59 protein-coding genes and 1 tRNA gene are annotated in these 55199 nt (G+C 63.1%); 38 read left to right on the top strand and 22 right to left on the bottom strand.

Annotated elements, in window-relative coordinates; all coding sequences use genetic code 11:
• Positions 1-75, top strand: a tRNA-Val gene (locus tag OQF70_RS01995).
• 100 nt (positions 76-175) lie between these two features.
• Here the strand turns inward: OQF70_RS01995 and OQF70_RS01990 are convergent.
• Positions 176-1216 carry a DNA cytosine methyltransferase gene (locus OQF70_RS01990; RefSeq protein WP_280535554.1) on the bottom strand — a complete coding sequence of 347 codons (1041 nt, stop codon included), beginning with the start codon at positions 1214-1216 and terminating at the stop codon, positions 176-178.
• 873 nt (positions 1217-2089) lie between these two features.
• On the opposite strand from OQF70_RS01990, the gene OQF70_RS01985 reads away from it, so the two are divergent.
• The 4 genes from OQF70_RS01985 to OQF70_RS01970 all read left to right on the top strand — a co-directional run bounded on the left by OQF70_RS01985 (position 2090) and on the right by OQF70_RS01970 (position 6677).
• Entirely contained in the window at positions 2090-3286 is a 1197-nt protein-coding gene (locus OQF70_RS01985) for an orc1/cdc6 family replication initiation protein (RefSeq protein ID WP_280535553.1), read from the top strand.
• Positions 3287-3343: 57 nt separating this feature from the next.
• On the top strand, positions 3344-3769 hold the full coding sequence (locus tag OQF70_RS01980) for a DUF6884 domain-containing protein (RefSeq protein ID WP_343218142.1): 426 nt from the start codon (positions 3344-3346) through the stop codon (positions 3767-3769).
• Positions 3770-3893: 124 nt separating this feature from the next.
• A complete protein-coding gene (locus OQF70_RS01975) occupies positions 3894-4919 on the top strand; it encodes a restriction endonuclease (RefSeq protein ID WP_280535551.1) in 1026 nt (341 codons plus the stop codon).
• Between the two features lie 117 nt (positions 4920-5036).
• The gene (locus tag OQF70_RS01970; RefSeq protein WP_280535550.1) at positions 5037-6677 is read left to right on the top strand and encodes a hypothetical protein; all 1641 of its coding nucleotides are present in this window, start codon (positions 5037-5039) and stop codon (positions 6675-6677) included.
• An 82-nt stretch (positions 6678-6759) separates the two neighbouring features.
• Here OQF70_RS01970 and OQF70_RS01965 read toward each other — a convergent pair whose 3' ends face one another.
• Together OQF70_RS01965 and OQF70_RS01960 are read right to left on the bottom strand one after the other, a co-directional pair.
• Entirely contained in the window at positions 6760-7629 is an 870-nt protein-coding gene (locus OQF70_RS01965) for a Dam family site-specific DNA-(adenine-N6)-methyltransferase (protein WP_280535549.1), read from the bottom strand.
• Positions 7630-7805: 176 nt separating this feature from the next.
• Positions 7806-8771 carry an arsenic resistance protein gene (locus OQF70_RS01960; protein ID WP_280535548.1) on the bottom strand — a complete coding sequence of 322 codons (966 nt, stop codon included), beginning with the start codon at positions 8769-8771 and terminating at the stop codon, positions 7806-7808.
• A gap of 152 nt (positions 8772-8923) precedes the next feature.
• On the opposite strand from OQF70_RS01960, the gene OQF70_RS01955 reads away from it, so the two are divergent.
• The gene (locus OQF70_RS01955; RefSeq protein WP_280535547.1) at positions 8924-9151 is read left to right on the top strand and encodes a hypothetical protein; all 228 of its coding nucleotides are present in this window, start codon (positions 8924-8926) and stop codon (positions 9149-9151) included.
• Positions 9152-9302: 151 nt separating this feature from the next.
• On the top strand, positions 9303-9773 hold the full coding sequence (locus tag OQF70_RS01950) for a cupin domain-containing protein (protein ID WP_280535546.1): 471 nt from the start codon (positions 9303-9305) through the stop codon (positions 9771-9773).
• Between the two features lie 31 nt (positions 9774-9804).
• Here the strand turns inward: OQF70_RS01950 and OQF70_RS01945 are convergent, their stop codons facing one another.
• Complete coding sequence (locus tag OQF70_RS01945; RefSeq protein WP_280535545.1) at positions 9805-10239, bottom strand: dual specificity protein phosphatase; 435 nt, start codon at positions 10237-10239, stop codon at positions 9805-9807.
• A 168-nt stretch (positions 10240-10407) separates the two neighbouring features.
• Positions 10408-11574 (bottom strand): hypothetical protein, encoded by a 1167-nt coding sequence (locus OQF70_RS01940; protein ID WP_280535544.1) that lies wholly within the window; start codon positions 11572-11574, stop codon positions 10408-10410.
• A gap of 80 nt (positions 11575-11654) precedes the next feature.
• Here OQF70_RS01940 and OQF70_RS01935 point away from each other — a divergent pair, with 80 nt between their 5' ends.
• Positions 11655-12827: a type I restriction enzyme HsdR N-terminal domain-containing protein gene (locus OQF70_RS01935; RefSeq protein ID WP_280535543.1), complete on the top strand. Its 1173-nt coding sequence runs from the start codon at positions 11655-11657 to the stop codon at positions 12825-12827.
• A 222-nt stretch (positions 12828-13049) separates the two neighbouring features.
• Here the strand turns inward: OQF70_RS01935 and OQF70_RS01930 are convergent, their stop codons facing one another.
• Positions 13050-13583: a hypothetical protein gene (locus OQF70_RS01930; RefSeq protein WP_280535542.1), complete on the bottom strand. Its 534-nt coding sequence runs from the start codon at positions 13581-13583 to the stop codon at positions 13050-13052.
• Between the two features lie 335 nt (positions 13584-13918).
• Here OQF70_RS01930 and OQF70_RS01925 point away from each other — a divergent pair, with 335 nt between their 5' ends.
• From OQF70_RS01925 to queC, 3 genes are all read left to right on the top strand, one after another.
• Positions 13919-14386: a 6-pyruvoyl tetrahydropterin synthase family protein gene (locus tag OQF70_RS01925; protein ID WP_280535541.1), complete on the top strand. Its 468-nt coding sequence runs from the start codon at positions 13919-13921 to the stop codon at positions 14384-14386.
• A 4-nt stretch (positions 14387-14390) separates the two neighbouring features.
• Positions 14391-15242 (top strand): 7-carboxy-7-deazaguanine synthase QueE, encoded by an 852-nt coding sequence (locus tag OQF70_RS01920; RefSeq protein WP_280535540.1) that lies wholly within the window; start codon positions 14391-14393, stop codon positions 15240-15242.
• A gap of 70 nt (positions 15243-15312) precedes the next feature.
• Positions 15313-16026 (top strand): 7-cyano-7-deazaguanine synthase QueC, encoded by a 714-nt coding sequence (queC, locus tag OQF70_RS01915; protein ID WP_280535539.1) that lies wholly within the window; start codon positions 15313-15315, stop codon positions 16024-16026.
• Between the two features lie 217 nt (positions 16027-16243).
• Here the strand turns inward: queC and OQF70_RS01910 are convergent, their stop codons facing one another.
• Both OQF70_RS01910 and OQF70_RS01905 read right to left on the bottom strand, forming a co-directional pair.
• The gene (locus OQF70_RS01910; RefSeq protein WP_280535538.1) at positions 16244-16588 is read right to left on the bottom strand and encodes a type II toxin-antitoxin system PemK/MazF family toxin; all 345 of its coding nucleotides are present in this window, start codon (positions 16586-16588) and stop codon (positions 16244-16246) included.
• Entirely contained in the window at positions 16585-16944 is a 360-nt protein-coding gene (locus tag OQF70_RS01905; protein WP_280535537.1) for a helix-turn-helix domain-containing protein, read from the bottom strand. The genes OQF70_RS01910 and OQF70_RS01905 overlap by 4 nt, the downstream gene beginning before the upstream one ends.
• Positions 16945-17197: 253 nt before the next feature.
• On the opposite strand from OQF70_RS01905, the gene cyoE reads away from it, so the two are divergent.
• The 6 genes from cyoE (at position 17198) to OQF70_RS01875 (ending at position 22644) form a co-directional block, all read left to right on the top strand.
• On the top strand, positions 17198-18598 hold the full coding sequence (gene cyoE / locus OQF70_RS01900; RefSeq protein ID WP_280535536.1) for a heme o synthase: 1401 nt from the start codon (positions 17198-17200) through the stop codon (positions 18596-18598).
• A gap of 214 nt (positions 18599-18812) precedes the next feature.
• The gene (locus OQF70_RS01895; RefSeq protein WP_280535535.1) at positions 18813-18968 is read left to right on the top strand and encodes a hypothetical protein; all 156 of its coding nucleotides are present in this window, start codon (positions 18813-18815) and stop codon (positions 18966-18968) included.
• Between the two features lie 6 nt (positions 18969-18974).
• Positions 18975-19517: a hypothetical protein gene (locus tag OQF70_RS01890; RefSeq protein WP_280535534.1), complete on the top strand. Its 543-nt coding sequence runs from the start codon at positions 18975-18977 to the stop codon at positions 19515-19517.
• Between the two features lie 2 nt (positions 19518-19519).
• The gene (locus OQF70_RS01885) at positions 19520-21244 is read left to right on the top strand and encodes a cbb3-type cytochrome c oxidase subunit I (protein WP_280535533.1); all 1725 of its coding nucleotides are present in this window, start codon (positions 19520-19522) and stop codon (positions 21242-21244) included.
• Positions 21245-21398: 154 nt separating this feature from the next.
• Positions 21399-22088 carry a hypothetical protein gene (locus OQF70_RS01880; RefSeq protein ID WP_280535532.1) on the top strand — a complete coding sequence of 230 codons (690 nt, stop codon included), beginning with the start codon at positions 21399-21401 and terminating at the stop codon, positions 22086-22088.
• A 127-nt stretch (positions 22089-22215) separates the two neighbouring features.
• Positions 22216-22644 (top strand): universal stress protein, encoded by a 429-nt coding sequence (locus tag OQF70_RS01875; RefSeq protein ID WP_280535531.1) that lies wholly within the window; start codon positions 22216-22218, stop codon positions 22642-22644.
• 101 nt (positions 22645-22745) lie between these two features.
• On the opposite strand, the gene OQF70_RS01870 is transcribed toward OQF70_RS01875, so the two are convergent.
• Entirely contained in the window at positions 22746-25478 is a 2733-nt protein-coding gene (locus tag OQF70_RS01870) for a heavy metal translocating P-type ATPase (protein WP_280535530.1), read from the bottom strand.
• Positions 25479-25639: 161 nt separating this feature from the next.
• On the opposite strand from OQF70_RS01870, the gene OQF70_RS01865 reads away from it, so the two are divergent.
• Positions 25640-25945: a putative quinol monooxygenase gene (locus OQF70_RS01865; protein ID WP_280535529.1), complete on the top strand. Its 306-nt coding sequence runs from the start codon at positions 25640-25642 to the stop codon at positions 25943-25945.
• A gap of 122 nt (positions 25946-26067) precedes the next feature.
• On the opposite strand, the gene OQF70_RS01860 is transcribed toward OQF70_RS01865, so the two are convergent.
• Positions 26068-26202: a hypothetical protein gene (locus OQF70_RS01860; protein WP_280535528.1), complete on the bottom strand. Its 135-nt coding sequence runs from the start codon at positions 26200-26202 to the stop codon at positions 26068-26070.
• A gap of 18 nt (positions 26203-26220) precedes the next feature.
• On the opposite strand from OQF70_RS01860, the gene OQF70_RS01855 reads away from it, so the two are divergent.
• Together OQF70_RS01855 and OQF70_RS01850 are read left to right on the top strand one after the other, a co-directional pair.
• A complete protein-coding gene (locus tag OQF70_RS01855) occupies positions 26221-27618 on the top strand; it encodes a GAF domain-containing sensor histidine kinase (protein WP_280535527.1) in 1398 nt (465 codons plus the stop codon).
• A 69-nt stretch (positions 27619-27687) separates the two neighbouring features.
• Positions 27688-27939: a hypothetical protein gene (locus tag OQF70_RS01850; protein WP_280535526.1), complete on the top strand. Its 252-nt coding sequence runs from the start codon at positions 27688-27690 to the stop codon at positions 27937-27939.
• Positions 27940-27949: 10 nt separating this feature from the next.
• On the opposite strand, the gene OQF70_RS01845 is transcribed toward OQF70_RS01850, so the two are convergent.
• Complete coding sequence (locus OQF70_RS01845; protein ID WP_280535525.1) at positions 27950-28162, bottom strand: hypothetical protein; 213 nt, start codon at positions 28160-28162, stop codon at positions 27950-27952.
• Between the two features lie 140 nt (positions 28163-28302).
• Between OQF70_RS01845 and OQF70_RS01840 the strand changes: the two genes are divergently transcribed.
• Complete coding sequence (locus OQF70_RS01840; protein ID WP_280535524.1) at positions 28303-28581, top strand: hypothetical protein; 279 nt, start codon at positions 28303-28305, stop codon at positions 28579-28581.
• Between the two features lie 94 nt (positions 28582-28675).
• Here OQF70_RS01840 and fer read toward each other — a convergent pair whose 3' ends face one another.
• The 4 genes from fer to OQF70_RS01820 form a co-directional block, all read right to left on the bottom strand.
• Complete coding sequence (fer, locus tag OQF70_RS01835; protein ID WP_092817786.1) at positions 28676-29065, bottom strand: ferredoxin Fer; 390 nt, start codon at positions 29063-29065, stop codon at positions 28676-28678.
• 120 nt (positions 29066-29185) lie between these two features.
• Positions 29186-29851 (bottom strand): dolichyl-phosphate hexose transferase, encoded by a 666-nt coding sequence (locus OQF70_RS01830; RefSeq protein WP_280535682.1) that lies wholly within the window; start codon positions 29849-29851, stop codon positions 29186-29188.
• 283 nt (positions 29852-30134) lie between these two features.
• Positions 30135-31736, bottom strand: coding sequence for a GMC family oxidoreductase (locus tag OQF70_RS01825; RefSeq protein WP_280535523.1), 1602 nt, complete (start codon positions 31734-31736; stop codon positions 30135-30137).
• The gene (locus OQF70_RS01820; protein ID WP_280535522.1) at positions 31733-32335 is read right to left on the bottom strand and encodes a gluconate 2-dehydrogenase subunit 3 family protein; all 603 of its coding nucleotides are present in this window, start codon (positions 32333-32335) and stop codon (positions 31733-31735) included. Before OQF70_RS01820 ends, OQF70_RS01825 begins: the two co-directional genes overlap by 4 nt.
• A gap of 64 nt (positions 32336-32399) precedes the next feature.
• Here OQF70_RS01820 and OQF70_RS01815 point away from each other — a divergent pair, with 64 nt between their 5' ends.
• Positions 32400-34031: an iron ABC transporter permease gene (locus OQF70_RS01815; RefSeq protein WP_280535521.1), complete on the top strand. Its 1632-nt coding sequence runs from the start codon at positions 32400-32402 to the stop codon at positions 34029-34031.
• Between the two features lie 80 nt (positions 34032-34111).
• The gene (locus OQF70_RS01810) at positions 34112-35410 is read left to right on the top strand and encodes a CoA transferase (protein WP_280535520.1); all 1299 of its coding nucleotides are present in this window, start codon (positions 34112-34114) and stop codon (positions 35408-35410) included.
• A 90-nt stretch (positions 35411-35500) separates the two neighbouring features.
• Here OQF70_RS01810 and gcvH read toward each other — a convergent pair whose 3' ends face one another.
• Complete coding sequence (gcvH, locus tag OQF70_RS01805) at positions 35501-35881, bottom strand: glycine cleavage system protein GcvH (RefSeq protein ID WP_280535519.1); 381 nt, start codon at positions 35879-35881, stop codon at positions 35501-35503.
• Between the two features lie 161 nt (positions 35882-36042).
• Between gcvH and OQF70_RS01800 the strand changes: the two genes are divergently transcribed.
• The gene (locus OQF70_RS01800; RefSeq protein WP_280535518.1) at positions 36043-37743 is read left to right on the top strand and encodes a thiamine pyrophosphate-binding protein; all 1701 of its coding nucleotides are present in this window, start codon (positions 36043-36045) and stop codon (positions 37741-37743) included.
• 51 nt (positions 37744-37794) lie between these two features.
• Positions 37795-38289 (top strand): NYN domain-containing protein, encoded by a 495-nt coding sequence (locus tag OQF70_RS01795; RefSeq protein WP_245710191.1) that lies wholly within the window; start codon positions 37795-37797, stop codon positions 38287-38289.
• A gap of 573 nt (positions 38290-38862) precedes the next feature.
• On the opposite strand, the gene OQF70_RS01790 is transcribed toward OQF70_RS01795, so the two are convergent.
• Positions 38863-40572: an ATP-binding protein gene (locus tag OQF70_RS01790; protein ID WP_280535517.1), complete on the bottom strand. Its 1710-nt coding sequence runs from the start codon at positions 40570-40572 to the stop codon at positions 38863-38865.
• A gap of 285 nt (positions 40573-40857) precedes the next feature.
• Between OQF70_RS01790 and OQF70_RS01785 the strand changes: the two genes are divergently transcribed.
• The 4 genes from OQF70_RS01785 (at position 40858) to OQF70_RS01770 (ending at position 43610) form a co-directional block, all read left to right on the top strand.
• Positions 40858-41358, top strand: a complete 501-nt coding sequence (locus tag OQF70_RS01785; RefSeq protein ID WP_280535516.1) for a hypothetical protein — start codon at positions 40858-40860, stop codon at positions 41356-41358.
• Entirely contained in the window at positions 41359-42291 is a 933-nt protein-coding gene (locus OQF70_RS01780; protein WP_280535515.1) for a tyrosine-type recombinase/integrase, read from the top strand.
• Between the two features lie 245 nt (positions 42292-42536).
• Entirely contained in the window at positions 42537-42905 is a 369-nt protein-coding gene (locus tag OQF70_RS01775) for a hypothetical protein (protein WP_280535514.1), read from the top strand.
• Between the two features lie 12 nt (positions 42906-42917).
• Complete coding sequence (locus OQF70_RS01770) at positions 42918-43610, top strand: DUF6338 family protein (RefSeq protein WP_280535513.1); 693 nt, start codon at positions 42918-42920, stop codon at positions 43608-43610.
• A gap of 257 nt (positions 43611-43867) precedes the next feature.
• Here OQF70_RS01770 and OQF70_RS01765 read toward each other — a convergent pair whose 3' ends face one another.
• Positions 43868-45016 (bottom strand): hypothetical protein, encoded by a 1149-nt coding sequence (locus OQF70_RS01765; RefSeq protein WP_280535512.1) that lies wholly within the window; start codon positions 45014-45016, stop codon positions 43868-43870.
• A gap of 635 nt (positions 45017-45651) precedes the next feature.
• On the opposite strand from OQF70_RS01765, the gene OQF70_RS01760 reads away from it, so the two are divergent.
• From OQF70_RS01760 to OQF70_RS01745, 4 genes are read left to right on the top strand one after another with little or no spacing between them, the layout of a single operon-like run.
• Positions 45652-46053 carry a helix-turn-helix domain-containing protein gene (locus tag OQF70_RS01760; RefSeq protein ID WP_280535511.1) on the top strand — a complete coding sequence of 134 codons (402 nt, stop codon included), beginning with the start codon at positions 45652-45654 and terminating at the stop codon, positions 46051-46053.
• On the top strand, positions 46046-46447 hold the full coding sequence (locus OQF70_RS01755) for a hypothetical protein (RefSeq protein ID WP_280535510.1): 402 nt from the start codon (positions 46046-46048) through the stop codon (positions 46445-46447). Before OQF70_RS01760 ends, OQF70_RS01755 begins: the two co-directional genes overlap by 8 nt.
• On the top strand, positions 46437-46841 hold the full coding sequence (locus OQF70_RS01750) for a hypothetical protein (RefSeq protein WP_280535509.1): 405 nt from the start codon (positions 46437-46439) through the stop codon (positions 46839-46841). The genes OQF70_RS01755 and OQF70_RS01750 overlap by 11 nt, the downstream gene beginning before the upstream one ends.
• Positions 46838-47827: an AAA-associated domain-containing protein gene (locus tag OQF70_RS01745; RefSeq protein ID WP_280535508.1), complete on the top strand. Its 990-nt coding sequence runs from the start codon at positions 46838-46840 to the stop codon at positions 47825-47827. The genes OQF70_RS01750 and OQF70_RS01745 overlap by 4 nt, the downstream gene beginning before the upstream one ends.
• 2 nt (positions 47828-47829) lie before the next feature.
• On the opposite strand, the gene OQF70_RS01740 is transcribed toward OQF70_RS01745, so the two are convergent.
• From OQF70_RS01740 to OQF70_RS01730, 3 genes are all read right to left on the bottom strand, one after another.
• The gene (locus OQF70_RS01740) at positions 47830-49566 is read right to left on the bottom strand and encodes a DUF87 domain-containing protein (RefSeq protein ID WP_280535507.1); all 1737 of its coding nucleotides are present in this window, start codon (positions 49564-49566) and stop codon (positions 47830-47832) included.
• A gap of 98 nt (positions 49567-49664) precedes the next feature.
• A complete protein-coding gene (locus OQF70_RS01735; RefSeq protein WP_280535506.1) occupies positions 49665-50618 on the bottom strand; it encodes a hypothetical protein in 954 nt (317 codons plus the stop codon).
• A gap of 3 nt (positions 50619-50621) precedes the next feature.
• Entirely contained in the window at positions 50622-51041 is a 420-nt protein-coding gene (locus tag OQF70_RS01730; protein WP_280535505.1) for a hypothetical protein, read from the bottom strand.
• A gap of 694 nt (positions 51042-51735) precedes the next feature.
• Between OQF70_RS01730 and OQF70_RS01725 the strand changes: the two genes are divergently transcribed.
• The 5 genes from OQF70_RS01725 (at position 51736) to OQF70_RS01705 (ending at position 54491) form a co-directional block, all read left to right on the top strand.
• On the top strand, positions 51736-51897 hold the full coding sequence (locus OQF70_RS01725; protein WP_280535504.1) for a hypothetical protein: 162 nt from the start codon (positions 51736-51738) through the stop codon (positions 51895-51897).
• Positions 51898-52025: 128 nt separating this feature from the next.
• Entirely contained in the window at positions 52026-52370 is a 345-nt protein-coding gene (locus OQF70_RS01720) for a hypothetical protein (RefSeq protein WP_280535503.1), read from the top strand.
• Between the two features lie 115 nt (positions 52371-52485).
• Complete coding sequence (locus OQF70_RS01715; RefSeq protein ID WP_280535502.1) at positions 52486-52800, top strand: hypothetical protein; 315 nt, start codon at positions 52486-52488, stop codon at positions 52798-52800.
• 78 nt (positions 52801-52878) lie between these two features.
• Positions 52879-54234 carry a PQQ-binding-like beta-propeller repeat protein gene (locus OQF70_RS01710; RefSeq protein ID WP_280535501.1) on the top strand — a complete coding sequence of 452 codons (1356 nt, stop codon included), beginning with the start codon at positions 52879-52881 and terminating at the stop codon, positions 54232-54234.
• Between the two features lie 128 nt (positions 54235-54362).
• Positions 54363-54491: a hypothetical protein gene (locus OQF70_RS01705; RefSeq protein ID WP_280535500.1), complete on the top strand. Its 129-nt coding sequence runs from the start codon at positions 54363-54365 to the stop codon at positions 54489-54491.
• A 76-nt stretch (positions 54492-54567) separates the two neighbouring features.
• Here OQF70_RS01705 and OQF70_RS01700 read toward each other — a convergent pair whose 3' ends face one another.
• Positions 54568-55071 (bottom strand): HPP family protein, encoded by a 504-nt coding sequence (locus OQF70_RS01700; RefSeq protein ID WP_280535499.1) that lies wholly within the window; start codon positions 55069-55071, stop codon positions 54568-54570.
• Positions 55072-55199 lie beyond the last annotated feature (128 nt).

Here is a 55199-nt window from a genome sequence, read left to right as displayed (position 1 = left end):
GGGCTGGTGGTCTAGTCCGGTTATGACGGCTCCTTCACACGGAGCAGGCCCCAAGTTCAAATCTTGGCCAGCCCATTTCCCTTCGTCCCCGGATCACGAGACGACGAGCAGCCGCGTTGGTTGCCCGGCGGCGCAGTCGTGAGGTCGGTTCCGGTGTGTCGATCGGGCTGGTTCCTCACCCGTCCGCAACGGGCTGGCCCCGCCGGACTGCGGCGACGTCGGCGGCGATCGCTTCGGCGATGGCGTTCGAGAGCCCGGGGGGAACGGCGTTGCCAACGACCTTCAACTGCGTGCTCTTTGCGCCCTGGAAGACGTAGTCGTCGGGGAACGACTGGAGGACGGCGCACTCGCGGACGGTGCCGACGCGGTCCTCCTCGGGGTGGATGAACGGCGCGTTGTGGTTCTCCTTGATGGTGAACGCGGGCTCGTCCGGTTCGAGCCGGCGCCAGCTGTCGCCGTAGCTCTCATAGAGGCTCTCGCCGGGCTCGACGTCGGCGATCCGGTCGACCATGTCCGCGGAGTGGTCCGTGGTCTCGGTGTTCGCGAGGTCCTCGAGATCCCGGTCGAGGATGGCGTCGGCGACGGTCACGTAGGGCGGGCGCCGGTCGCCGGTCAGCGTGGCCTGTTCGGCGGGGCCGTGGGTGCGGTCGGGGAAGGTGGGGCGCTCGCCGTCGCGGCGGCCGACGAAGATCACCCGGCGACGCGTCTGGGGGACGCCGTAGTCCGCGGCGTTCAGGGTCTCGTAGCGCGTCGTGTCGTAGCCGGCGTCGGCAAAGCCCGCCAGGATGGACCGCAGGGTGTCGCCGTCCTCCATCGAGGTGATCCCGGGGACGTTCTCCATCACGAAGACGGCCGGCTGGACGTACTCGACGTAGTCGATGAAGCTGCCGACGAGGGAGTTGCGCTCGTCGTCGGGATCGCGGTGGCCCGCGATGCTGAACCCCTTACACGGCGGGCCGCCGATGACGACGTCGATCGTCTCGGGGTCGATCGGGTGCGCCTCGAAGAAGTCGGCGGGCTCGACCGACGCGAGGTCCGCCCGGATCGCGAGGGCGTCCTCGTGGTTGTGCTCGTAGGTCGCCAGGAAGTCCTCGCTGACGTCGACGCCGGCGACGACGTCGTAGCCGGCCTGGAGGAACCCCTCCGAGAGGCCGCCGCCGCCACAGAAGAGATCGAGCACGCGGACGGTACCGAGATCGAGGTCGGACGTGGGCATACGGGATCCACTCGTGAGGTCGGGTTACCTCTACCGGTTCGGTATGGCGATAGTTAAGCGATCGTGTGGTTGAGGTGCGCGATCGCGTCGTGGGTCGACGGCGACCGCGTGATCGAGACCGCTCGCAGCACGGCTACCCGTCGAGGTCGATCGTCGTTCCACGGTCGCCGATCGCCGGGGCCCACGAGTACACTCCCGGCGAGGACGATGATCCGGAGTGTGGGACGGTCACGGTGCTGTGGGGTGTGGGTTACCCCACGTTGCCGCTGTAAGCGAGTGTCTGAGTGGAGGGGTTTGTCGCCAGCGTGGCGTCTCGATCGGACATCGATCACGCTCGATCGACGTGTACTCGACCGACGTGTACTCGACCGACGTGTACTCGACCGACGCATACTCGATCGACGTGTACTGTTCATCCACCAAACCCAGTATTCAACGAACGCATCGTTCACCAATCCATACTGATCAGAACCGTTATTACTGTGTCTGGTGTATGTTACCGTAGTACAATTTCGGCGTATTGAGACGCCGGTTCGTTTCGGCGTCGAACACACGAACTCGTGGTTCAGTTTCGTCGAGTATTCGGTTCGTTCACCTCGAATGACCGTCTCTACGTCCCGTTTTGCCGACGACACGACCGCTTCTCGTGGAGTAGACCCTACCCACGGCATACAGCGGCAATCCGGGGTGTGTGAGAGCCCAGTATATACTATACAGCGGCAATCCGGGGTTTGAATCAGATATATTCTTCTCGACATCTGGCTAAATCGGGTTACTATAGCGGCACAAATTTCTGCAGTACCATAGCGGACTTTGTTTACAGCGGCAACCCGGTTGGGAAGGTTAATATGGAGTGGGCGAGTGTCGCTTCGTATGGGTACTACGGAGTCATTCTTTGGGGAGCCGGATCCCATTTTCGCCGATAAGGAGCTTCTTCGTGTCAGTCACCTCCCGGAGGGTGATCGTATCATCGGTCGCGAAGAGGAACTCACCAACCTCGCAAACGCGATCAAGGACGCACAACGAGGCGGGACGCCGAACAACGTGTTGATATACGGGAAAACGGGGACGGGCAAAAGTCTCTGTTCGAAATATATCACACAGGATCTGACCGAGGCTGCCGCTGCAAACGACGTTCACGTTGAGGTCGCGTATATCGACTGCCTGCAGGATTCGACCGAGACGCAGGCGGTTCGAACGATCGCCGACTCGTTCAACGATCGCGAGGAGACCGGAGTAACGGTCCCCACGTCGGGCGTCTCGACGTCGGACTACTACCGTCGTCTCTGGGAGATACTCGATGCCCGTCTCGATGTCGGCATCGTCATTTTGGACGAGATCGACAAGCTCGAAGACGATAACATCCTGATGCAACTGTCGCGAGCGGCGGAAGCTGGCAAGGTTAGTGATAGCACGCTCGGGATCATCGGGGTGAGCAACAAGATCCGATATAAAGAGTCGCTCAACGAACGCGTCAAATCCAGCCTGTCGGAACGTGACTTCGTGTTCCCGCCGTATGATGCGAACCAGCTTCGTGCGATCCTCGATTCACGGGCGGATGCGTTCCGGGACGGAGTCCTTGCTGACGACGTGATCCCGAAGGTCGCAGCGCTTGCAGCGAAAGAACACGGGGACGCCCGGAAAGCGATCGATATCCTGCGATACACCGGGGAAATCGCCGATGAACACGACGATGACCGGGTCGGAGTCACGTACGTCGACGAAGCACACGAGCGTGAGGAAGAGGCCCGCTTGGCCGAACTCATCGGGAAACAACCGGAGCACTCGAAATATCTCCTCCAAGGGCTCGCACTGCAAACCCAACAGTCGGCCGACCCCGATGCGATGATCCCCTCGAAGCAGGTGTACTCGGCCTATGAAGTCGTCTGCGAACGCGAGGGAACTGATCCACTCAAGATCCGTCGGGTCCGCGATCTGCTCTCGGAACTCGCGTTTCTGTCCCTGATCGAACAGGATCGAAAAGGACGTGGCAAGGGTAAGGGCGCCCACACCGTCAATCAACTCGTCGACGCACCGGAACTCGTCATCGAGGCGTGCAAATCGGCCTGACGATCGTTGAAGCTGGGCGAAGCGTGGCTCTAGTAGACGAATGTTCGAATTAGGTCTATGGAAGTCGGACTCATCAGCTGTACAAAGCGCAAACGCGAACGAGATGCACAACCTGCTGAGTTATATATGGAATCGACGTTCTTCCGCAAGGCACGCGAGTACGCCGAGTCGACCCACGATCGCTGGTACGTACTCTCCGCGAAACATCATCTCCTCGAACCACGGGGGCAGTCCATTGAGCCGTATGACGAAACGCTCTCCGGCGCACGGATCACCCGAAAACGTGACTGGGCGGAAACGGTTCTCATCCAGCTTTATAAAGAGGACCTCATTGATGACGACGTTCGTCTCGTGTTTCACGCGGGGCGAGACTACTACGACGAACTCCTGCCACTGCTGGCGGACACGCCGGTTGACGTCGAGACACCTACCGACGGTTTGCGGTTCGGCGAGACGCTCGCGTGGTACGACGAGCACGGGTGAACGTGTGATCCCGCCTTAGTAATCGGATTTCGAACGATACGGTGATCGCCGTCTCATAATCGGATATCGATATCTCTGTCACGGAGGTGCCTTTTTTTACTCCACACGAGAACGTCGATCGCGAATGAAGCGGTCGACGGCGAAAGCCGAACTGCTCGATCAGGGACTGACGATCGATCACGAGCAGTTCGAACAGCTCTGCAAGATGGTGATCGAACGGTCCGAACGGACTCGAGACCTTGAACTTACGCCGTTTCGCGGTGACGGCGGGATCGACGTTCACGCCGTCATCGACCGCGACCTGTTTCACGCCCGACTTGGCGTGCAGGCCAAACAGTACGCACCGGGCAACACCGTCGGCGCACGGACGATTCGGGGTTTTAAAGGTGCACTTTCCGACCAGAATTACCATATCGGGACCGTCATCACCACTTCGTCGTTCACGTCCGGCGCCGTCGACAGCGCCGAACGCGACTATATCCGGCTCATCGATGGCGACCATCTCGCTGGCATTATGGTCAGCAGCGAGATCGGCGTCGTCGAGGACGAGGGCTCGTACGATCTCGATCCGGGTTTCTGGAAGGCGTTCGAGAAGCCGGAGCGCGACGACGTCATTCCCTCCCTGGAAGTCCCGCAGGCGGACAACTTCGACATCGTTCGTACCGTCCTCAGGGCCGTCGATGCCGGCGCCGACGTCAAGCCGGCGATCACGGAGTACGTCCGGACCAATGAGGCGGACACGTTTGACCCTCGACAGTCCGATTATTACGCGATCGCCGCGTGGCTCCTCGGGTTCCTTCATAAGGACGAGCAGGTGACGATCGACGACCACGACCTTCGTCGCTGGGGACTCACGCGAACCGGGGAGGAATATCTCGCCTATCTCGATCGCGGGGATCAGGACGCCGCTGACGACCTTTTATATCGACAACTTCGCGACGTGGAGATAATCTCGCGTGTGTACAACGAGTTGGAGGCTGATGGAACGATTTTGCGGAGTGATATTGCTGACGTCATCGCTGCTGAAACCGAGCTCTCCGCGTCGACCACCGATCGCCGAGCACGCACCGTTGGCGAATGGCTCAGTCTGCTCCCGGAGATACGGACGTCAGGGCGGGGTCCGGATCAGGAGTACGTGTTAGTGGAGTAGTTGGTCAGGGAGTGTTCGCCGTCTCTTCTAAGCACTATCACCGTAATTGACGGCGTTTTCCGGAGTAAGAGTCCTCGACGCGTAATTTATTGTGTAATGATACCAATCAAACTGGATATGCATCTCAGCGATCTCATCGATGTGGACTGGAACAGCTACGAACGGAAACGGTTCATCAAGGGCGACACGAAGGCCAAGACGGATGCATTCGACCCGGAGGAGTTCAAGCACGACGGATTTGACGATCGAGAGGCGTATCTCGAGACGTACGCCCCCGCACTTGCGGAGCCTGAGCGTCTCAGAACGGAACTGAACGATTTCACGCCACCACGTCTCACCTCGATCAACGACTCTCCGTATCAGGCACTCGTCATTCGGTACGGCATTCTCCGGCAGCTCATCCAGCAACCAGGGTACAGTATGACAAAGGAAAACCTGCTGGAGGCGGTTCAGGACTGGCAACACTCGTTCATCGAACAATATGACGAGGATTCCTTCGCCGAGACCGACGATCTTCGTCATCTAGCGGAGGCTGCGGTGGACTATCAGAACCAGATCGACGACTCCGAGTTACATATGGTGTACAGCTACTTCGAGCTGCACAACCGGGCACAGGAGAGCAAGCACGAATACTACACCTGGCTTGACTTTTTCAAACGCCTCGCCGCCATTGGACGGTTTCCGAAGGTCTCCCGCTCGGATAGCCCGGAGCACGCACTCGACACGATCGAAAAAGGACTCTGGTCGCTGCAAGAACAGGCACTCGTCTATGAAGTGAACGAGGAGGACGTCAACGAACTGGTGGGCATTCCGGAGGACTACATCGACGTCGTTCGCGGCTGGCTGTACTACGAAATGTCCGAGGAGAACCTGCTGGCAATGCTCGAGACCCTCGACGTGTTCGATCGACAGTCGGTGTTGATCGACGCCCGCGAGCAGTTCGGTGTCGAGGGCAAGAACTACGGTCGAAACGAGAACCGACGTGAGAACATCGCCGAGGCTGGCATTTATCCCAGCGAACTCCTCAAGGAGGTCGTCGAAAAGGAGGAACTCAAGAATATCGTCGATCGATACGGCCTCGATGCACACAAGCGAAGGACGGAGGAGATGGTCTCGGCGATCATCGAATACTTCGAACAGTCCCAGAAGTCCGTCGAACAGGGCGAACCTGCGGTCGATCTGTACATCGACGCCTACGAGGAGATCGCTGATGGGGCCGTCAATCAGGTTCCACCACAGCTACAGGACCTCGTTGATGCCGACAACGCCGAGGAGAAGCTCGACATTCTGTTCGAGGAGGCGACTGGCGAGATCTTCCGTGAGGCATTCGATCTCGAGGGCGTGAATCAACTGGGACAGAAGGCAACCGGAATGGTCGCTGACGGCGAGATCGAGCAGGACGGGCGGTGGCTGTTGTGGGATAATAAACGGCGACGGGAGCAGTTCAAACTCGGGAGCGACGCACGAAGCAAGATCAAGAGCTACATCGACACCAAATCCAAACAGCACGACGTCGAGTGGTTCCTGATCATTGCGCCGGACTTCACCGATCGGGCAGCGACGAATGCGGAACAGCTGGAGATGCAGATCGGCAAGGACATCCGCCTGGTCCGTGCGGCCGATCTCAAAGGGCTTGCAGAACTGTGGCAAGACGAGTATGCGAGTGACGATCGCGAACTCCCGTTGTCGGTGTTCTATGGTTCGGAGTTCTTCGACGTCGATGCAGCTGCCGACTTACTCGAGATGGAGTTCTCCTAGCTTGACCGTTTATTAGGAACACTTTCGCGTCATTCACCATACTGGAGCTTTAAAAGAGACGCCGTTCCAGGAAGCCGTACTCTCACGCCCCGAAGTCCGAAAGCGTTCGTCGACGTCGCTCGTTCGATGGAACGCTCGTGATGAGAACCTCCGCGACCTCGCCGCGATTGGTCGCATCGCTGTTTATCGCTCGCGTCGCCTCGACGTACGTGACGTCGAACGCATCGTGGTCCTCGTACAGCTCGGTGACCGGCGGCGAGTTCGAAACGATCACGGCGACGTCCTGCTCGGCCAGCTCAACCGCGACGTCACGCAGTCGACGTTGGTCGTCGCGATCGAATCCATCGGCGTGGTATGAATTGAAGTCGGCCGTCTTCGACACGGGTTCGTAGGGCGGATCGAAATACACCAGATCTCCGGCGGTCGCTTCCTCGCGGACGTAGCCGAAGTCGGTATTATAAATCGTGGCGTCCTGAAGCACGCGTGATACCGCCCTGATTTCCCGTCCACGAACCCAGTCCGGATCGGTGTATCTCCCGAAGGAGACGTTGAATTCCCCGTCGCTGTTCTCCCGATAGAGCCCGTTGAAACACGTTCGGTTTAAATATAACAGGAGGCTCGCCTCGCGAATCCGATCCGTGGGCGTCAGATCCTCTCCTGACCGAATCCCGTTGAATTCCGAGCGTGCGTCGTAGTAGTACGTCTCGGCGTGTTCGTGCGTCTGGTTTTCGTCGATCAACTCCTCCGGGTGGTCTCGAACGACCTCATAAAAGGTCGTCAGTCGCGTGTTGAGATCGTTTATCGTCGCCGCGTCGGGCTCGAGATGGAAGAACACCGCGCCACCACCCACGAACGGTTCGTGATACGTCTCGTAGGTCCGCGGAAAGAGTCCGGTGATGTCCGCGAGAAGTTGGCGTTTCCCGCCCGCCCACTTCAGGATCGGCTCGGCCATTCGGATCGAGGTTCCTCGGTCTGCGACAAAAACCTACTCCGTCGCTCATCGAGCGAGCGGATCATGTTGCTGACCTCCTCGACATATCCCGGACACAACTCCTCATCGATGCACTGCGGGACGAGATTGCGAAGCTTATGCGCTCCGTCGGAACTATCTCTCCGAATGAGAGGGGACTATACCGGCCCCGGAACGAGCCACGCCGGGACGACCCGCGTGAGAACGACCATCCCACACAGTTCGACGAGCGTCTGCGTGACGACGACCGCCGGGGCGAGCTCGTAGCCCGCCGGGAGCGCCAGCGCCAGCGGAAGCACGACCAGCGAGTTTCGCGTGACGGATGTGAACACGAGTGCGCGGCCCTCGCCGACGTCCAGCCCGACCAGCCCGGCGGCCACCCGCCCGAGCACCGGCATCACGACGAGGAACGCGACGTACACCGGCACGACGGCGGCGATCCGCCCGATCGAGTCGGCCACCCGCGGGAGCTGCGAGGCGATGACGACGAACAGCGTGGCGCCCAGCATCGGCACGGGCAGCCAGCCCATCGTCCGCTGCCACGATCGGCCCCGCGGGGACCGCGCCGCCCAGGCCTCGGTTCCCCACGCGAGCAGCAGCGGGATGGCGATGAGGTGGAGGAACGCCTCGATGAACGGGCGGGCGTCGATGGCCGCCGCGACGTCGGCACCCAGAAACAGCCAGAGGTACGCCGGCAGCAGCAGGAGCTGGAGCAACAGCAACGCCGGCGTCGTCGCGGTGATCTGCTCGGCGTCGCCGCCCGCCAGGTCGGTGAAGGTGATGACGTAATCGACACACGGCGTCAACAGCACCAGACACACGCCGACGAGGACGACCGGCTCGGGCGGGAGCACCCGAATGAACGCCCACACGACCACGGGAACGACGAGGAAGTTCATCCCGAGCGCGGCCGCGATGAACCGCCCGTTCGTGACCGCCCGCCGCAGCCGCACGAACGGGATCTCGAGAAACGTCACGTACAGCAACACCGCCAACACGGGATCGATCAGCCGTTCGACGACGACGGCCGTTCCGGGGCGACCGCTTCCCACGCCGACGGCCAGCGCGACCGCCACCGCGTAGACGGCGACCTGGTGCCGCTGGAGCCACGGGTTCGCGTCCATTCACCTCCCTCTTCGTACCCGCGGGGAAACCGCCGTCGCTCCGTCGTCGTTCCGTCGTCGTCCCGTCGCCGTCTGCACGCGTCCTTGAGTCGGTTCGCTGCCGACCCACACGCCCGAGAACCGTTTTCCGTGACGGCCGCCTATCACGGGGTATGTCGACGACCGTCACGACGCCCGACGCGGACGAACCGTGTGCCTACTGCGGGTCGCGCATCTTCGACCACGACCCGATCTGCGTCCGCGACTGCGAGGACGACTGCGGGTCGCCGACGTACTTCTGCAACCACGCCTGCCTCGCCGCGTTCATCGACGCGAACGACCTCACGACGGACGACGCGTGTGCGTGGACGCCCGACGACGCCGCCGACGGCTGTTGCTAGCCGGGGCGAGGCGGGAGCGCGTTGTGACCGCGTCCGTCGTGTCGAGCGTCTTTCGTGTGGCGCCTCTTTCGCGTCGCGTGTCCAGCACCGACACGCCACCCCGCCATCGTGCAGTACCTTATTCACGCACCCGACCCAATCCGGAGCCGCAATGGACACGATCGACGTCGACGACCTCGGTGCCGAGGACAGCCCGCAGAATCGCGCCAGCGTCGCGGACGCCCTCAGGGCGGACGACTTCGCGATGAACTACTACGCTCTCGACCCCGGCGAGGCGTTCACCGCCGGGCTCCACACGCACCTCGACCAGGAGGAGACGTTCCTCGTGCTCGAGGGCGAGGCCACCTTCGAGACGGCGCCGGGCCCGACCGCCGAGACCGAGACGGTCACCGTGGGCGAGGGGCAGCTCGTCCGGTTCGATCCCGGCGAGTACCAGCAGGGTCGCAACGACTCCGACGCCCCCCTCCGCGCGCTCGCGATGGGTACGCCCCAGGAGTCGACGGACGTCCGGATCGCCGGCCCCTGTGAGACCTGTGGCGACAGCGACTACCTCGCGTTCGCGATGATCGACGGCCAGCCGGGCGTCGAGTGTCCCGAGTGCGGGACGCAGTCGGCGCTCTGAGCGCCGGTCGCGTCCCGGTCACTGACTGCGGTCACTGACTGCGGTCCTGCCCCTGATCGCGGACCGCGACGGCCCGACGGACCAGCGCGGGATGCGGATCGATCGCGGGGCGAGCCTCGGCGATCCGCTCGAAGGCGGTCTCGAGGGGAATCCCGTCCCGGATCGCCATCACCGTGGCGACGACCGCCGGGCTTCGCGAGGCGCCGGCCGAACAGTGCACGAGCACGCGCTCGGCCGCGTCGCGCCCCGTGATGACCGCGCGGACCGCCTCGCGGAACGCCTCGGGATCGTGTCGCGGCCCGTCCCGCAGTGGAACGTCGACGACGGCGATCCCCTCCGGGATGGGGCCGTCCGGGGCCGCATGCGTGAGCGAGACGATCCGGTCGATGCCGCGGTCCCGGAGCGCATCCGGATCGCCCGCGTCCTCGATCGGGCCGACGAACAGATCGGTGGCCACTCGGTCCATCGTTCGTCACCGGATTCGGCCGACCGCCTCATAAGGGTCCTGTGTGTATCGGCCCCGACGGTCCACCGTCTGCCTCCGGCCCTGCCGGTCCCGTCCCGTCCCGTCCCGTCGACGCCCGGGATCCGGACTGGACCCGGCCGGTTGCCAGCTATGGGCGCACCGGCCGCTTCACCAGGCGTTCGTCGCGACGATCCACGGCTTCTCGTCGGGGTCGTACTCGTCGATCGCGCCGCTGTGGCTCCGCGTCTCCGGCGCCAGGATCCCGACGTGTTTGAGCTGCTGGACGAAGTTGAACAGGACGTTGTTCCGGACGACGTCGCGCCAGACGTCCGGATCCGCGTAGATCCGCTCGGTCTCGCCGCGCTCGATCAGCTTGCGGGCGCGCTCGGCGCCGTGGGTGGTGCAGATCGCGCTCAGGAAGACGTTCGGGTACTCGTGCACGAGGCGTTCGAGGAGGTCGAGAAAGTGGGCCTCCGGCCCCTCCGCGCGCAGGGCGTCGAGGAGGAGCCCGAACTCCGGATGCCGCGCGAAGGCGTTCCGCAGGAGGATCGCCAGCGGCGGGTGGGACTCGGAGACGGTGCTGCCCCGCGTTTCCCGTTTCACCGCGTCCAGGTCCGCCAGGTCCAGCACGCCGTAGCCCCGAAGGACCGTCGCCGACAGCTCCCCCTGGTCGGTCAATCGGCAGGGGGAGCCGGCCGCGAGGAGCCCCAACGTCTGCGCGCTCGTGATGGCGCTCTCGCCCGCGCCGAAGCCGTACTCCGCGGCGATCAGGTCGTCGAGTTCATCGCGTGCCAGCGGGCCCGCGCCGTCGATCCCGATCACCGGCGCGAGGTAGTTGAGCGGCTGGGCGAGGCTCAGCGTGGTGACGTCGCCGCCGAACTCGCCCCCGCGCAGCCGCACCGAGAGCTGCCCCTCGATGTCGGCCACCTCGGTGCTCGACTCCGCCCGCGGCGGCGGCCGCCAGGCGCTCACGCCCGCCTCGTCGACGCCGATCACGCCGACGCCCTTCGACCGCAGCAGGGACGTATGCGAATCGACGGCGGTCGCGTCCCCCGCGAGGTAGGAGACGTGGGCGCCCTCCTGGTAGGTGAGCGCCTGGCCGATGCCACGCAGGAGCCCCGCGGAGCCCTTCACCTCGATCGCGAACACCCGGTTCCGGTTCGTGAACCCGAGAACGTCCGGATACCGCCCGCGGATGGTGATCGAGTGTCGTCGACATCGATCCAGCACGTCGGCGTACGTCTCGCTGTGTGCCTCGGGAACGTGGATCAGTGGATCGTAGTCCCGGTCCTCGAGCGCCGTGATGACGTGGTCGAACACCGCCGCCTCGTCCATACGCGAGTCTCGATCGCCGTCACCAAGAAGCTACGGTCGTGCGGACAAACGCTTAACAGGGAACCACGATACGATCGCGTATGCCCGACGACGCGGCCATCACCTCCTCGCAGCTCTCCGAATTCGTCTCGCGGACGCGTGAGGTCACCGAACGCTATCCCCAGATGAACGAGGACAACACCAAGTCGAAGCTTCTTCGGGAGTTCCTCGAGCTGCTCGGGTGGGACATCGCCTTCGACGCCGAGCTGGAGTATCCGGTGACGATCGGCACCACACGCAACTACGTCGATTACGCGCTCTCGGCTGACGGGTCCGCGCCGGTCCTGTTCGTCGAGGCGAAGGGGTACGACACGACCATCACCGACTCCCATCGCGAGCAGCTCCACTCGTATCTGCGACAGACCGACGTCGACTGGGGCCTCCTCGCGAACGGCGATCGGTACGAGATCTACCGCCGCGAGAACGTCGACGACGGCGTGACCATCCGGGCAGTCGCACAGCTGTCGGTCGAGGAACTCCCCACGTACGTGGAGTACGTCCGATTGCTCACGAAGGACGCGCTGACGTCGGGCCACGCCGGCGAGCTCGCCGAACGGATCTTCGAGATCCGGCGGGCCCGGGAGACGCTCGAACGTCGCAAGGACGAGATCGCCGATCGCCTTGCGGGCGCCGTCACAGATGAAGTCGGCGACGTCGTCTCACAGGAGGCGACCACCGAGTCCAAGGAACTCATCGATCGGCTGATCGCCGACCTCGAAGCACGGACCGAACACACCGGATCGACTGCCGATCCCGACACCACGACCGATTCCGACACGGCGTCCGGTTCACGCACCACCGATCGCTCCGAGCGGTCCGGCGATGCGCCCGAAATCACCGACGACGCTCCCGCTACTGACGACGCTCCTCCCACCGACGCGGCATCGTTCTGGGACGCCATCGAGGATGCAACCGGGATCCGACGCACCGAGGACGACGTGGAGCTGCGCGAGGACACGACCGCCGTCGACGACTTCATCGCCTTCATCCGACATCTGTTTGCGGAGGGCTATCTCACCCGTGCGGATCTGCCGATCGCGTCCGGCAACGTTCGATACCTGCTCAACACCGAAAACGCTCACAAGAACGGCGACGAGATGTATATGCCGAAGGAGATCTTTGACGGCGTCTTTCTGGAAACCCACCAGAGTACTGCCGACAAAAAACGGAAGATCGTTCAGATGGCGGAGCAGGTCGGCGTCGACGGCGAATGAAGAAGCAGGTCGAGGGCCCGTGATCGTGTCGGTGAGTGGCCGATCTCTGGTTTGAATCGGCTCGGGTCACGATCGCCGGATGCAGATGAATAACATCGCGTGGGAGACCGCGACTTATCCAGAATCTATCAAGTTCTTCGTGCAAGATATAGACCAACGAGACAATGTGGACAATCACGAACCATCTGACAACTGTCAAGACATATGTATAAGATAGAAAGTCTATTGCTCAAGATCGAATGCGCCGTCACATACCTGAATCTTAGCATATCCATAGGTGTCTTGTTCATCGTTGTGCGGTTCGTAACGCGCGACCCACGTTCCGGTTAATTCTTCGATTACCCCATACTCGTGACCGGGGTCGTGAACGCGGAATAGTTGTTCCTCTTCAGATTCTACCGATTCACCGAATATAAGCCCCTCATCCTCGTGAGTGAGCGTCACGCGAGTCCGAAAGCCAGATTTGTTACTGATAGTCACACGAATGTACTGATTAAAATCAACTTCAAAAGTCAGTGACTGACGTTCATAATTGCTGGTTTCCATCACAGTTTCACATATTGGCTCAGGCGTCTCTACTCTGTCCTCAGTTGCAGCACCCGAGTCCCCTTGTTCACCTTCAGTTTCATTACCTGAATCGGTTTCCTCTGAACTCTCTTCAGTGTCTCCACTACTGGTATCAGTTCCTTCAGTACACCCGGATACTGCCAATGTTGCCGTGCCAATAGTGGTAGTAAGTAGCTCTCGTCTGTTCATATACCAGTGCTGCGCTCCGAGAATGAAAAATCTGCTGACATTTAATCGAATGTGAATAATCCACTGTGTGAGATAAGTATCTCATAACGTACACTCCAGCAAAAGATTATCACTAATTGGTAGCTGAAGTAGTGTTCACGACGCAGGTTCGTTCCGTTAGGTGATTCGACTAGATAAGGGTGAAAACAATATCTTGTGCCTTGTTCTCTTATATATGGGAAGAATCACTTCAAAGACTGCATTCTCTGATTTCCTGACCGCCACTCCCCTCACCGAACACTGTCCATCAATCCCGATGTACTTGCATTTATATATTCTCTAGATAATCCTCGAGTATGACTCACCGAACCCTGTCCGAACACGATCGTCGGGAGACGACCGACGACGACGCCGTGCGGACGCTGCGGATCGGCGGCGATCGACCCATCCGGATCAGCGCGGGCCATCGCCTCCAGCACCACGACGGGAAGTGCAGCCGACCACACGGCCACAACTACGCCGTCAGCGTCACCGTGACGGGCGCGCTGACCGAGGCGGGCTGGGTCGTCGACAAGGGCGCCGTCACCGCGGTGATCGACGAGTGGGACCACCGGTTCCTGCTGGAGGCGGGCGACCCGCTGATCGCGGCGTTCGCCGACAGCGGCGACGAGGACGCGGTCGTCGTCCTGGAGCGCCCGCCCACGGCCGAGGTGATGAGCCACGTGCTCGAGCGCCGGCTGCTGGCGGCGCTGCCCGAGACCGTCCACGAGGTGACGGTCACGGTTCGGGAGACGAGCGAACTCGCCGCCGGGGGACGGCCCTAGGCCGATGCCGGTTTCACACTCCGTGGACGGGCTTTCGGCGGGTGGCGATGGCGACGACGCCGACGCCAACGCCGATCGCAGCGACGACCGCGACGCCAACGCCGCCGCCGCCGATCGTGGCGACGCCGAGGGAGAGGGGCTGCCGATCAACGAGTTGTTCTACTCGGTCCAGGGCGAGGGGACGCTCGCCGGCACCCCGAGCGTGTTCGTGCGCACGAGCGGCTGCAACCTGCGGTGTTGGTTCTGTGACTCTGCGCACACGAGCTGGGAGCCGACCCACGCCTGGCTCGACGTGGACACGATCGTCGACCGCGTGACCGACCACGACGCGGCCGACCACGTCGTCGTCACCGGGGGCGAGCCCCTGATCCACGACCCCGTCGTCCGCCTGCTCGATCGCCTTCGGGCGGCCGGCTACCACACCACCGTCGAGACCAACGGGACCGTCTATCGGGACGCCGCGATCGACCTCGCGAGCGTCAGCCCCAAGCTGGCCAGCAGCACGCCGACCGCCGACCGCTCCCCGACCGGGGACGACGACTGGGCGGCCCGCCACGAGGATCGCCGGCTGGACGTCGACGCCCTCGCACAGCTGGTCGAAACCTACCCGACCCAGCTGAAGTTCGTCGTGACGGGTCGCGACGACCTCCCGGAGATCACCCGGCTCGTGGACCGCCTGCGCGAGGCCGCCGACGCGACGATCGACGACGCCGACGTCCTGTTGATGCCCGAGGGCGCCACCCGGGAGCGGCTGGCCGAGACCCGCGAGGTGACCGCGGAGCTGGCGATGGAACACGGGTTCCGGTACACGCCGCGGCTCCACGTCGACCTCTGGAACGACGCCCCCGAGACGTGACCGATCGCCGGGAGTCCCACCACCGGACGCACCGACCACGACCACACCGATCACGAACGTTGACACCACCATGACACGATCACACGACGACACGACGGGCGACGCGGTCGTCCTCGTCTCCGGCGGAATGGACAGCGCGACGACGGCCTTCGAGGCACGCGACCGCGGCTACGACCTCCGGCTTCTCCACACGACCTACGGCCAGGAGACGGCCGACGTGGAGTCGGAGTGCGCCCGCGCCCTCGCCGACCGGTTGGACGTCACCGACTTCCTCCACATCGAGACCGACCACCTCGCCCGGATCGGCGCCTCGAGCCTGACCGACGAGGAGCTGGACGTCGCGGACGCGGACCTCGACGGCGACGACATCCCCTCCAGCTACGTCCCCTTCCGGAACGCCAACCTGCTGGCGATGGCGACCGCCTACGCCGAGGCGACCGACGCCGAGGCCGTCTTCATCGGCGCCCACAGCGAGGACTATTCCGGTTATCCCGACTGCCGGCCCGCGTTCTTTGAGACGTTCCAGCAGGTCATCGAGACCGGAACGAAACCCGACACGTCGATCGACCTCGTCGCGCCGTTCGTCGACGCCTCGAAGACCGAGATCGCCGACCGCGGCCACGAGCTGGGCGTCCCCTTCGAGATCACCTGGAGCTGCTACCGCGAGTCACAGCCGGCCTGCGGGACCTGCGACGCCTGCGCCTACCGGCTCAAGGCCTTCCAGGAGGCCGGCCTGACGGACCCGATCGACTACGCGACCCGCCCCGAGTACGCCGATCGATAGTCGATCACGGGCCGGACGCGTCGTCGGTGCCCTCGACGATGTCGGCGGCGCGATTTGGGGTGCGTGACATCGGTCGTTCCTGAGTGCGTTTTTCAGCGACACGGTAACGGGTGTTTGGGTCACCCCAGCGGCCTCTGCCGACGAGACGTCCAAGAAGCGGGTCGCTCATCGGGAAACGGCGGCCTTGAGAGAGCCACGATTCGCTACCTCGGTGTCGCTATGGGGAGGAAACGTAGTCGACCACTTGGCTTGCCACATCCTCGGTTCGTTCGTCGACGAGAGCAGTCAGATGGTGGTCGACGTCTGCGGCGCTGTTGAGGGTCGCAAGCGACCATGGGAGGACGTGACTTCGTTCCCCGAGTGGATCGCCCTGGTAGTCATCATCTCGAAGCGTGAGTGAGTCTTCGTGATAGGTCCTCGTGGATATCAGGACAGTGATGAGTTGTACCCCGTGGTTCGGGAACCGTGGGATTCCCAGAACGAGCATCGGGCGGCCTTTCTCCGAGAGTGGATCGCTCGCCCAGACGACGTCACCGCGCTTCAATTCCTCGAACGCAGTCACTGTACCTGTTCCATCTCGTCGGTCCGGAGCTCCTCGAGACGCTCCTCTCCATACTGTTCGTCCGCAGTTTTATGGCGTCGGTGGAGTCGGTAGGCGGTGCGGAGCCGTTCCTCGTCGTCCGTGATCGCCCAGTACGGGCGTTTGTGTCGCACGAGACCGCGTTCCTTCAATCGCGAGAGGATCGCACTGACGGCATCCGTATCCAACTCGAGGCGATCGGCGATCGTTGCCGCCTTCCACGCACGGTTGTCGTGTTCGTCGAGGAACAGCACGATCCGTTCGGTGTCATTCCGCTCCGCGAATTCGTCAGTATTGGCGTTCTCGAATTCGTCGATATCGATGGTGCCGCTCGACATAGACGAGTGTTTGAACTGTTGGGACATAGCTGTTTGGAACGTTTGTTATTGGGAACGTTTGGTAGTGGGAACGTTTGGACAGTTGTTCTGTGAGAGTGGAGGCTGAAATTGGTGTGTCCAGCAGCGAGTCCAATCTCCAGAGTGACGTACAACGGTCCCGGTTCGCCGACGACCTCCCACTCCCCGTTCCGATCGCCCACACACGAACACGTTCGGCGGAAGCCCCGAAGGGGACGGGTGGAAACGGGTCGGTATGGATCGACCACGGCTCACGACGCTGCTCGTTCGGTCGGTCGTGGGGACCTACCTGCTCGTCGCGCTCGGGGCGACCGCCGCCGCCGACGCGGGCCCGATCGTGACGGCGGGCCACCACCTCGCGGCCGTTCTCGTCGGCCTCCTGCTGGTGGTCACCGCCGTCGTCGCTCGGCGCTCCGGGGCCTCGCCGTGGGTCGCCCGCGGCACGCTCGCCGTCCTGCTCGTCTATCCCCTCCAGGCGGGGCTCGGGCTGGCGGGTGCCTCCGGGTTCGCGCCCCTCGACGGCCGCCTCCACCTGCTCGGCGGCGTCGCGGTCTTCGGGACTCTCCTCGCCACCCTCCTCGTCCAGGTGGAGGCGACGACGCCCGCGGGGATCGACGCCGGGTCGTCTTCCCCCGTCGCTGACCCGTCCCCCTCCGACGTCGCCCCGCCGTCGGCCGACGCCGACCCATCTTCCGCCGACGCCGACCCATCCCTCTCCGACACCGACTCGACCGCCGATGCGCTCGGGGATCGCCTGCGGGCCTACCTCGAGTTGACCAAGCCGCGGCTGATGTGGCTGCTGTGTCTGCTCGCGCTGGCGGGGATGGGGCTGGCGACCGCGACCGGCGCCGCGCTCGACGGCGTGACGGTCGTCGCGACCCTCGGCGGGGGCGTCCTCGCGATCGGGGCCGCGGGCACGTTCAACCACGTCTATGAGCGCGACCGGGATCGCAAGATGCGCCGGACCGCGGACCGCCCGGTCGCGACCGACCGGGTCGGCGTCCGGCGAGCGATCGCGTTCGGGATCGGGCTCGTGACCGTCGCGATGGCGGTCTTGGTCGCGTTTGTCAACGTCCTCGCGGCAGTGCTGACCGCGGCGGCGGTCGTCTACTACGCCTACGTCTACACGGTCCTGTTGAAGCCCACCACGCGCTGGAACACCGTGATCGGCGGCGGCTCGGGTGCCCTCCCGGCGCTCATCGGCTATGCCGCGGTGACGGGCACCGTCGAGCTCCCGGCGATCCTGCTCGCGGTCGTCGTGTTCTGCTGGACACCGGCGCACTTCTACAACCTCGCCATCGCCCACCGCGACGACTACGCCCGCGCGGACTACCCGATGATGCCGGTGCTCGAGGGCGTCACCGCGACGCGGCGCCGGATCGTCGGCTGGCTCGGCGTCACCCTGCTTGCGGCCGTCCTCCTCGGCGGCGTCACCGACCTCGGCGTCCCCTACGCGCTCGCGACCACCGTCCTCGGCGGCGTCTTCGTGCGCAGCGTCGTCCGCCAGTACGCGACTGCAGGGGCCCGCGACGACGCCGAGGCGGTCCAGCAGGCGGCCTACCGGAGCTTCCACGCCTCCAACGCCTACCTCGGCGGCGTCCTCGCCGTCATCCTCCTCGAGACGCTCGTGCTGTGAGGGCGATCGTCGGCTCGGGATCGACGTCGAACCGCATTCGCTGATCACCCGTTCTCCGGATCTCTTCCCACCCCCATCTCGGCTCCCGACCGACCACCCGTTCTCGTCCACGAATACGTTCGCCCGGCATCCTGCGTTCCGAAAGCGCCCGTCGAACATGTACGCGACAACCCCCACGGGGGGACTGTCCGTATCCTCGGGACGTGAGTCAACTATGAGTCAGGATCGGACCCGCGACGCCGCCGACGTGCCGGCGATGCAGCGCATATACGACCGCATCTGGTTGCTCGCCCTGGCCGCGTTCGTCTTCTTCCTCGTGGCCTACGTGGGGTGGGGACTGCTCGACCTCACGTCGCTGCCCGCGAGGTGATCCCCGATGAGTGATCCACTCAAGGACCCCGACGACGACTGGTGGGAGTCCCCGGTCAACCGCCGCGAGACCATCTGGCTCGGGCTTGCCGGCGCGTGGTCGGTCGGCATCTTCGCCTGGATGGCCGGGTTCACCCAGTTCGGCGACCAGAACCCGATCGGGACGACCTACGACGTCGATCCCGACCAGTACCAGGAGCGCGTGGCCGAGTACACGGAGGCCGCCGAGGAGGTCGACGACGGCCTGGTCCCGCCGGGCGACGACGTCTACATCGGCGCGATGCGGTTCAACTGGGACGGCCTTCCGGTCGTCCTCGAGGCCGGCCACGAGTACGACATCCACCTCGGCGCCTACGACGTGCAACACGGCTTCTCGGTGCGGCCCGAGGAGAACCTGAACAAGCAGATCAACCTGCAGGTGTTCCCCGGATCGGAGTGGGTCATCCCGATGACCTTCGACGAGCCCGGCACCTACCACGTCGTCTGTAACGAGTTCTGCGGACAGGGCCACAGAACGATGCACGGTCGCTTCACGGTGGTGGAGGGGTAACGATGTCGGCGATCGCCTCCCTCTTCGGCAACGACTACGATGCGGACGGCTTCCGGACCTGTTCGGTGACCGGCCTCGACGTCCATCGGTCGGTCGAGAATCACGTCAAACTGTACGGGCTGACCGCGGTGATCGCGTTGGCCTTCGGCGGGATCTTCGCCTTCACCGTCGCGATGACGCGCTGGGAGTTCATCGGCCTCCTCGACCCGAGCCAGTTCTACACGCACCTGAGCGCCCACGCGTGGAACCTGCTCATCTTCTGGATGGTCTTCATGGAGATCGCCATCCTCTACGTGGGCGGGCCGATGGTGCTCGGCAAGCGGCTCCCGATCCGGCGGGTCGCCACCGCCGGCTGGGTGGTGATGGCGCTCGGCGCGATCGGGGTGAACGCCGCGATCTGGCTGACCGAGACGCCCAACGAGGCGCCGCTTTTGACAGCCTACGTCCCGCTGCCGGTCTCGCCGTGGTTCTACGGCGCCGCGATCGTCTTCCTGCTCGGGGCGACGATCGCCGCGTTGCCGTTCTTCGTGACCATCTGGAACGCGACCCGCGGCAAACGCCGGACGCTCCCGCTGGTCGCCTTCGGGGCGTTCATCACGAGCATCATCGCGGTCGAGGCGATCCTCGGCGGGATCGCCGCGTTCGCGTACGCCTTCGCCTGGCGGGTCGACCTGATCGCGTCCGTCGACCCGGGCATCTACCGGCAGCTCTACTGGATCGTCGGCCACGGAACCCAACAGATCAACCTGCTGGCGATGATCACCGTCTGGTACTTCCTGACCCACGTCGTCGGCGGCGCGGTCGTCGTCTCCGAGAAGGTCTCGCGAACGGCGTTCGTGATGTACCTGTTCTTCATCAACCTCGGCGCGGCCCACCACCTGCTCGTCGACCCCGGCGTCTCCGCCGGCTGGCGGATCTGGAACACCTCCTATGCGTTCTACGGCGCGGCCTTCGCGAGCATGATCCACGCGTTCGCGATCCCGGCCGGGATCGAGGCCGGGCGTCGACGTCGCGGACAGGGCAGCGGGCTCTTCGGGTGGCTCACCTCCGCGCCCTGGAAGAACCCCGTGTTCGCCTCGACGGTCTTCAGCATCATCCTCTTCGGCTTCCTCGGCGGGATCACGGGCGTCGTGATGGGCCAGATCCAGGTGAACATGACCTGGCACAACACCTTCGCGGCGGTCGGGCACTTCCACGCCACGGTCGTGCTCGGGACCACGCTCGCGTTCATGGGGCTCGTCTTCTTCGTCATCCAGACGATGTTCAGACGGGACCTCATCTCGAACACCCTGGCGCTTCTCGTCCCGTACGGCTACGCCGGCGCGATGAGCATCGTGACGCTGATGATGATGTACGCCGGGATCCTCTACGGCGTCCCCCGGCGGACCGCGGAGGTCGTTCGCAACATCCCCGGCTCCGAGTTCAGCTTCTCGGCCGCGATCCCGATATTCATGGTGTTCGGCGTCTTCGCGCTGCTCGCGATCCTGGGCGGCGCGCTCTTCATCGTCGTCTCCGTGGCCTCGTTGCTGTTCGGCGACCGGATCGAGGACGGCGACGACGCCGGGCTGCTGCCGGAGGGTGGTCTCCACGCCGACGGCGGGGAGTCGATCCACGCGATCGAACTCCGGGGCACCTTCACGCTCTGTCTCGTGTTCCTCGCCACCTTCGTCGCGATCTACGTGTTGAACTGGTACCTGGTGACCCAGCTGTGGGGGATCGGCGCGTGAGTTGACGCGTCGATCGCCCGCCTGCCGTGTTGCATCGACCTGATCATCCCTGAACCGACGGGCGATCGAACCGACCACACTCGACCCACCGGACGACCGAACTGACACACTCGACCCACCGGACCAAACCACGCCCGAACGACCAACACGACGAATGACCGACACCTCACGGATCTCCCTCCCGATACGACTCGACAGCATCGTTCGCCAGGGCTGGCGAACCCTCCTGAGCGTCTACTGCTCGAACACCCCGATCTGGCGGTGGTTGAAGAGCGGGGCGCTCGTCTTCCTCGGGTTCTTCCTGTGGATGGGAGGAAACGTCCTGCACGCCTACTGGCCGGACGTCGCGATCCTGCGGTACGTCCTCGCGTACGGCTTCGTCGTGATCGCGTGGGGACCGTTCACCCACCTGGTCGTCGTTCCGAGCATCATCCGACTCCGGCGGACCGCCAGCCAGCCGCTCGTCAGGCGGGTCGTCAAACACGGCTCGAAGATCAACTTCGGGACGTTCCTGCTCGTCGTCGTGATCCTCGGCACGCTGTTGCCCGGCGTGATGGTGCTCGATTTCACCACCGGACTCGGCACCGACGGCGGCGACGTGACCGCGGATCTCGTCTGTGACACCGGCAGCGAGACCGTCAGCTGTGAGCTCGAGAACGCCGAGGGCGTCGATCACGTCGTGATCATCTCCGGCGGGGAGGTGCTCGACCGGAGCGACGAGCCGCCATATGCGGTCTCCGCCTCCCGCGAATCGCTCTCGGAGGGACCCTCGGGACTGCAGTTCGAGATCGAACTCCGCGACGAGAACGGCGAGACCCTCCGCCGGTTCATCCGGACCGTCTGAGTCGCCGGCGGTCGGCGCATCGGGATCCACCACCGGGCCTCGGTCGTTCCACATCCGTCCCCACGCCGGGCACGCCGAGCGAGTTACGGCAAGCTTACCTTTCCGACCGGCGTCGATTCCCCTGTTGATGTTCGACCACATCCTGTTCCCCACCGACGGCACCGAGCAGGCGGACGCGGTGCTCGAGTACGCCCTCGATATGGCCGAAACCCGGGACGCGACGCTGCACGTACTGTCCGTCGTCGACGACCGGTCCTTCCTGACCCTCGACGACGACCGCGTCGACGAGGTCCGCGACGAACTCGAGGCGCAGGCACGCGCCGCGGTCGACGCCGCCGTCGACGCGGCGGCCGATCGAGGGATCGCGACGACCTCCGCGGTCGACGTCGGCGACCCCTCGCCCGCGATCATCGAGTACGTCGAGGACGCCGGGATCGACCTCGTGGTAATGGGGACGAGCGGCGACAACTACGAGCGGAACATCGTCGGGAGCGTCTCCCAGCGCGTCGTCAAGCAATCCCCGGTGCCGGTGTTGACCGTCCGGATCGAGGAGTGACGGTCGGCGACCGCTTCGGTCGCTTCGGCGTTCAGTGCGCCTTCCGCTGACGCTCAGTCCACCTTACGCTCAGTCCACCTTACGCTCAGTCCACCTTACGCTCAGTCGGCCTCGACCGGTTCGGTCTTCTCGACCGTCGAGTCCTCCGCGATCACCGACCGCGTCGAGTTCGTCACCACGATCGCGCTGCTGGCCGCCATCGCTAAGGCGGCAAAGAGTGGATTGAGCGCCCCGGCGACCGCAAGCGGGATGGCCACCGCGTTGTACCCGAGCGCCCAGGCGACGTTCTCGCGAACCCGCCGTCGGGTCCCGGCCGCGAGGTCGAAGACCGTTTCCACCACGCGCAGGTCTTCCGCCGTGACGATCACGTCCGCGGCCTCGAGCGCCCGCGCCGTGCCGTCGCCCATCGCGATGCCGAGGTCCGCGGCCGCGAGCGCCGGCGCGTCGTTGGTCCCGTCGCCGACCATCGCCGTCGTCCCCTGCGCGGACAGCCGGCGGATCGTTTCGAGCTTGCCGTCCGGCGGGACGCCGGCGAAGACGTCGTCGACGGCGGGATGGTCGCGGAACCGGTCGGCGCGCGGGCCCGCATCGCCCGTCAGGACGACCACCTCCCGGTCGGCGAACGCCTCGAGCGTCTCGGTCCACCCCGCCCGTTCGCGGTCGCCGACCACGATCACCCCGCGTGCGGCCCCGTCCCACCCGACCGCGACCGGTCGGGCGCCGGCGTCCTCGGCCGCCGCGACGTGCTCCGTCAGGGTCGCCGGAAGGGCCCCGCACTCGCGCTCGACGAGCGACGGCGTTCCGACGACCACCCGATCGCCGTCGGATCCCTCGATCCGGCCCGAGACGCCGGCGCCGGGATGCGTGTGAAACGCCGCGACGGACCGGTCGACGGCGCGTTTCTCGACCGATCGACCGACTGCGCGTCCGCCATCCGTGGCGTGTGGTGCCGTCCCAGTTGACTCCGACGTCTCGGTCGCCTCGAGTATCGCCTCCGCGACGGGATGATCGGCGCGTCGTTCGATCGCCGCGGCACGCTCGAGGGTTGCGGGGTCGCCGTGGACGTCCCGGACCCGCATCGATCCGGCGGTGAGCGTCCCGGTCTTGTCGAAGACGATCGTCTCGGCGTCCCGTGCGGTCTCGAGGACCGATCCGTCGGTGACGATCACGCCGCGCTCGAGGGCGTCCCGGAGCCCGCCCGCGATCGCAAGCGGCGTCGCAAGCCCCATCGCGCACGGGCAGGAGACGACGAGGACGGTCAACCCCGCAAGCAGCGCGGCCTCGACCGGGGCCCCCGCCAGCAGGCGCCATCCGGTCACCAGAACCCCGAGGGTCACGACGACCGGGACGAAGACGGTGGCCAGCGCGTTCGCGAACTGCTGGACGCCCGGCGTCGTCGTCTGCACTTCCCAGAGTGCGGCCGCCAGTCGGTCGGCCGTGCTCCGTGCCTCCGGCCCGACCGTCACGACGATCGACTCGGCGGTGGCTCCGTCACCGGTCGTCACCGCTTCGGACGTCACCGAGGACGTCGTCTCGTCAGCCGTCTCGCCCACCATCGAGGACGCTGCCGTCGAGGACGCTTCCGCCTCGACGCCGCCGAGGACGGTCGCTCCGCCGACGACCTCGTCGCCGGGTTCCACGCGGACCGGCAGGGACTCGCCGGTGATCACTGACTCGTCGACCTCGGCGATCCCCTCGGCGACGGTGCCGTCAACCGGGACGCGGTCGCCGGCGTGCACCACCACCCGATCGCCGGGTTCGAGCGCGTCGACCGGGACCGACTCCCGGCCCGTGTCGGTGAGTCGTTCGGCTTCGACCACGCGGTCGGCGGTGGCCCGCTCGAGCAGGCCGGTCGCCCGGGATCGGACCCGGTCCTCGTAGTAGCGCCCGATCGTGACGACGAGGACGATCGCGACGCTCACGTCGTAATAGAGGTGCGTGCTCCCACCCACGAGCGCGAGGGTGCTGTAGGCGAACGCCGCAAGCGCCGCGATCGAGACGAGGAGGTCCATATTGGGCTGCCGCGTGCGGAGGCTGACGTACGCCCCCCGGAGGATCGGGGCGCCGGTCGTCGCGAGCAGGGCGGCCGTCGCGACGGCGATGAACGCCGCCGGCACGTAGTACCCCGCCGGCGTCGTGGTGTCGACGGCGAGTGCGGTCGTCTCGACCCCGAGGTAGCTGGGGTACAACGCGAGGACGTACCAGGGCATCACGAGCATCGCGAGGAAGACCCCGATGGCGATCCGCTCCGGGGCCCGGTCGCCACGCGCGCGGTGGTCGTGGCCGGGTGATCCCGCGACCCCGGGTGATCCCGCGACCGACTCCGCCGGTTCCCGGTCGTGTGCCTCCGCCGCCTCCGTCGTCTCCGCCGGGTCGCCTGCGTCCGCCACCCGGTCCTCGCGCGGGCGAAGCACGTATCCGTATCCCGAAAGCGCCGCCGGCAGATCCCGCTCCCCGATCGTGTCAGGGTCGTAGACTACCCGGGCGGTTCCGGTGGCATAGTTGGCACGGACCTTGTGGACGCCGTCCGGGTCATCCCCGCGCAACGCGAGGAACGACTCGCAGGTCGCACAGTGCATCCCGTCGACCGACAGGTAGGTCACGGCGGCCCCGTCCGGAACGCCCTCGGTGGCCCCGTCCGCGCCCCGGCCGTCGACCGCGTCCGCGACCGCTTCCCGACCGGTCGGGACGTCCTCGGAGTCCTCGATGTCCGCGAGATCGTCGAGCCGGGTGGCGACCTCGAGACAGCCCCGACAGCAGAACTCGCCGTCGACCTCGGCGGTCGAAAGCGGCGGGTCCGGCGTCTCGAGCCCACAGAGTCGGCAGTCGCTCATCGTCGATCGGTTATCCCCCTGCCCGGGAGTCGCTGTTCGCGAACGTGTTCGGGACCGATCCCGGGCCGGCCCCGACCCACCTCGGACCGGTCGATGCGACCGGTTCGATCGTCCGGACCGCCGGATATATCTCGTCGCCGCCGGAACCCGCGTCCGCATCGATGATCGTCATCCACGCGACCTTCCCGATCGACCCCGCCGAGCGCGAGCAAGCGCTCGAATTGGCCGCCGACCTCGTCGCGGAGACGACCGACGAGCCCGGCGCGATCGATTATCACGCCGCGACCGACATCGAGGACGAGACGGTGCTCCGGTTCATGGAGCGGTACGAGGACGCCGAGGCCTTCGAGGCGCACGCCGAGTCGGCGCACTTCCAGACGTTCGCCGAGCAGCTGCCCGAACTGCTCGCGGGCGAGCCCGAGGTGCTGCGCTTCGAGGTCTCCGACGCCACCGAACTCGAACTATAGCCGAGGAAATCACCCCAACGTACCCGATTTCGGTTTCGTGTGGGCGATCGACGTCGATATGGCCGCTAGAACTATGTCGGCTTCGAGACATACACGATCGGATCGGCATGATTTCCCCGTGGTCACTCCTCGACGGTCCCGTCGGTCGCCTCGATCGCGTTCGGGCCCTCCAGCCGGGTGACCGCCTCGCCATCCCGTTGCTCGTTCTGCTCGGCCTGATCCTGTCCGTCGTCCACCTGCAACACGTCCGCAGCCACGAGGTGATCACCCCGATCGTGTTCGTCGGGGGTGTCGTCCCGCTCGTGATCTCCCTCGCCGTCGTCGTCGTCGCGGTGGGTCTACGGACGTCGGCTCCACGGATTCCGCCGCGTCGCGTCTGGTGGTGGGCCTACGGCGGCGCGGCGACGATGGGCGCGGTCGCCAGCCTCGTCGTGTTCGACCAGGGCGTCGTCACCGGCTCAGTCCGGGAGACCCAGTACGTGGTTGCCACCGTCGCCGCCGGCGGCGCGCTCGGCGGGACCCTCGTGGGGATCTACGACGCCCAGCGCGTCCGCCGGCTGCGCCGGATCGAGACGATCCATCGTGTGACCGAGGAGTTGCTCACCGTCCACACGCGTGAGGACGTCTGTGACCGGGTCGTTGAGACCGTCGCCGAGGAGTTCGATATGCCCCACGACGGGATCTGGCTCCACGACGCGGACCGCGACGCCCTCGTTCCGGCCTCGCTCACCGAGGCGTCACTGGACCTGTTCGGCGAGGACACCGTCTACTCCGCGGCCCCGGATCCGAGCATCTCCTGGGAGGTCTTCGAGAGCGGAACGCCACGTGTGGTCGACGACGTCGACGAGTATCCGCGGATCTACGACCCGGCGGAGACGCCGGTCCGCAGCGAGATCCTCCTCCCGCTGGGTGACCACGGGGTCTTCAGCGTCGCGGCGAGGCGGCGCCGCGCCTTCGACGACGTCGACGTCACGATCGCCCGCATCCTGGCGTCGACCACGGCCGCCGCCCTCGACCGGGCGGCCCGTGAGGAGACGATCCAGCGCCACCGCAAGGAGCTCGAACGCCGGAGCGCACAGCTCGAGGAGTTCGCCGGGACCGTCTCCCACGACCTCCGAAACCCGCTGAACGTCGCCACGGGGTACCTGGAGCTCGCCCGAGAAACGGGTGATGACGAATATTTCGACCGGATCGAGGACGCGCTCTCGCGAATGGACCGACTGATCGGAGACGTCCTCACGCTCGCGCGGGAGGGCGAGGGGATCGACGAGACGGAGCCGGTGGATCTCGGCGCCGTCGCCCGTGATGCGTGGGGGTTCGTCGAGACCCCCGACGCGGAGCTGGTCGTCGAGGCCGACCGGACGGTCGAGGCCGACCCGAACCGCCTCCAGCAGGCGCTCGAGAACCTCTACCACAACGCGGTCGAACACGCGGCCCCGGACGTGACCGTCCGCGTCGAGGCGATCGCGGACGGGTTCGCGGTCGCGGACGACGGTCCCGGGATCCCCGCGGACGAGCGGGAGGCGGTCTTCGAAGCCGGCCACTCGAACGACCCCGACGGGACCGGCTACGGGCTCGCGATCGTCGAGACGATCGCCGAGGCCCACGGCTGGGACGTTCGCTGTGGTGGGGGCGTCGACGGCGGCGCCCGATTCGAGTTCCATACCGAATGATCGCTTCCAAACCTGTCCGCTGGAACACACGTCCGAACCGTTAAGACCGATCTCCGGGATCCGTCGGGTATGCCCGCGAAAACCGGTGGATCACACGCCGTCTCCGCGTTCGTCACCCTCATCGTCGGCACGATGTTCTCGAAGTACCTCTGGAGCGTCGCGCCGCCGCTCGGCGAGGCCGGCGTCCTCGCGATGGCGGCGATCCGATCGACGACGGGGATCGCCGTGCCCGCGACCGACCAGTTCGCGGGAGCGGTCGTGATCATGCTCGGGCTCTCGTTCGTCTGGGGGATCGTGTATCACGTCTCCCGGCACGGGTGAGCCGATCGCGTCACTCCAGGTAGCCCAACTCCCGGAGCTGCTCTCGGGTTTCGGGGTCGATATCGGCGTGTTCGAGCGCCTCCTGGCCGACCGTCTCCCGCTCGCGGAGCACCAGCAGGAGCTGTCTGGCCGTCCGGAGCTTGAACCCGAGGGCTTCGTCGTCGACGTCCGCCTCGACGCTCTCGAGGAGCGTATCGATCGTCTCGATCGGTGTGTCCGACATCACTCGACCGTTCGATTATTATGTTTTATATATTATGTGTATTCCCGCCGAGGCGGAGCGGTCGTGGGGTATATATGCGTCGTGCGCGACGGCCACCACACGTTCGTATACTCAAATACGACCGCCCCCAATAACGTAGTTTGAACTACGATAGTTTGAACTACGCCCCGACGAACGGTGAGACGCTGGTGGTCGGGGAAGCCAAATTCCAGCAGCAACCGATGGGGTATGAGGTTTTCGCACAGCTCCAACGGGAAGCACCGGAAGTGGACTGGTCGCCGACCGATGGTGACGTGAACTACGAATACGCCCTGTTCAGCCGAAGCGGGTTCGCGTCCTCACTCGTCGCCGCAGCCGAGGAGCGGGACGATCTCCGTCTATTCACCGTCACTGATGTCGTTGAGACACTATCCAGATAGACGTTCCTGATGGTGAACGACCGAAGACGCACTTCGTTCGAACCCACCACCGCCCTCGAAAGAGTCGCGTCCGTGTACGGATCGGGACGCCGATTTAAATGACGCGGTTCTGCAGGTAGTCGAGGTGTTTCGCGTTGTAGACGATCTTGACCTCGTCGGCGGCCGGGCTGCCGATGCAGGTCAGGCGGACGTCCTTCTCCTCGACTTCCTCGTCCGAGAGGATCTGCTGCATGTCCATGTCGATCTCGCCCTGCTTGACGATGGACGCGCAGTTCGCACACGCGCCGGCGCGGCAGGAGAACGGCCAGTCGTACCCCTGCGCCTCGGCGGCTTCGAGGATGTATTCGCCCTGGTTGACGTCGAGCGTACCGTAGTCCTCGTCGTCGAGGCCGGCGTCGGCGGCCTTCTCGAAGAGGTCGTCGTCGTCCATCGACCAGTCGTGGTCGTCGAGCACTTCGTAGTTAAGGTATTCTACTGTGGGCATCACCTCTCGGTTTGGCACCCACCTCATTAGGCTTTGCTGTTCGAACGGACCGATCGCCGGTGGCGCGGCTGGTCGATCCTCGACGGCGTGAACGTGTTCGGGAAGCGATCGCGCGGCCCGCTAGAGCTGCCGGAGGCGTTCCTCCAGACAGACCGTCACGATCGACTTCGCGATCGCCGCGCCGCCCTCGATCGGGTCGAGTTTCGTCTCGCCCGCGCGCTCGCCGTACGGGATCGGGACCTCCTGCACGTCGTACCCGCGCACGAGCGGTCGGATCAACAGCTCGGCCGAGAGGCCGGTGTTTTCGGTCCACTCGATCGACTCGATCACCTCGCGGCGGTAGGCCCGCATCCCGGTCGTGGTGTCGTGGACGCGCGTTCCCATAAGGAGGCTCGCGATCCCGGCGAAGGCGTGGTTGCCGAACCGGTTGAACGCCGGCATCGTCTCGGCGCCGTGATACAGGCGGTCGCCGCTGACCACGTCGGCGCCGTCGTTGATCGCCTCGAGGAACGCGGGCAGCCGCTCCATCGGGTAGGTGTCGTCACAGTCGGTGGTGACGACGACCGGCCGGTCCGGCGCCCGGATCGCCGCCTCGACGGCGACGCCGTAGCCCTGGGGCTCCTGTTCGATCACGGTCGCCCCGTGTTCGCGAGCGATCTCGGGCGTTCGGTCCGAGGAGCCGTCGACGCAGACGACCTCCGCGCGCCCGTTCGTGACGCGCTCGATGTCCTCGATCACCGTCGCGATGGCCGCCTCCTCGTTGTAGGTTCCCATCACCACGCTCAGGTCGTCGAACGTGAAGTGACCGGCGTCCGTCCCGCTAGCGTCCCTGGCGTTCGATCGTGTCTCGGCGGTATCGCCTGATGTCTCGGGATCCACCGTGGACGCGTCGACTCGTTCCGTCGTCGCGGTCGGATCGTCCCGATCGGCCGGTTCCTCGTCTCCGTCGATGTCGGCCGTCTCGGCCCCGGTTCGGGGCTCGATTGACTGACTCATTACCTCCCCATCGGAACCGGGGGGATTTAATCTTTTAGGTTCGCCTAAAACAGATACGACGACCGGTGGGTTCTCACGGTCCGCCGAGTGCCGAGTCGATGTTCTCGGCCGCTCGAAGCGCGAGCGCGGCGATCGTCAGCGTCGGATTCATCGCGCCGCCGGTCGGGAAGACGCTGCTGCCCACGATCCAGCAGTTCCGGAGGTCGTGGGTCCGCAGGTCGGGATCGACGACGCTCTCGGTCGGATCCTCGCCCATCCGGGTCGTCCCCATGTGGTGATAGGCCGGACCGGTGCTTTCGGCGTCGGCCTGCCAGGTGATCTCCGCGCCCAGCTCTTCGAGGATCGACTCCTGGATCGCGTTCACGCGGTCGATCGTCTCGAGTGCGCGGTCGTCGACGGACCAGTGGATCTCTGGGACGGGGTTCCCGTGGGCGTCGGTGCGGTCGCGATCGAGGCCGACGTAGCTCCCCTCGTCGGGAAGCTGTCCGACGAGTGCCCCCATCGCGATGTTGTTGCCGTAGGCGTCACGCAGGTCCCCGAGGAGATCGTCGCCCCACGACTCCCCGGAGAGCGCCATCTCGACCGGCGACGGCCCCGCGTAGTTGAAGAACTCGAGTTTGAACGGCGCGGTCTCGGCGTCGGCCTCGTCGTAGAACCCGTGACACTCGCTCGTCAGAAAGCCCACGTGGTTCTGGCGGGTCGGCTCGTCGAGGACGCCGCCGGTGCCGGCGAACAGGTGGTCCATGAAGAACCGCCCGACCGCCCCACTTGTGTTCGCCAACCCGTCGGGATACTGATCCGATTCCGACAGGAGCAGCAGCCGGGGCGTCTCGACGCCGCCGCCGGCGACGACGAAGGCGTCCGCCTCCTGTCGATGGGTCTCGCCATCGGGAGTGACGTACTCGGCCGATCGAACTCGCTCGCCGTCCGGGCCGTGATCGAGCTGCTGCACTGCCGCCCGGTCGATGATGGTCGCACCGCGTTCCTCGGCGCGATCGACGTGGACGGTCGCGTCGTACTTCGCCCCGGAGGGGCAGACCGGCTGGCAGGTTCCGTAGCCGACGCAGGCGCTGCGGTCGTCGTAGCCCTCCGAGTTGCGCGCGTTCGGCACCGAATGCATATCGATCCCGAGCTCCTCGCAGGCCTCCGCGAACAGGCTGTCGCTGTAGGACGGCGGAAAGGCGGGCATCGGATGCGGCTCCTCCCGCGGCGGGGCGTACGGGTTGTCGCTGGCCCCCGAGACCCCGAGTTCTCGCTCGGCCGCCGCGTAGTAGGGTCGGAGGTCGGCGTAGTCGATCGGCCAGTCGACGCCGACGCCGCGCTCGGTGGCGGCGTTGAAGTCGTCCTCGTGGAGCCGCATCACCATCCCCTGCCAGTGGAGCGTCGACCCACCGACGCCCTTCACGCGGGCGTGGTTGAGTGGGTATCCCCGGTCGCCGCTGCTCGAGTAGGCGTCGCGCTCGGGGTCGCCGTCCCAGACGTCCGGTCGGCCGTAGTACGGACGGATCGCCCGTTCCTGGCGGTCGATGCGGTCGGCGGGGTCGAACCGCGGGCCCGCATCGAGAACGACGACCGAGTGCCCGGCGGCGGCGAGCCGGTCGCTCACGATCGCGCCCGCGGGCCCGGCCCCGATCACGCAGACGTCGGCGTCGACGACCGGCGTCCGGTCGCTCATCGGGTCGGCCCCCGTCGATAGCTCTCGGTCCCGCCGGGATGTCCCTGCGGGTTCTCGATGCCGACGAGCTCCCCGCCGGTTGGCGAGGCGTACAGCGCGAACAGCAGCTCGTTCACGACGTGATACCGGACCCGTTCGGCCAGGGTCCCGTCGGGGACCTCCTCGGCGACGTCCGCGCCGACCTCCCGCAGCAGGCGATCGCGGTCGGCGGCCGGGATCGTGGACAGCCGGCCGCCGTACCACTCCGCGGCGAGTTCGTCGAGCTCCGTCATCGTCTCCCGGATCCCGTCCGCGGTCGGCGCCTCCCGCAGCCGTCCCTCGATGACCGTCCCGACGAACTCCTCGATGCCCGAGAGCTCGTCGGGATAGACTGGCTCGGCCACCGCCACGAACGCCTCGACGATCGCGGGGTCCGCAAGAAGCGAGTCGTCTGAATCCCCCGGCGTCGTCGAGGTCTTCCCGTCGGATCCGGGCCCGTCATCATCGCTCCCGGACCCGTCGGCGTCGCCGTCGCGAACGTGGGCAACGCCCGCGACCGCGGCCCCGCCGGTCCCCATCGCCGCGAGGGCCGCGAGCGCGTCGCGTCTCGTCAGCTCCATGGGCGGATTAGGCAAACCTAATCCTTATACTCGTTGGAACGACTTGCTACGTATACGAACCGCTATGCGAGATGCCCGACCGATCCTCGCCGACCTCCGCTCGCGGCTCGGGTCGATCGAGACCACGTACGGACTTGCGCTCGTGTGTGTCGCGATCGCCCTGGCGTTCGTGTTCCCGTTGAGCTGGCTCGTGATCGAGACCGTCACCGTCGACCCGACCCGTGCCCGTGAGCTGCTGTTCAGCTGGGGAACGGTCGAGGTCCTGGTGAACAGCCTCCTCCTGATGGCCGGCGTCACGGCGGCGTCGGTCCTGATCGGCGTCCCGCTCGCGTATCTCACGACCCGGACGGACCTGCCGTTCCGCCGGTTTTTGACCGTCGCCGTCGCCCTCCCCCTGGTCGTGCCGAGCTACGTCGGCGCGTTCTCGTTCGTCTCCGCGTTCGGTCCTCGCGGCGAGTTCCGGGACCTGCTCGCTCCGCTCGGGGTCGAGCGCATCCCGGAGATATACGGCCTGCACGGCGCGGTCCTCCTCATCACGCTGTACACCTACCCCTACGTCTACCTGACCACGCGCGCGGCGCTGCTCTCGCTCGACACGACGCTCATCGAGGCCGCCCGGACCCTCGACCACACGCGGTGGGAGGCGTTCCGCCGCGTCACGCTGCCACACATCCGGCCCGCGACCGCGGCCGGCGCGCTGCTTGCGGCGCTGTACGCGATTTCCGATTTCGGCACGCCGGCGATCATGCGCGTCGAGGTCTTCACCCAGCAGATCTACGTCGAGTACAACTCCTTCGGCCAGGAGTACGCCGCGCTGCTCTCGTTGCAACTGCTCGTGGTCGTCCTGGTCGTGTTGGGACTCGAACAGTGGATCCGGTCGACCCGATCGGTCGAGGGCGGGACCGGCGGTCGCAGCGGGGCGCCGGTTCCCCTCGGGCGCTGGCGGTGGCCGGCCCTCCTGTTGCCCGTCGGCGTCGTGGCCGTCGCGCTCGTGGTCCCGATCTGGATCCTCGGACGGTGGCTGCTCGCTGCCGACGCCGGTCGCCCCTCGTTGGCCTTCGAGTGGAGCTTCGCGGTCAACTCCGCGACGGTCGCGCTCGCGGCGGCGGCCGTCGCCGTCCTGGCGGCCCTCCCGATCGCCTACTTCGCGGCCCGCGAGGAGTCGCCGCTCGCGACGATCACCGAGCGTGCGACGTACGTCGGGTTCGCCGTTCCGGGGATCGTGTTGGCCCTCGCGCTCGTCTACTTCGGCGCGGGGTATGAGGCCCTCGAGATCCCCTACGCCCCCCGCATCTACCAGACGATCCCGATTTTGGTCTTCGCGTACGTGATCCGGTTCACCCCGCAGGCGGTCGGCACGCTCCGGTCGGGCGTGCTTCAGGTCGATCCGACGATCGTCGAGGCGGCTCGGACGCTCGGGGAGAGTCCCGGCGGGGCCTTCCGCCGGGTCACCCTCCGGCTGATCGCGCCGAGCGTCACCGCTGGCGCGGCGCTCGTCTTCCTCACCACGATGAAGGAGCTGCCGGTGACGCTCATCCTCCGGCCGACCGGCTTCGAGACGATCGTCACCCAGATCTGGCGGGCCCAGGAGGCGGCCTACTTCCAGTACGCCGCCGTGCCGGCGCTGCTGTTGCTTCTCATCTCGGGGCTCTCGATGGTCGTGTTGCTCTCACAGGGCGGTCGGGAGGGGCTGTGAGTTCCGTCGACGGTACGCAACCGCATCCCGTGAGGATGGCTTCAAGTTCCCACCCCGCGAACCGATCCGGATGAACGCATATGGTCGGTGAAGCACGAACCCCGTCGGGATCCGACGGACCGCTGTCGGGCGTAACCGTTCTCGACGCCTCCCGCGTCCTCGTCGGGCCGTTCTGTACGATGCAGCTCGGCGATCTCGGCGCCGAGGTGATCAAGATCGAACGCCCGGGTGAGGGTGATCAGACCCGCGGCTGGCACCCACCCTCTTTCGGTGGGGATGAGGACGAGCCAGGGGAGAGCGCCTACTACGCCAGCGTCAACCGGAACAAACGCTCCGTCGAGTTGAACCTCTCGACCGAGGCCGGACAGGCCGTCTTCCGCGATCTCGCGCGGGAGGCCGACGTCGTCGTCGAGAACTTCCGGGTCGGCACGATGGACGGGTGGGACCTCGGGTACGAGGATCTCCGCGAGGACAATCCGGGACTCATCTACTGCGGGATCTCGGGATACGGCGAGTGGGGTCCCGACCGGGACAAGCCGGCCTACGACATCATGATGCAGGCCCGCGGCGGTCTGATGAGCATCACCGGCGTCGAGGGGGGCGCCCCGGTCCGCGTCGGCGTCGCCCTCGCCGACATCGGTGCCGGGATGTACGCGACGCAGGCGATCCTCGCCGCCCTGCTGGACCGAGAGCTGGGCGAGGGGGAGGCCGGACAGAAGATCGACGTCAGCCTGCTCGACGGGCAGGCCGCCTGGATGAGCTATATGGCCACGAACTACTTCGCCTCCGGGGAGTCGCCCCGCCGAATGGGGAGCAAACATCCGAACATCGTCCCCTATCGGGCCTTCGAGACGGCCGACGGTTACGTCGTCGTCGCCTGCTCGTCGGATACGTTCTGGCCACCCCTCTGTGCGGCGCTGGATCGACCCGACCTGCTCGCGGACGACCGTTTCGAGACGAACGCGAAACGCGTGCAGCACCGCGAGGCCCTCGACGCCGAGCTCGAGGCCACGTTCGCCGAGTTGACGACCGAGACCGCCCTCGACGCCCTGGCCGAGCACGACGTTCCCGCGAGCCACGTCCGGGACATGGCGGAGGTCTTCGCGGACCCGCAGCTCGCGGCGCGCGGGATGCGCGTGGAGATGGACCACCCCACCGCCGGCACCGTGGAGATGCCCGGATCGCCGATGCACTTCTCCCGATCACCGACGACCTACCGCCGTCACCCGCCGCTGCTCGGTGAGCACACCACGGCCGTGTTGCGCGAGCACGGCTACGGGGACGGCGACATCGACCGCCTGCGCGAAGCCGGTGCGATCCCGGCGGACGGGGGAACGAACGGGTCGGCGGCGAACGCGTCGGCCACCGACGCGGAGTAGCCCTCGCTCGAATCGAGGCGGAGCCAGCCTCGTGACTCGACCGGATACGGTACCACCCCGCTCCGCGACCGCCCGCTCCGTGACCGCCCGCTACTCGATCTGCTCGCGGTACTCGTCGGCGCTCAACAGCTCCTCGAGGGCCGATTCGTCGTCGATGTCGATCTCGACCATCCACCCCTCGCCGTAGGGGTCCTCGTTGACGAGTTCGGGAGCGTCGAAGAGGGCCTCGTTGACCGCCGTCACCTCGCCGGAGATCGGGGCGTACAGGTCGGAAACCGCTTTGATCGACTCGACGACGCCGAACGTCTCGCCGGCGGTGATCGACTCGCCCGCCTCGGGGAGTTCGACGAAGACGACGTCGCCGAGTTCATCCTGTGCGAACGCGGAGATCCCGATCCGGATCGGCTCCTCCGTGGTCGTCCATTCGTGCGATTCCAGATAGCGTCGGTCGGTGGGTACGTCGAAGCTCATAGGGAGTTTGTCGGTGTCGCTGTGGGTTCGATCGTCGCTGCCGGCGCGGCGATCGATGGTCGTTTCGGGGTCTCGCTCCCTCGTCGTTAATCCTTTTCGGTGCCTCCTCACCGGCGGCGGTCCGAGGAAGCCTTATGGGGCGATCGGTCGAAGCCGGAACGATGACCGGCGATCGATCCCCGGACGCGGCGTCGTCGCCCGAGACACCCACCGTCGCGAGCGCCCTGGTCGACCGGCTGCTTGCGGACGGGATCGACACGGTGTTCGGGATCCCCGGCAAGCAGACCCTCCCGCTCAACCGGGCGCTGGAGCGCCGGGACGCCCGGTTCGTCGTCGCCCGCCACGAGACGGCAGTCACCCACCAGGCGTGGGGGTACGCGGAGACCCGGCCGCCCGGCGAGATGGCGGCCACCGTCGTTGTTCCGGGCCCCGGCGACATGAACGCGATGAACGGTCTCAAGAACGCGCGCAACGACGCGGTGCCCCTGTTGCACCTCGCCGTCGAGACCGAACACGACGTCCGCGGCGGCGACGGCATCCACGAGACGCCGCCGGAGACCTACGACACGGTGGTCAAGGAGAACGTCCTGGTCGAGACGGCACAGGGCGTCGTGCCGGCGGTCGCCCGCGCCATCCGGACCGCGCGCGAACACCCGCAGGGCCCCGTTCGCGTGGGGATCCCGAAGGACTTCCTCGCCGCATCGGTTCCACAGGCCGCCGTCGGTGACCTCCCGGTTCCCGAGCCCGATCGCCCCGACCCCGACGCCGTTATCGACGCGGCCGATCGGCTGGCGGCGGCCGTGAATCCGGTGATCCTCGCCGGCGGCGGCGTCCGGCGCTCGGGTGCGTCGACGCCCCTCGTCGCGCTCGCCGAGCGGCTCGACGCGCCGGTCGTGACCACGTATAAGGGGAAGGGAACGATCCCGGAGGATCACCCGCTCTCCGCGGGCGTGCTCTGTGGCGGCGCGAGCACGGAGCTGACCGAGCTGCTCGCGTCCGCCGACGTCGGGTTGGTCGTCGGATCGGACCTCGACGCGGTCGCCACCCGCCATTTCTCCGTCTCACTGCCCGACGAACTGGTCCACGTCACGCTCGGCGTCGACGACATCGGAGTGGGCTATGACCCGACCGTCGGAATCGTCGCCGATGCGGGCGCGACCATCACGGCGATCGCCGATCGGCTTTCGGAGACACCGAGTGTCCACGACGCCAACGGGACCGAACGAGCCCGATCGGTCCGGGCCGCCGATCGGGAGCGGTTCGACCGCCTCATCGAGGAGGCACGCGGCAACGACCCGATGCCCTCGGTCGGCGCGCTCCGGGCGATCCGGGAGGCGTTGCCCCGCGAGACGATCCTCACCGCGGACGCGGGCGGATCCCGACTGTGGACGCTCGTCTCCGTCCCCGCGTTCGGCCCGGACCGGTACGTCAATCCCGGCTCCTGGGCGACGATGGGGACCGCTCTCCCGTCGGCCATCGGCGCGAAACTGGCGAATCCCGACGCGCCGGTCGCGGCGATCGTCGGTGACGGCGGGCTGCTGATGTGCGTTCACGAGCTGCATACCCTGGCGGCCGAGGACGTCGACGTCACCGTCCTCGCGTTGAACAACGACGACTACGCGATCATCAGCGACGAGGCCAGCCGGTCGTACGGCTTTCGGGACGGTCGATACGGTTGGCCCGACGTCCGACTCGATCTGTCGGCGATCGCCGAGGGGATGGGCGTCGACGCGCGCCGGATCGCGGACGCCGACGCGATCCCGGCGGCGGTCGCCGACGCCCTCGCTGACGACGGACCGACCCTCATCGAGGTCGTCACCGATCCCGCCGAGCCGCAGGCGAGCGAGTGGATGCGCCGATAGGTCGCGGTTCCGGATCGGGATACCTATGCCCCCGGAACCGGTAGGAGGACTATGGACGCGGACGCGGACGGGGACGCGGAATCGAACGCGGCGACGTTCGGAGGCCCCCACGTCGAGCGGACGGCCGGCGTGGCGCTGTTCGTCGACGGGCCGAACGTCCTCCGCGAGGAGTTCGACGTCGATCTCGACGACGTCCGGGCGGCTGCGACTGCAGAAGGGACGCTCGTCACCGCCCGACTGTACCTCGACGAGCACGCGACGCCGGGGCTGATCCAGGCCGCCGAGGCACGCGGTTACGAGGTGGTCATCACCTCCGGGGACGTCGACGTGAAACTCGCCGTCGACGCCACGCGGTTCGCCGCCGAGGGACGGATGACGACGCTCGCCATCGCCTCGCGTGACACCGACTTCAAGCCGGTCGTCGAGACCGCGAACGGCTACGGCGTCCGAACCGTCGCCATCGCGCCCGGGGAGTTCGGGCGGTCGGACGCCCTCCGCAACGCCGCCACCGACTCGGTCACGCTTGACGGTGATCTGGTGAGCTGATCGCCGGCGAAGCCGCCGTACGGGGCCGAAATACCCGGGTCAGCGTGTTCACACCGTCTCCCCGGACACCGTCTTCCCGCACACCGATCCTCATCATTGATCGATCGGAAAATGTTGGTTCTTCACGAACGTTTATTAGGTATTGGTGCCTTCGGGATGATGATGGCATCCGTAGTACACGGTTGACCTGCGACCAGACACCGACAGCACCGCTTCGGCCCGCCCGACCACGCCGCCGATCGACGCCGATCACCCCGACCCCGATCGGGTCGTCGATCCCGTCGCCCGCGCGCCGGCGACGTTCGACGCGACCGACCGTCGCCGGTTGCCGAACACGGTCGACGACGGAAACGCGTTCGCGGGCGATCTCAGCGGCTCGACCGCAAAATGGAGGGCCGATCCACGATAGGCGCACGCAGTCGGCCGGCGCCCGTGTGTTTCGCGGTCCCGTTTCCGGTTCGCGGCTCGTTTCGGTTCGCCGTTCGTGTTGGTCGTTCCTCGTTTCGAGTCGTCCCGCATTCGTTTCGTCGCGAGCCCAGCCACTACGCTGCCTCGGTCAGCATCGGTCCCCGATCACTCGTCAGTCACTGGTTCAGCGTCGCGCTCGCCGGTCACGATCTCGAACCGGGCACCGCCGTCGGCGCCGTTCGTGGCCGTGATCGACCAACCGTGTGCCTCAACGACTTTCCGGACGATCGGCAGTCCGAACCCGGTGCCGCCGACCGTCGTCGTGACACCGGGGTCGAACAGCGTCTCGCGCACCTCGGGGTCGATCCCGTCCCCGTCGTCCGCGACGTAGAAGCCCCGCCCGTCCGGGAGCGGGCCGACGCGAACCGTGACGTCCTCACCGCCGTCCTCATTGCCATCCTCATCGCCGTTCGCGAGGGTGTTCTCGTGGCCGTGCTCGATCGCGTTCCGGAAGAGGTTCTCGAAGACCTGTTTCAGCCGCTCGGGGTCGGCGTCGACGACGAGCTCGAACGGCTCGACCGCGATCGTCGCCCCCTCGTCGGGGATCTGTGTCCAGCACTCCCGGACGAACTCGGGCACCGAGACGGGCTCGGTCTCGTCGATCGACAGCCCCTCCCTGGACAGCTCGAGGAGGTCGTCGATCAGCTCGTTCATCCGGTCGACCGATCGGATGGCGGGATCGAGGTGTGAGAGGTCGCCCGTCTCCGTCGCGAGGTCCAGACGGCCCGCGATCACCTGCAGGGGGTTCCGGAGGTCGTGGCTGACGATGCTCGCGAACCGGTCGAGCCGTTCGTTCCGGTCCTCGAGCTCCCGTCGGTATCGTTCCTCCGCCGTGATGTCGACGAGCGTGATCGACGTCCCGAGCCGTGCCGCCGCCGCGTAGAAGCTCGCCGTGGACACCGTGTAGTAGCGTGGGGACCCACGATCGGTGATCGCGAGCTTCTCCCCGTCCGTCTCGAGCGCCCCGGCGAGGTCGGGTAACGCGGCCGCAAGCGGTTCCCCGAGGTGTTCGGGAAGCGTCGGGAAGACGGCCGCCGCCTGCGTGTTGTACTCCCGGATCCGGTCGTCGTCGTCCACGACGATCACCGGATCGTCGGTCCCGCCGGTCAGCCGGATGACCTGGAACTCGTCGAAGTAGACGTATCCGACGCCCACCGCGAACGCGGCGACACCGATCGGTGAATAGGTGACCGTCAACACGAGCTCGTGAGACACGCTGAGGACGTCGAGGACGACCGGAATCCCGGTGAGTCCGACCAGGACGAACAGCGGCCGCGTGTTCGAGTCGACGCGGGCGAACAGCTCGTAGAGCATGAAGAAGCCGATGAACGCGAGCGCGTAGGCAAGCCCCATCGCGACCCAGTGGAGCACCCCGGGGACGATCTGCAGGTAGCGAAACGGTCGCGTGGCCACCGCCGTCGAGAAGTAGTAGCCGTGGATCGGGTTGGTGACCTTCACCGCCGCGACGACGAGGAACATCGCGACCGCCGCCAGCCGGACGGTCGATCGCTTGTGGAGCGTGCGCCCGGTGTAGGCCGAACAGAAGTAGAGCCAGGGGCCGATCGCCGCCCAGCCGACCACGAGGCCGCCGACGTAGAAGGCGTACCGGAGCGCGTCGGTCGGGGAGACGAGGTACCCGACGTGCATCCCGGCCCAGCCCCCACACAACAGGAGAAACCAGGAGAGCCCGCGCCGCACCGCCGGGTGCTGTACCCGCGAGACGGCCCGGAGCGACCAGAGACACGCCAGTGCCGACGCGGCGAACAGGAGGACGTACAGCCAGAAAAGCTGTATCGATCCGAGCGAAAGCGGCATGTCTCGATCTGAGTAGAGTGGTTCCCGCGACCCTCCTTGAACCTGTGGATCACAGCGACCCCTGCGTCGGAGCGAACCTCGGGATCGACGACACGACGGTCCCACGACGATTTGACGACGGACGAACGGGTGATCCGGATGTACGGCGTCGGGGCGGAGCGAACCCCGCCGACGTCGACGTATCGGGAGTGGCCTCGGCACTCATTCAAGTTAGAACCAACCTTAGATATAAAAATTCTGATATTAAATAGAATAGTATGAAATCAACCGATGAAATCGACACACATGGCAGACAAAGGCTGGAAAGAACAAATCGGACTCGCAGAGGATACGGACCAAGTTATCATTTACTGTAAATGTAGACACAAGGATGAATGGACACGAGAAGCCGAAGAGAAGGGGTACTCCAGTCGGAGCAAGTACCTCTATGAACTCATCATGGAGGCACGTAGGGCACGCGAAGACGACTTCTTTACCGAATCTGGTCACTCGGGGGAGGAAGAAGAGCTGAGAGAACGAATAGACGAACTCCATGATGAGATCGGACGGCTCAAGAAGAGTTCAGAATCAGACACCGAACTAGTCACTCCGGATGTCGTAATGGGGGAACTTGACGAGAATTATCGCTCTCTCGACGACCTTGTCGCGTCCGTGCTCCAATCAGACCGCGTATCGGATTACGTTAGAAAAGAGGTCGAGGCAATCCTGTATGACCTCATTGACACGGATAGGGCACAGTACCAGATGGGCCACGGATGGCGCCACGTTCCGGAGGGTGATGCATAGATGCCCAACGAATGGGAGAAGAAGGTATTCAGGAACAAGCACGAGGAGATTAATCAGTTTCTCGAACAGAAGGAAACCACGGGCCGAAGTCCACGGACGCTGAACGCCTATAGTCGAGTGCTCAAGAAGTTCTACCACGAGCACTTCCCGGACAGGACACCGGCTGATACCACGGTTAGGGATATCGAGGAGTATATGCGTATCCTGAACGACCGCGAACTCAGTCGGAATACGAAGCGTCGGTATCTGGAGAGTCTATCCGCCTTCTTTAGTTACGCAATGAAGCGGCCTCGCTTCGAGGAGATTACAGGTAATCCGGCTGCCGTGGTGCTGGAGGAGATACCCAAGGAAATCCGTTCTCGGCCGGACTGTGCGACGTGGGAAAATGCGAAGAAAATCGTGCAGTCGATCTCGAAGCCGAGGGATAGAGCCATAGCGATGCTCATGGCGAAAACGGGCTGTCGGCTTACGGAGGCGTTGGAGGTCAAGTTGGATGGTTTGATGCTCGAGGATGGCTTCATTCGGCTCACGCAACGGAAAGGTGGCAAACAGACTGTCGTTCCAGTTGACGAGGAAACTGTTCGAGCGATCCGCCGTTCACAGTTGGTCCGAGGAGACGACGAGGATGATTATTTGTTCGTGAGCATGCGAGGCAATCGGGTGGGTCGTGAACAACTCCGACGTAGTATCCGAGAAGCCGCAATCGAGAGCGAAGTGATGGACGAGGGTGAGACACGGTTCGAGCGAAAGTTCACGCCACATACATTCCGGACGGTGTTCACGACATTGATGCGGCGGCAGGGAATGGACGACAGGATTCTCCAGTATATCAGAGGCGATGCAGAATCCGAGACGATGGATATCTACACGAAGGTTGACCGTGAGGAGGTGAGAGAGCAGTATCTTGACTGTATCAAACCCCTCGATTCGTAACCGAAATTCACTCATTTTCCATGGCAACGGTACAGGCTGCGGACTTCGCTCTTCGCAGAATATGTAACATTTATTATGACCGCGGTCGTTGCCCTCGGTCTCAACTACCTCCACACCGGCTCAGTCACACTGACCTTCCTGATCGGGTTCGAGTTCGTCACCCTCACGCTGCCATAGTAACCAAATAGCTATACTTTCACCACGCTTGGCGACGACTTTAGTGCATTTACCCATATAAACGATATATGAGCGACGATTCAGGCAGCGACTCCAGCAACGACTCCTCGAACGACACGTCCTCCGGCGACACTGGCCGCGACGCACTTGCCGCCAACAAAAACCGGAGTGCTGACGGAGAACGCTTCCAAGCTGCCAACAGCGCTCAAAAATCCGGCAACGGCGAGACCACACGCCGCGAGAATGCAGGCATAAAAAACACGAGCAGCTCGGACTGGGAAACGCAAGAGAAAAGCGCCGACAAGAACCCCTCCGGCGGCAACGAGACCCCCTCGGCCGAAGACATCTCCATCCCCAGCAGCGTCGACCCGGATGCCCCCGCAAACTCCAGCGGAGACCAATCCGACACGTCCAGTAGCTCCGAGAGCAGCGAGTAACCCAGACCACCTATGGCGAGCCTGCCGGGAAGCCCGATCTTCTACGCCGTCCTCATAGCCCCCGGCTTCGTCGCCGTCATGACAGCCGTCTCCCTGGCCGCGATCGAGGACGACATCAAACAGTTCGTCCTGCTCATATGGAGTCTCGTCTCCAGCCTCCTGATCGACGCCCTGTTCATCGGCGCCTATCAACAATTCGTCGAGCCCATCACCTCGTTCTCCCAGTTCCAAGGCATCCTATTCGATCCCGCCTTCCGCATAGATTACATCCTCGTCATCTTCGCGGTATCCCTGTTCGTCGGCGTGCTCTATGCAGCGGCCATTCTCATCGATCTCCCGGGGATTCTGCGGGGCATCCTCCAGTCAAAAATGCAGATTTCGTACTCCCGGCAACAGCCGTGGGAGGACTACCTCAAACACGCCGACCAGGTGATGGTCAAGACCAGTGATAACCAGCTGTACATCGGCGATGTCAGCGGATGGAGCCGTGCCGGTCAGCAGAAGGAACTCCGGATTAGCGATCCGGATCGGTACAACGAGAACACGAAGGAGTTTGAGGAAGTCGGCGGACTGGAGCAGCTCTTCCTAGAGGATGATATTCAGCGTATCACCGTGTTGAAGCACGACCAGATCCTCTCTATCCGAGAACGGGTCTGGGGTGGACTGGTTGCGTTTGGGAGCTGGCTCGATCCCAGGGATTCTTAGCGGGATCGTATTTGACTTCAGTGATTTCTTCACGATGAGAGAGTGTCTCCGCTAGCTCCGCAAGATCGAGTTCCTGCTGATAGGAAATCCAGCCGACGACATTCACGATCTCAATGTTCGCCACACTATTGGGTTAAAAAAGACAATGGTACAAAACTTGTCCGGGTCATATTGGTCGACCAATTTCGATTTCCGAACGTTCGGAGTATTGAACCCCTCGGTTCCTGTGGAACCTCTCCCGTAGATCGCTCAAATAGTCACTCAGACGACTCTTCCGCTTCAGACAATTCCTCATCTGTCGCTTCTGCTGTATCGTTCAGAAACGTATCCTGGTACTCACCGTCAACGACCCGGTGTGCCCGGACCTCGTAGTTCAGATGCTCCTGACCGTACTCCGACCGCTCTGGTGGATCGTCCACATACCGGAAGCACTCAACGAAGACCGTGCGTGGATGCAGTCTCTCACGCTGATTGAGCTGGATGACATCCACAGTATTCCAGACCTCCCAGTCCGTCTCCTCAACAAAGCGGTCGATCAAATCTTCTAGGTACTCTTCGCTGGCCTCGTAGTTAGCCGCCCCACCAAGTTCGGCATCATATGTCTCGTGATGAGCGGCCGCATCATCCAGTCGAGACGGCACCACCGGCGCCGACACACCGTGTTCATCTAACGCCTCCTCAACCTGGGCCCGGAGGTCATCATCAGTTCCAGGCGAAAGGATGACGCGATTGATCAAGGCATCCATATCCGCAGACAGGTTGACATGGGACGGATTGTCCGGCCTGCTTTCAGGTGGCATCTCTTGGCCGTCCGTCCGAATTATCGGATTGCCCCCCCGATTAGTGAGTACCCGGAACTCCTGCTCACTGTCAAACGTTCGATGTTTGTAGAAGTACAGGACGTACGGAATCCCTGTTGGCGTAATATCCTCCTCGTAATCCAGGTACCGGACGATACCCATATACAGGTCCTCTTGATCGGGCGCGAGGAACTCCTCCATCTGTCTATACGTGGTCTCGATCGCTACCCCCCGTCCATCCGCGTACGTATCCCAAATCTCTGGGTCCTCATCTGTTCCGAGCCGCCAACAGCTCGCGTAGTAATTCTCACGGGCAGCTTCACGCGCCTGTTCGATTCCGCTGGCAAGATCCATCTCCTCGCCGTTGCTGAGTATCATCGACTCAGTTCGCTCCGAGCGCCGCCTCTCGTGTTCACGGGCTGGCTCAGAGGCCTGTCCTTCGCGTTCTTCGTACCCCTCGGCTTGGCCGGCGCGGAATCCGTTTTCAAGTGTGTCGGCGAAGTATCGGAGGGTCTTGTAGCGGCGGATAATCATCTGATCTGAGGGGATCATCCACTCGGTGTTTTTGCCAGTTACCGGACGGCGGGAGGAATCGCCTGATGTCATTTCCTTCGAGTTATCTTGTTCACTACTTGTAGGCCACGACGATGAGACCGGTGCGAAGTTCGAGAACAATATCTGGAGTGTGTTCAACCACTAGATTTGTGATATATCTCGATATCCTGAGTGGTAGAGAAGAGTCAAATTGCAGCTTCCTGTCACTCTGTCGGGTATTTTTGGGGTTTTTAACGAGTTGGCGTATTCCTTGATCGTAGTACAACACCTTTTTTAAACCCGTATACACGATTCACCATTCAATTATATGACATAAAATCAAATAGATCGATTTTGGAAGAGTTCTGTCAAATTCGTTTAACTGAGGTAGTATATCTTTACGCAACGAACTCTGTTCGGTAAATTCACTCCCAGTAAAATCCGGTAGAATGATCCAGGCCATATACAAAGCGACCTATGCCACCGATAAGAAAGTACGAGAATGAATACAAGCATACCGCTGAAATTACTCTTTTGACTTAAAGAATCGGCGGATATTTGACCTACGGAGGCTTGGTAATCTATCTTCTCTTTGGAATGGTGGCATTCCTTATATACCGTTACATTGCCAAGATTGGTGTAGGGGACAGAAAGAGGCAAGCATACCAAAAAATTATATGTCCGGAATACATTGGTGGGAATGCAGCATGTCCGAGAAACAGCGAACCCTCGAAAATCTGCTCGTAGACGAGCAGGAGATCAGTGAAGAGATCCTCCACGATCTTCTCGCTGATTACATCCGAATTGGCAAACAAAGTGGCGACCTTATTCCACAACAATCCTTTCGGGTACTCACGGCAAAAGAAAAGGTTGTCATCGTGTTGCTTTCACAACGCGCACGACACGAACTCGATATGGTCGAGACCGAGTGGATGACACCGACCGAAATCAGCGATCAGAGTGGTGTCAAGAAAGGTACGATATATCCGACGGTCCGTGAACTCGATAACGATGGAATCGTCGAAGACGACGATGGAAGTTACCGGATCCCGGCTCACGGCCTCCAAGAAGCACGCGAATACATCGACGGAGGCGAGAACAATGAGTGACGAGGTCGAAGAGCTTCGATCTCAGATGAACCAGCTTCAGGAGCGAGTAACTGAACTGGAACGCCGTCTGAACGGTGACGAAGAGCCAGAGGCTGCCGAAGGAATCCGCGAGTTTGTCGAATCGTTCGACCCATCCAGTCATACCGAGAGATCGCTTAGCATAGCGTATTATCTCGAGACGTACCGTGACAAAGAGAAGTTCACTGTTAGCGATATCGAAGACGGGTATCGAGAATGCCGTGTGAAGCCGGCCAGTAACATGAGTGATGTACTCGGCCGCATGGAAGGTCGAGATTGGTTGCTTCGGGACGGAACGAACGGTCAAACTCAGTTGTGGCGGCTTACAGCTACCGCGTTAGAAATCGTCGAGGAGGAGCTCAACAATGGGGCTTAAGGATAAAATTCAGGATCGGATGGTTACTGACCACGAAACCATCCTAGAATCGAACTTTGAGCGAGTAGAGAAGCTGTTCAGACTTCACGAGGACGGAACGATCAATTTGGAGGGACAGTACCGTGATATCGAGGCTAAACTACAGATATTGATTTATTTGATCGGACAGCGGTTTGCTTACGAGGGTGAACTAGCTGAGAGCGATGCTCTCGAGACATCCTTCTTCTATGACCGGATCGATAAAAGTGATCGAACAATTCGGAACTATCTGCAGGAACTCCGCGATGAGGGTTATGTCAAGAAGGAGGGGCAGAGCGAACATCGGCTGATCGCTGAGAACCTTCCCGATGCTCTGGATGAGATTGAGGGGGCCGTCGGAGGTAGCGACGTATGACAGATCGCCTTTACTATCCTCCGGATCATACCGATGAAGTTTTGCGAAAAGCTACCAGCGGCGCATCTACGATTGAAGATCTTGCTGATCTACTTGGCTATACGCCTAAAACAACGTCAAACAAAGTGCATGACCCCGTGGTTCTCGGTTTAATTGAACGTGACGACTACCAACTCTCGGTATCGGAGGATGCACGGAGGGTTGTACAGTTGGACGACACCACCCCTCTAGAAGATGCATTTACCGAACTTCCAGGAGTACAGGAAGTTCTAGATCGGATAGAAGAAGAACCCGTAGATGTCGAAGAGATTGGCCGTCTAATCAGTTTTAATACGGGTTCAAACGCTGCGGCTGAAAGCACTTTCAAAAATTATGGTCGAGTGTATGGCCAATGGATAGATTACCTCGGTTTGGGCTCCTACTCAAATGGCTTGGTAGCAGCAGGGAGTATCGAGAACACTGCAGAAAAAGAGGGGCCTTTGGACAATCCAAGAGGAGCTAATAGTCCTGATGTACGACCAGAGAAGGTATTCGAGATTCTTCCACAACTCGCTCAAGTAGAGTCACGTGAAGAACTCCAAGAACGAGCCGAATACTCAGACCGGGAAGTCTCGAAAATTCTTTCCACCTGCTACGGGTTGGGAATCGCAGAGTCAACTCGCAATGAGCCGGAGTTAACTAATCGGGGTAAAGAGCTTCAGCAGGCGAGTGTGGGGAATCGGAAGCGGATTCTCCGGGAAGCTCTTTTAGAGCTACCTCTGGTTCAAGCCTATTGTGAGAGAGTGCCAGAGGGTGAGTTCAAAAATCAAGAGGTTATGGAGCAGGTGTCAGAGGATTATCTCAAGGGCTGGAGTGAGGTCACCGTCCAAACGCGTGCGAAAAGGGTCTATTCCTGGCTGTTATTCACGGGACTCTTTGAAGAGCGAACGCCGGGATACTTGGAGCCGACCGAGAATTTCGAAGCGAGCGAGTTGGCTGCTCCGTAAGTTTAGATACTGCTCATCAGTTCCTGCGAGGTTGCACGACGCTGAGCAGTGGCACGTATCTCCTCCAGCTCGTTGATATTGAGATCAACTTTGTTTACGCGGCCATCCTTTGATTTCGTCACAATATCTCGTTCGTAGAGCGCATTGACTGCTGATGCTACGTGCCCAGTAGAATTGATGCCGAGTTCGTCGGCAATTTCGTCGTAAGTGACAGGCTGATTTTCAGCCATAATTGCGGTAATAACCCCTTCTACATACCGTGGTGAGGAGGCATCTGTCTTTGCAGCGTTTATCGCGTCTTGAACTGCCTCGTCTTCTAGGAACTCTCGATACGTGGTGATTTCAGTCTCTGTATCCAATTTTGAATCTGTATCTTCTTTTTCTCGGAGTTCCCCTACCGTCTCCTGTAGTGATTCAACGCGTTGACGGAGGCGATCCACTTCTTCTTGTTGCGGGTCAAGGCCTAGTGCCTCGCCCATACGGGTATAAGCCTCTGCCACCTCGTCGATATTCTCGTTAAGACTCTCCAAGCGTTCTGCCTGGTTCGCTGCTTCCTCTAACTCTTCGACTCTGCTACGCAGCTCCTTGTTCTCTTCTCGCAGCTGTTGATTTTCTTGGCGAAGCGATCGAATCTCCTCGTTCTTCTCCTTCCGAATCTCTTCAACCGTTTCTTCAATATTCTTAGTGGAAGTGCTGCTGGAGTCGCTTTGTGCGAGAGCATCAGTAAACCGTTCCGCCAACTCACTCACATCACGGGCCTTCTCTAATTCTTCCTCAAGATCGTCAATCTTCTCTTCCCGTTCTTCGAGTTGCGAACGAAGTCGTTTAATTTCATTCGCCTCAGCCTTCTGGCGTTCAGAAATCGTTTCAAGTTCGGAAACGATGTCCTCGCTAACTGATTTTAGGTCAGGTCGTTCGATCTCTTCGAGTCTTGGAGTTGCGCCTGCGTCAAAAGTATGTTTGCGACGGAACTGAACTCGGTGAATCTGGTCGTCCCAATCAGTATGTAGAAATGCTTCACCGTCATCCAAGTCTTGGACAGCGTCTGCGTATTCAGACCCAAGAACTCTGCGGACAACCTTGGTATCGTTATCCCAGGTGAGGCGGTGCCAAATATGCCAGTCGCACTGAGTGATAAAATCTTTCTTGACGTCAGCAGGGCGTTGAGAGATCCCGCAGAGTCCGAGACCGTGTTTTCGTCCACGTTTTGCGATTTTGATTAGCATCCGGCCTACGTCATCCAATCCGGATTCGGGGATGTACTCGTGGACTTCCTCAACAAGCATCAGGAAGGGTTTCTTCAGTTTTTTTTCTTTGGCGAAAAGGTGGCGGCCCACTTCCTTGATTAGTTCCCTCTGTTCCTCTTTATCGAGGTAGCCAGAGACATCGAGGATGACGGGGATATTTTGCTCAAGAGTTAGTTCAGCGATTTTCTCGGCATGTTCTGGTCCGACAGCTAAGTCGCATTCTTCGTCCGCGCCCAGATGAAGCAGTTCGTACTCTTCCTTTAGTCCGAAGTATTCTCCATCAACGTCAACAATGAGGACGGGGTAACCATCGTCAAGCAGTTCTTCTACAACGACGCTTGCGGTGTTGCTCTTCCCGCTGCCTGATTTCCCCAGAACTACTCCTCTACCGGTCAGTACTTCTACGACTGGGAGGGAATCACCGGCGTCGTTGATTTCGATAGTATCTTTGGAGCTTGTGGATTGGCTCCGGGGTTCGGCCTTGTGGGACATAGGCCAGGCTCTATATACGGTAAATCTTCAGCGCACATAAATTTATCGTCTTTCTGTCATATTGATGGTACTTAAAACCGGTTCCGGGTAAATCACATTCATTCTTTGGGTGGCTCTGATTTAGAATTCATGAAAGTGTCTAAAGAACTATCAGACGATTCATCATCCTCCTCTTCAGCCTCCCCCTGATCCTGATCTTTAGAAGATTTTATTTCCCTTTCTGGACCATCTTGAGAATCTTCTATTTCCCCTACAGAGTTCTCAGAAGTCGGGTTAACGTCAGATACATCGATCTCTTGAGCAAGACCTCGCCGGATCCCTACAATCAATTTTTCAACTTTCGTAGGATCTTCCTCACCAGACAACTCTAAACGAATCTGAAAGGAGCTATCTGGCTCTGAAGCTTGACGCTTGATGTTCTCTGCAGTAGCTTGGTCTGAATAGTCAACCCCTCCCTGATCCCCTTCTGGTACACCCTGTCGATTCGCCTCCTCTTCCGCCTGGTCATCTTCAATGACCTGTTCTACGAGAACCTCAAACTCTTCATCGAGTTCAACGCGGGTCTCCTTGCCTCCTCTCCCAACAATATAGTTACCTAATCCGGCTGCCTCCAACGTGTTGATAAATGTAGTCGCAGCAGAGCCCAACGTGTTCTCACTACCCTCTAAACCTACTGACGTCCGGAATACCTGCAATACATCGCTCTTTGTGATCTCTCCTTTTTGCGCTACCCCATCATCGACTAGATCTTCGAGAACAACATTGTATAATCGATAATCACGAAAACCGGCTTGAAATTGCTCCGCTAACTCTTCAGGATCATCTTTGTTATAGCTAGCTTCAATACCACGTGAAGTCGCAGAAACACCTTCTTCCGATTCTTCTAAAAATCCCAGCCCTACACCATACCGGATATTATCTCGAACCAAGGTTTCACCCTGATCTACCGCCTCATAGAGTTCTTTACGAGAAAGATCACCTTCCCGAAATACCTCACACAACTCAAGGAGATTTTCTACTGACGCATCTCCAGGTGCACTATCAAACCTCATACATTATGAACTATCCTCCTGCAGGTAATCTACCGCTCGCTTAATGTCGTGAGCGGGTATATGATATCCTCCTTGTTCGTCTTCATTTGTGACGAAATCAAGATCGCCCACATTATGGCGGATTGTACTGTCATCCACGTCGAGCAGATCAGCAAAGTAGCCAGATCCCTTTCCAATCCCTTCGTCATCTTCGAGATCGTCAAGAGCTGCAAGTGCTCGTCGGTAGAGAAGTACTGCGGTGAATCTCCGTTTTGTATCCAGCTCATCGAACCCTTGATAGAACCGAGGGTTTCCAGTCTCACGATCGATTGCGATCAGGTCGGTAAGTGCATCTCGGATTCGTTGTTGGTCGATATTATTGGCATCGACGTATAGGTCTTCGAGCGGATCGGATTCATTGTCAGATTGGTCATCTGAACTCATATACGCCGTGAGTCTTACTCTAATAAAATTACTCTTTCCCCCAGAGTTAGGATAATCCTATTCAATATCTGAGCATAATTCCCTACCAGAGAAACGTTCATCTGACATCAGTTTACATGAGACGGCATACAGACCACCCACTCGCCTTGGAGAAACCATGATCTGATTTCTAATCCTATATTCGAAACGAATTAGAGGAGACTCAGAAATGGAATGATCTTGCGAGAGCGAAGTAGAAGGGTCGTTTGGATCCTTAATGTTAGTTTGGTTGCCCTGGGTCAACATAGGGCTGAACCTTTGCATAGGCAGCTAATAAGCCACCGTCGAAATTCGTATCATAACCTCTCTAATGTCCTTAGATGTCCTCATTTGTCTATAAAAGGTAGCGCTGCTATTAGCAGCGGGCCAATCGGCACTCATAGGGCTCGTCGTCGCCGGTGCCGAGCCGGCTCGGAGCGGTCGATCGTCATCGGCCAGGTCGACGTACGTCGGCGTCCCTTTTCAATACCGCCATCGAGCGTCGATCGGGTCGCCACCACGATCGTGGATACGGCCGCAAAAATATATGGAAGTTCGATCAGAGAAGTAGTGTATTCGTACCCATTCAAACTACTTATACGGTTTATAGTGTTTATTAGTGTTTTCTAAACCGGAATAGTTATACAAACGTACTCGAACATCTGATCGTCCACCGATGACCACACACGCTGTTGCCACCGCCGTGACGCTCTATCGATCCCGGACGATCTCGCTCGAGCAGGCCGCAACCGTGGGCGGCTGCTCGCCCGAACAGCTCCGGGCCAGCGCGCGATCACTGGCTCCGGTCGCGACCGATCGCGGTCACGCTCGGGAGTGATCGACGTCGATCGTGTTCGAGCGTGACGTGGCGCCGATCGCGCTCTCCGCGCCCTTCGCGCCGATCGTGTTTTTAATCCAACATCTACGCCGAACGATATATACGGCGTCGGTCGAAACCGTCGGCCTATGGTACTCGGATCGATCGTCAGCTTCGTTGTGGCACTACTCGTCGGCGGCCTGGCCATCTACGCCGGCGCGCGGGTCGTCGTCGACGTCGACGACTACTCCCACGCGGTTATCACCGCCCTGATCGGCGCGATCGCGTGGGCGCTCACGTCCTGGGTCCCGCTCATCGGACCGCTCATCGCCCTCGTCGTCTGGGTCGCCGTCATCAACTGGCGCTATCCCGGCGGCTGGACAAAGGCGGCGATCATCGGGATCGTGGCCTGGATCGCCGCGCTCGTCATCCTGCTCGTGCTCAACGGCCTGTTCAGTCTCGGGATCGGCGCCTTTGGCGTGCCGGGCGCCTGACCGAGCCAGACCGCACCTAACCGGATCGATCGCTGACGCGTGCTCGTTCAACCGTGATCGCCTCCGGCCCCTGCGGCGCGACGGTTTATCACCGATAGCGACACATTGCGTCTCGATGTGTCCTGCAACACATACCGACGACACACACGACGACGGCACCGTTCACGACCGCCTCGAACGCTACTTCGTCGTCTCCGCGCTCCGCTGTCGCGACTGCGGGGATCTGCACGAGCAGGTCCGCGTCGGCGGCGAGACGTACACGGCCGCCGACTTCGCGATCGACTCGCTGGCTGAGTGGCGCCTGGAGATGGACAAGGAGGAGTCGTGGATCCGGTCTCACCGATCGGCGGTCCGGGAGGCGCTTCCCGACCTCGCGGACGACTGGCCGGAGACGGCCGCGGCGGTTCGCGACCGACTGCTCGCGGAGTGATCCGCGGTTTCGGCGACCACACGCGGTTGCGACGAACACAACAGCTATACCCCAGTGCCAGCGAGTGAAACCGACCCGATGTCGAACCCGCCAGACGATTCCGCTCGCGACGGCACGTTGACTCCCTCCCGTCGCCGGTATCTCGCCGGCGTCGCCTCGGCCGCGGCGGCGACCGGCGCGGCCGGCTGCCTCGACGGCTGGGGTCACTCCACCCTCGATCGATCGCAGGCCGACTTCGACCCCGAGCCGCTGCCGGGCGATCGCACGTACCCCGACGACGATGGTGTGACGATGTTCCGGCGCGGGCTGCGCCGGCTGGGATATTACCCCGACGCGACCGTCCCCGACTCCGTCACGGTCAACTGGCAGTTCCCCACGAACTACATCGGCCACACCGCCGCGAAGGCGAGCCCGCGGCCGGCACCCGACGGCGAGACGATCGTGATCCCGGCCGATACGGGATTGGTTCACGCGGTCGGCCCGAAGGGGCGGCATCAGTGGACCCAGCGGACCGGCGCGACGTCGCTCGGGATCCACGGCACCCCGGCGATCGTCGACGGGATCGCCTACATCGGCGGCTACGACGGGGACCTGTACGCCTTCGACGTCGGCACCGGCGAGCAGGTCTGGCGAACCTCCCGGATGGCCTTCGACGGCGCGATTGCGATCGGTTCCAGCCCGGCCTACTGGGACGGGGTCCTCTACGTCGTCGTGGAGTACAACAACCCGCCGGCCGGGACGCTGTGGGCGGTCGACGCCGACACCGGCCGGCCGCTGTGGAGTGACGACCGGCTGTGGGGAATGCCCCACCCGTCCGTCTCGATCGACCCCGAGCACGAGCGGCTGATCACGGCCTCGAACGACGGCGTCTGCTACTGCTGGGAGTTCCCCTCGCTGGCGTTCGAGTGGTCCTTCCAGACCGGCGCGGAGATCAAGGGAACGATCCCCCAGTACGACGGTCGCGCGTTCGTCGGCTCGTGGGACGGGAACTTCCACTGTCTGGACACCGCGACCGGCGAGGACCTGTGGTCCTTCGAAACCGGGCAGATAATTATGTCCAACCCGGGAATCGACCCCGAGACCGGAATCGTCTATATGGGCAGCGACGACGAGCACGTCCACGCCCTGGATATGGAGACGGGCGACGTGGTCTGGTCCCGGGACGTCGGCGGCCACGTCATCGGGTCGGTGACGGTCACGGCCGACGCGGTGCTCGTCGGCTCGTACGACCGGAACCTCTACGCGCTCGAGAAGGACACCGGCGAGATCCGGTGGACGGTCCCGAACAACGGTCACGTCACGAGCGCGGCGGTGCCCCACGACGGCCGGATCTACTACGCCGAACGCGCCGACATCACCGGCTACTGGAACGACGACGAGCCCATGACCGTCCGGGCGCCGGGACACGCCTACTGTCTCGTCGACGACTCATAGCGGCCGACGGGGTAGTTGCAAGGGAGGCCGTCAACGACTCGTCAGGGCTGGCAGGGATGGACCGATCGTCGGTACACGGCCCGACCGATCGACGAAAAGGGTTTATCATCGGCACGAAAATGCGAGGTATGGACGGATATATCGTCGATGTCGAGAACGACGAACTGCTCTCCCCGATCGTCGTGATCGCGACGATCGCGCTGCTCGGCGTCTTCGGCATCGGGTTCCTGTATCAGGCCGCGCTGCTCGTGCTGTAGGTCCGTCGCCGATCGTCGTCGACGGATGCCGGACCCGGAACGGATGCCCGAACCGGTTCTCGACCTTGCGGTCCAGTTAGCCGACTAGCCGCGCCCGAACCGATCCGGCGATCGCGAGCGTGACCTCGTGTGTCGCCACCAGCACCACGACCGCGAGGACGATCGTCGCGGCGGCTCGCGGGGTCGACAGCAGTCCGAGCGAGACGATGAGCGTCGTCGCGCAGGCCGGGGCGTGGTTCGTGTCGGTGGCGATCATCGCCCAGCTCGTGGCCGCGATCGAGATCGTTCCGGACGCGGCGAGCCGAAGTCCGTCGAGTGAGGCGGGTGCCGGCGACTCGACGAGCGTCACCCCGGCGGCAACGAGGAGGTACGCGCCGAGCCCGGCCACCGCGCCGATCAGGTGGCTCCCGATCACGCGGCGGGCCCGGTCGCGACCGCCGTGGCGGTCGAAGGCGAGGACGAACGCCGTGGGGCCCAGACTCGGGAAGATGAACGGCTGTCCGGTCGCCCAGGCTACGCTCCCGAGAACGGTAAAGAGGAAGCTGGCGTAGAGACTCGTGTAGACGCGGCGTCTGACCACGGGCGGGGTTTCGGCTCCGGTGGCAAAACCGGACCGATCGCGGTGCCCTCGGCCCCAGTACCCAGCCTCCGTCCTGTCTCTTCAACACATCTCCGAGCCCACGAGACAGGCAGAAGACGCGTATGAAG

Source organism: Halopenitus sp. POP-27 (genome assembly GCF_029889855.1).
Classification (GTDB): Archaea; Halobacteriota; Halobacteria; order Halobacteriales; family Haloferacaceae; genus Halopenitus; species Halopenitus malekzadehii.
This window is presented reverse-complemented; position numbering and strand designations above follow the sequence as displayed.

Bases quoted from the DNA above. Each gene is read 5' to 3' on its own strand.
- OQF70_RS01990 (WP_280535554.1), bottom strand. From the start codon at position 1,216: ATGCCCACGTCCGACCTCGATCTCGGTACCGTCCGCGTGCTCGATCTC.
- OQF70_RS01985 (WP_280535553.1), top strand. From the start codon at position 2,090: ATGGGTACTACGGAGTCATTCTTTGGGGAGCCGGATCCCATTTTCGCC.
- OQF70_RS01980 (WP_343218142.1), top strand. From the start codon at position 3,344: ATGGAAGTCGGACTCATCAGCTGTACAAAGCGCAAACGCGAACGAGAT.
- OQF70_RS01975 (WP_280535551.1), top strand. From the start codon at position 3,894: ATGAAGCGGTCGACGGCGAAAGCCGAACTGCTCGATCAGGGACTGACG.
- OQF70_RS01970 (WP_280535550.1), top strand. From the start codon at position 5,037: ATGCATCTCAGCGATCTCATCGATGTGGACTGGAACAGCTACGAACGG.
- OQF70_RS01965 (WP_280535549.1), bottom strand. From the start codon at position 7,629: ATGGCCGAGCCGATCCTGAAGTGGGCGGGCGGGAAACGCCAACTTCTC.
- OQF70_RS01960 (WP_280535548.1), bottom strand. From the start codon at position 8,771: ATGGACGCGAACCCGTGGCTCCAGCGGCACCAGGTCGCCGTCTACGCG.
- OQF70_RS01955 (WP_280535547.1), top strand. From the start codon at position 8,924: ATGTCGACGACCGTCACGACGCCCGACGCGGACGAACCGTGTGCCTAC.
- OQF70_RS01950 (WP_280535546.1), top strand. From the start codon at position 9,303: ATGGACACGATCGACGTCGACGACCTCGGTGCCGAGGACAGCCCGCAG.
- OQF70_RS01945 (WP_280535545.1), bottom strand. From the start codon at position 10,239: ATGGACCGAGTGGCCACCGATCTGTTCGTCGGCCCGATCGAGGACGCG.
- OQF70_RS01940 (WP_280535544.1), bottom strand. From the start codon at position 11,574: ATGGACGAGGCGGCGGTGTTCGACCACGTCATCACGGCGCTCGAGGAC.
- OQF70_RS01935 (WP_280535543.1), top strand. From the start codon at position 11,655: ATGCCCGACGACGCGGCCATCACCTCCTCGCAGCTCTCCGAATTCGTC.
- OQF70_RS01930 (WP_280535542.1), bottom strand. From the start codon at position 13,583: ATGAACAGACGAGAGCTACTTACTACCACTATTGGCACGGCAACATTG.
- OQF70_RS01925 (WP_280535541.1), top strand. From the start codon at position 13,919: ATGACTCACCGAACCCTGTCCGAACACGATCGTCGGGAGACGACCGAC.
- OQF70_RS01920 (WP_280535540.1), top strand. From the start codon at position 14,391: ATGCCGGTTTCACACTCCGTGGACGGGCTTTCGGCGGGTGGCGATGGC.
- queC (WP_280535539.1), top strand. From the start codon at position 15,313: ATGACACGATCACACGACGACACGACGGGCGACGCGGTCGTCCTCGTC.
- OQF70_RS01905 (WP_280535537.1), bottom strand. From the start codon at position 16,944: ATGTCGAGCGGCACCATCGATATCGACGAATTCGAGAACGCCAATACT.
- cyoE (WP_280535536.1), top strand. From the start codon at position 17,198: ATGGATCGACCACGGCTCACGACGCTGCTCGTTCGGTCGGTCGTGGGG.
- OQF70_RS01895 (WP_280535535.1), top strand. From the start codon at position 18,813: ATGAGTCAGGATCGGACCCGCGACGCCGCCGACGTGCCGGCGATGCAG.
- OQF70_RS01890 (WP_280535534.1), top strand. From the start codon at position 18,975: ATGAGTGATCCACTCAAGGACCCCGACGACGACTGGTGGGAGTCCCCG.
- OQF70_RS01885 (WP_280535533.1), top strand. From the start codon at position 19,520: ATGTCGGCGATCGCCTCCCTCTTCGGCAACGACTACGATGCGGACGGC.
- OQF70_RS01880 (WP_280535532.1), top strand. From the start codon at position 21,399: ATGACCGACACCTCACGGATCTCCCTCCCGATACGACTCGACAGCATC.
- OQF70_RS01875 (WP_280535531.1), top strand. From the start codon at position 22,216: ATGTTCGACCACATCCTGTTCCCCACCGACGGCACCGAGCAGGCGGAC.
- OQF70_RS01870 (WP_280535530.1), bottom strand. From the start codon at position 25,478: ATGAGCGACTGCCGACTCTGTGGGCTCGAGACGCCGGACCCGCCGCTT.
- OQF70_RS01865 (WP_280535529.1), top strand. From the start codon at position 25,640: ATGATCGTCATCCACGCGACCTTCCCGATCGACCCCGCCGAGCGCGAG.
- OQF70_RS01850 (WP_280535526.1), top strand. From the start codon at position 27,688: ATGCCCGCGAAAACCGGTGGATCACACGCCGTCTCCGCGTTCGTCACC.
- OQF70_RS01845 (WP_280535525.1), bottom strand. From the start codon at position 28,162: ATGTCGGACACACCGATCGAGACGATCGATACGCTCCTCGAGAGCGTC.
- fer (WP_092817786.1), bottom strand. From the start codon at position 29,065: ATGCCCACAGTAGAATACCTTAACTACGAAGTGCTCGACGACCACGAC.
- OQF70_RS01825 (WP_280535523.1), bottom strand. From the start codon at position 31,736: ATGAGCGACCGGACGCCGGTCGTCGACGCCGACGTCTGCGTGATCGGG.
- OQF70_RS01820 (WP_280535522.1), bottom strand. From the start codon at position 32,335: ATGGAGCTGACGAGACGCGACGCGCTCGCGGCCCTCGCGGCGATGGGG.
- OQF70_RS01815 (WP_280535521.1), top strand. From the start codon at position 32,400: ATGCGAGATGCCCGACCGATCCTCGCCGACCTCCGCTCGCGGCTCGGG.
- OQF70_RS01810 (WP_280535520.1), top strand. From the start codon at position 34,112: ATGGTCGGTGAAGCACGAACCCCGTCGGGATCCGACGGACCGCTGTCG.
- gcvH (WP_280535519.1), bottom strand. From the start codon at position 35,881: ATGAGCTTCGACGTACCCACCGACCGACGCTATCTGGAATCGCACGAA.
- OQF70_RS01800 (WP_280535518.1), top strand. From the start codon at position 36,043: ATGACCGGCGATCGATCCCCGGACGCGGCGTCGTCGCCCGAGACACCC.
- OQF70_RS01795 (WP_245710191.1), top strand. From the start codon at position 37,795: ATGGACGCGGACGCGGACGGGGACGCGGAATCGAACGCGGCGACGTTC.
- OQF70_RS01790 (WP_280535517.1), bottom strand. From the start codon at position 40,572: ATGCCGCTTTCGCTCGGATCGATACAGCTTTTCTGGCTGTACGTCCTC.
- OQF70_RS01785 (WP_280535516.1), top strand. From the start codon at position 40,858: ATGGCAGACAAAGGCTGGAAAGAACAAATCGGACTCGCAGAGGATACG.
- OQF70_RS01780 (WP_280535515.1), top strand. From the start codon at position 41,359: ATGCCCAACGAATGGGAGAAGAAGGTATTCAGGAACAAGCACGAGGAG.
- OQF70_RS01775 (WP_280535514.1), top strand. From the start codon at position 42,537: ATGAGCGACGATTCAGGCAGCGACTCCAGCAACGACTCCTCGAACGAC.
- OQF70_RS01770 (WP_280535513.1), top strand. From the start codon at position 42,918: ATGGCGAGCCTGCCGGGAAGCCCGATCTTCTACGCCGTCCTCATAGCC.
- OQF70_RS01765 (WP_280535512.1), bottom strand. From the start codon at position 45,016: ATGACATCAGGCGATTCCTCCCGCCGTCCGGTAACTGGCAAAAACACC.
- OQF70_RS01760 (WP_280535511.1), top strand. From the start codon at position 45,652: ATGTCCGAGAAACAGCGAACCCTCGAAAATCTGCTCGTAGACGAGCAG.
- OQF70_RS01755 (WP_280535510.1), top strand. From the start codon at position 46,046: ATGAGTGACGAGGTCGAAGAGCTTCGATCTCAGATGAACCAGCTTCAG.
- OQF70_RS01750 (WP_280535509.1), top strand. From the start codon at position 46,437: ATGGGGCTTAAGGATAAAATTCAGGATCGGATGGTTACTGACCACGAA.
- OQF70_RS01745 (WP_280535508.1), top strand. From the start codon at position 46,838: ATGACAGATCGCCTTTACTATCCTCCGGATCATACCGATGAAGTTTTG.
- OQF70_RS01740 (WP_280535507.1), bottom strand. From the start codon at position 49,566: ATGTCCCACAAGGCCGAACCCCGGAGCCAATCCACAAGCTCCAAAGAT.
- OQF70_RS01735 (WP_280535506.1), bottom strand. From the start codon at position 50,618: ATGAGGTTTGATAGTGCACCTGGAGATGCGTCAGTAGAAAATCTCCTT.
- OQF70_RS01730 (WP_280535505.1), bottom strand. From the start codon at position 51,041: ATGAGTTCAGATGACCAATCTGACAATGAATCCGATCCGCTCGAAGAC.
- OQF70_RS01725 (WP_280535504.1), top strand. From the start codon at position 51,736: ATGACCACACACGCTGTTGCCACCGCCGTGACGCTCTATCGATCCCGG.
- OQF70_RS01720 (WP_280535503.1), top strand. From the start codon at position 52,026: ATGGTACTCGGATCGATCGTCAGCTTCGTTGTGGCACTACTCGTCGGC.
- OQF70_RS01715 (WP_280535502.1), top strand. From the start codon at position 52,486: ATGTGTCCTGCAACACATACCGACGACACACACGACGACGGCACCGTT.
- OQF70_RS01710 (WP_280535501.1), top strand. From the start codon at position 52,879: ATGTCGAACCCGCCAGACGATTCCGCTCGCGACGGCACGTTGACTCCC.
- OQF70_RS01705 (WP_280535500.1), top strand. From the start codon at position 54,363: ATGGACGGATATATCGTCGATGTCGAGAACGACGAACTGCTCTCCCCG.